This window comes from Streptomyces pyxinae, assembly GCF_024756275.1.
Classification (GTDB): Bacteria; Actinomycetota; Actinomycetes; order Streptomycetales; family Streptomycetaceae; genus Streptomyces; species Streptomyces pyxinae.
Genome location: NZ_JANUGQ010000023.1, coordinates 57,672 through 111,651, shown reverse-complemented (window position 1 = coordinate 111,651; position 53,980 = coordinate 57,672). Strand labels below are relative to the sequence as shown.

Here is a 53,980-nt window from a genome sequence, read left to right as displayed (position 1 = left end):
CGAACTGGCGGAGAACTTCCACGCGCTGGCCCCGCTCATCGCGGACCTGGATGACCGCGACCGGCAGATCCTGCACCTCCGCTTCGTGGAGGAGCTGACCCAGTCGCAGATCGGCGAGCGCCTCGGCTGCTCCCAGATGCATGTCTCCCGGCTGCTCTCCCGCACCCTCAAGCGCCTGCGCGAGGGGCTGCTCACCAACCGCTGAGCCCCCTCAGCCCCTTGGTGGAGGCGGGCTCCCGGGGCTGTCCCGGGAGCCCGCCGGAGGCACTGTCGGCGGCCGCCCTTAGGGTAGGTGGCCATGACCGAAGTGGCTCCCGTGCGGGAGCGTCCGCGAGGTGTCACGGCGCCGGTCCGGTTCGGGACCGGCGCCGTCGCGGTGCTGGTGGCCGCCGGGGTGGCGCTCTCCCTCCTCGACCACCCGGGCTTCCGCGCCTGGGAGACCATCGCGGTGGCGCTGACCGTGCAGGCGCTGCCGTTTCTGCTGTTCGGCACGGCGATCTCCGGGGCCGTCAGCGCCTTCGTACCGGAGCGGGTGTTCAGCCGGCTGCTGCCGCGCAATCCGGCGCTGGCCGTCCCGGTGGCGGGCGCCGCCGGAGTGGTGCTGCCGGGGTGCGAGTGCGCCTCGGTGCCGGTGGCGGGGTCGCTGATCCGGCGCGGGGTGACGCCGGCCGCCGCCTTCGCGTTTCTGCTCTCGGCGCCGGCCGTCAACCCGGTGGTGCTGGTGGCGACGGCGGTGGCCTTCCCCGGACAGCCCGCCATGGTGGCCGCCCGGCTGGTCGCCTCGCTGGTGACGGCGGCGGGCATGGGCTGGCTCTGGCTGCGGTTCGGCCGGCCGGAGTGGCTGCGGATGCCCGCCCGGCCCACCGGGCACCGGACCGGGGTGAGCCGCTGGGAGGAGTTCCGGACCGGATTCCAGCACGACTTTCTGCACGCCGGCGGTTTCCTGGTGGTGGGCGCGCTGGCGGCGGCCACCTTCAATGTCCTGGTGCCCCGCTCGGTGCTGGACGCCTTCGCCGGATCCCCGTGGCTCTCGGTGCTGTTCCTCGCCGGGCTGGCGGTCGTCCTGGCCGTCTGCTCGGAGGCGGACGCCTTCGTGGCCGCCTCGCTGACCGGCTTCTCCCCCACCGCCCGGCTGGCTTTCCTGGTCATGGGCCCGATGGTGGACGTGAAGCTGATAGCCCTCCAGGCCGGCACCTTCGGCCGGGCCTTCGCGGTGCGGTTCTCGGCGGCCACCGCCGTGCTGGCCGTGGTGTGCAGCGCGCTGACCGGGTGGTGGCTGCTGTGAGGCGCCCCGTCCAGGCCGTCCTGCTGCTCCTCGCGGGTGCGGCGGTGCTGCACATCTCGCTGCTGACCGAGCTCTGGCTGCGGTACGTCAAGGAGGGCCTGCGCCCGTATCTGATCGCGTCCGGTCTGGTCCTGGTGGCACTCGGCGTACTGGGGGCGATCCGGGACGGGCTGCCCTTCTTCGAAGGGCTCGGTTCTTCTCCGGGCGCGTCGGAAGCCGATGCCGGCGGCCGGCCGGACTCGCCCGCTCGTTCCTCGCGAGCCGCGCGTGCGCTCCCCGGCGGCAGCGAGGAGCAGGGCCACGAGCACGGTGACAGCCATGAGCACAGTCATGGACATGACCACCGGCACGGCCCCGGTGTCGCCTGGTTGCTGTTCCTGCCGGTGGTGGCGCTGCTGGTGTACGCGCCGCCCGCGCTGGGGGCGTACACCGCCGCCCGGGGGAACGACAAGCCGGTGGCGGCCGTGGCGGCGTTCGACCCGTTGCCGGCCGGGGAGCCGGTGCCGCTCTCACTCTCCCAGTTCATCGCCCGGGTGCAGCAGGACGAGTCCCGGGCGGTGGCCCGGCGGACGGTGCTGCTCACCGGGTTCGTCACCCCGGCCGGCGGCGGCGACTGGTATGTGACCCGGCTGGTGGTGAGCTGCTGTGCCGCGGACTCCCAGACACTGCGGGTCAGGGTCCACGGCGTTCCGGCGCCGCCCGCCGACTCCTGGGTACGGGTGACCGGGACCTGGCATCCGGACGGCACCCTGGGCACGGCGGGGGCGGTGGCGGGGCTGGACGCCCGGGCGGTGCGGCCCACGGCACCGCCGGTCAATCCGTACTGGGACAACGTCCCGGCGCTCTGACCGCCGGCCGGCCGCCGCCGGACCCGGTGGCGGCCGGCCCGTGCCCGGGTGGGCGGGGCCGGGCAGGCCGACGCGGTTGCCTTGAGCCGGCCGGTTTCGGGGATGATGCCCGCCACCGTCCTCGGGGTCCATCCCGCAGGTTCGCCGGTCGTGGGACCGGCCTTCGGGGATCAACAGCACTTCGGCGACCTGCTCAGGGGGCTCGACGGCGAGCCATTTCGTCGCCCGGGAGGGCGCCGTCCGGCCCGGGCCCCGCCCCGGACGGAGAGACCGCGTGGACCGGAGCGACCGCGTGGGCCGGGGCAGGCCCCCGTCCGCTCACTCCGCGCCGTGCGCGGAGGCGGCGGCCTCCACCCGGGCGGCCAGCGCGAAGTCCCGCCCGGTGACGGCGCCCCCGACGTCATGGCTGGTCACCGTCAGACCGACGGTGTCGTAGCCCAGGGTCAGTTCGGAGTGGTGGTTCAGCTCCTCCTGGAGCGCCACCACATGGGCGACCAGCGCGGCGGCGGCGACATGCGAGCCGAGGCGGTACGTCCGGGCGATCCGGTCCCCCTCCTGGGACCAGCCGGGCAGCTCCCGCAGCCGGTCCTGGATCTCCTGGGTGGTCAGCGGCTTGGCGGTCATCTCCGGGCTCCTTCGCGTCCGTCGATCGTGTCCGTCGCGATTCTTCCTTCGTCCGGCGGTACGCCGCCACGCGCACGGGTGTTACGGCGCGGCGCCCGCCCGGCGGGGACGGTCACCGCGACGATACGGCCCCTGCCCCCTGCCGCACCGCCCGGACACGGGTCGCTCGGGCGGGCAGCGGGGGCGCGCGGCGGGGCCGGTCACCGGTCTCGGTTACCGTCTCGGTATGACAACTGCGGGGGCACGTACGGGAGTAGGCCCGCTGCTGAAGGCGTGGCGGGAGCGGCGGCGGCTGAGCCAGCTGGAGCTGGCGCTGCGGGCGGAGTCGTCGGCCCGGCACATCTCGTTCGTGGAGAACGGGCGCTCCCGGCCCAGCGAGGCCATGGTGCTGCGGCTGGCGGATCGGCTGGACGTGCCGGTGCGGGAGCGGAACACGCTGCTGCTGGCCGCCGGGTACGCGCCGCGCTATCCGGAGACGCCGCTGGACGATCCGGCGCTGGAGCCGGTGCGCGAGGCGATCGGCCGGCTGCTCGCCGGGTACGAACCGTATCCGGCGCTGGTGCTGGACGGCTGCTACCGGGTGGTGGCCGCCAACGAGGGCATCACCCGGCTGCTCGACGGGGTGGCCGGGGAGTTGCTGGCACCGCCGCTGAACGCCATGCGGGTGATGCTGCACCCACGCGGTCTGGCGCCGCGCATCCGCAATCTGCCCGAGTGGCGCGGGCATCTGCTGGAGCAACTGGAACGGCGGCTCGGTCCCGGCGGGCCGGCGGAGCTGCGGGCGCTGTACGAGGAGCTGTCCGGGTATCCGGTGCCCGGCTCGGCCGACGCGACGGACCCGGTGGCGGACCCGCGGCCGCTCGCCCCGGCGATCGCGCTGCCGCTGCGGATCGAGCACCGGGGGCGGCTGCTGTCCTTCGTCTCGTCGGTGTCGACGTTCAACACGCCGATGGACGTCACCGTATCGGAGCTGGCCGTCGAAACCTTCCTGCCGGCCGACGCCGGCACCGCCGCACTGCTGCGGGGGCCCGTGTGACCAGCGGTTCATGAACGGGCGCCCGGGGCGCGGGGGGCGCGTGTGAAGCTCCGCTGTGGGCCCGCTTAAGAAATCCTCGATGGACGCGGCGGGCGGCACTGGGCAGATTGGAGCGCGTTCACGATCAGCGCCACCTCTCCCTCTGGAGCCACCCGTATGAAGGCACTCGTCAAGCACCGGGCCGAGCCCGGCCTCCGGCTCATGGACGTGCCGGAACCCGAGGCGGGGCCCGGGGACGTCCTCATCCGGGTGCTGCGTACCGGGATCTGCGGCACGGACCTGCACATCCGCGCCTGGGACGGCTGGGCCCGGCAGGCGGTGCGGGCCCCGCTGGTGCTGGGGCACGAGTTCGTCGGCGAGGTGGCGGCGGTCGGCGCGGACGTCGCGGACACCGGCGACATCGCGGTGGGCGATCTGGTGAGCGGCGAAGGCCATCTGGTCTGCGGGAAGTGCCGCAACTGTCTGGCCGGGCGCCGGCACCTCTGCCGCGCGACGGTGGGTCTGGGCGTCGGCCGGGACGGGGCGTTCGCGGAGTATGTGGCGCTGCCCGCGTCCAATGTGTGGGTGCACCGGACCAAGGTGGACCTGGATGTGGCGGCGATCTTCGATCCGTTCGGCAACGCCGTGCACACCGCGCTCTCCTTCCCGCTGGTCGGTGAGGACGTGCTGATCACCGGCGCGGGCCCGATCGGCATCATGGCGGCGGCGGTCGCCAAGCACGCCGGCGCGCGCAATGTGGTGATCACCGACATCAGCGAGGCGCGGCTGGAGCTGGCCCGCAAGGCCGGCGCCACCCTGGCGGTCAATGTCGCGGAGTCCACCATCGCCGACGCCCAGCGGCGGCTGGGGCTGCGCGAGGGCTTCGACGTCGGTCTGGAGATGTCCGGCCGGGCCGAGGCGATGCGGGACATGGTGGCCAATCTGACCCATGGCGGGAAGATCGCCATGCTGGGGCTGCCGGCCGAGGAGTTCGCCGTCGACTGGGCGAAGATCGTGACCTCGATGATCACCGTCAAGGGCATCTACGGCCGCGAGATGTTCGAGACCTGGTACGCGATGACGGTGCTGCTGGAGGGCGGCCTCGACCTGACCCCGGTCATCACCGGCTCCTACGGCTACCGGGACTTCGACGCCGCCTTCGACGAGGCGGCCACCGCCCGCAGTGGCAAGATCATCCTCGACTGGACCGCCTGACCGCCGACCGGCCGAACCGCCCGCACCCGCCGGAGCGCCCGGCCCCTTCACCGGCCCCGTCCGCGGTACCCGCGGGCCGCCCCACCGGGTTCGGGGCCTCGGGACCGCCGTACCGGAACCGTTCGACCCGCCCCCTTCCGGGGGCCGACTCCCAGGAGCTGCTTCACCATGTTCGCCTCCGTCCGTGACGAGCTGCGCGCCACCCTCGACGAGATCCGGGACGCCGGGCTCTACAAGCCGGAGCGGGTCATCGGCACCCCGCAGAGCGCCTCCGTCTCCGTCCCCTCGGGCGAGGTGCTGAACTTCTGCGCCAACAACTACCTGGGCCTGGCCGACCACCCCGAGGTGGTGGCCGCCGCCAAGGACGCCCTGGACCGCTGGGGCTACGGCATGGCCTCGGTACGGTTCATCTGCGGCACCCAGGAGATCCACAAGGAGCTGGAGCGGCGGCTGTCGGCGTTCCTGGGGCAGGAGGACACCATCCTCTACTCCTCCTGCTTCGACGCCAACGGTGGTGTCTTCGAGACCCTGCTCGGCGCCGAGGACGCGGTGATCTCCGACGCTCTCAACCACGCCTCGATCATCGACGGCATCCGGCTCTCCAAGGCGCGCCGCCACCGGTACGCCAATCGGGACATGGCCGATCTGGAGAAGCAGCTCCAGGAGACCCGGGACGCCCGGCGCCGGCTGATCGTGACCGACGGCGTCTTCTCCATGGACGGCTATGTGGCGCCGCTGTCGGAGATCTGCGACCTGGCGGAGCGGTACGACGCCATGGTGATGGTGGACGACTCGCACGCGGTCGGCTTCGTCGGCCCCGAGGGGCGCGGCACCCCGGAGCTGCACGGGGTGATGGACCGGGTGGACATCATCACCGGCACCCTGGGCAAGGCGCTGGGCGGCGCGTCCGGCGGCTATGTCGCGGCCCGCGCGGAGATCGTGGAGCTGCTGCGCCAGCGGTCCCGCCCGTATCTCTTCTCGAACTCGCTGGCGCCGGTGATCGCCGCCGCCTCGCTGAAGGTGCTGGACCTGCTGGAGTCCGCCGGTGACCTGCGCGAGACGCTGGTCGCCAACACCAAGCTCTTCCGCTCCCGGATGGCCGAGGAGGGCTTCGAGATCCTGCCCGGTGACCACGCGATCGCCCCGGTGATGATCGGGGACGCGGCGGAGGCCGGCCGGATGGCCGAACTGCTCCTGGAGCGCGGGGTCTATGTGATCGGCTTCTCCTACCCGGTGGTGCCGATGGGCCAGGCCCGGATCCGGGTCCAGCTCTCGGCGGCGCACTCGGCGCGGGACGTGGAGCGGGCGGTGGCCGCGTTCGTGGACGCCCGCGCGACAATGGCCGGGTGATCGATCCCCGGCGACTGCGTGTGCTGCGGGCCGCGGCGGACCACCGTACGGTGACCGCCGCGGCCGCCGCGCTGTATCTGACCCCCTCGGCCGTCTCCCAGCAACTCGCGGCCCTGGAGCAGGAGACCGGGCACACCCTGCTGACCCGGAGCGGCCGGGGCGTCCGGCTGACGGCCGCCGGGGCGATCCTGCTGGAGCACGCCAACGAGGTGCTGGCCCAGCTGGAGCGGGCCGAGGCGGAGCTGGCGGCCTACGCGGGCGGTACCGCCGGGGAGGTGACGGTGGCCGCGTTCGCGACCGGCATCGCGGAGGTGCTGGCCCCGGCGATCGGCCGGCTGGCGGAGCGGAACCCCGGCCTCCGGGTGCGGGTCAGGGACGCCGAGGGTGACGAGTCGCTGCCGCTGGTGCTGGACGGCGAGGCCGATGTGGCGGTGGCCGTGGAGTACCGGGGCGCGCCGCGCGAGGGCGACCGCCGGCTGGTCCGGGTGCCGCTGTACGCGGAGCCGTTCGACGCGGTGCTGCGGGCCGGCCATCCACTGGGCCGGGAGGCCGAGGTGGCGCTGGAGGCGCTGGCGGAGAGCGACTGGATCGCCCCGTATCCGGGGAACCCCTGCCATGACATGGTGCTGCTCGCCTGTGAGCTGGCCGGGTTCGAGCCGCGTCTGGCGCACACCTCGGACGACTTCCGGGCGGTGGTGGCGCTGGCCGGGGCGGGGGCCGGGGTGGCGCTGGTGCCGCGCTCGGCGCTGCGGGGCATCGCGCTGGCGGACGTGGTGGTCCGGCCGGTCGCGGGCCCGGCCGCCTTCCGGCGGGTCTTCGCCGCCGTGCGCCGGGGTGCCGGAGAGCATCCGCTGATCCGGCCGGTGCTGGAGGCGCTGGCGGAGGCCGCCGCCGGACTCTCCGAACCCGCCGGCGGCTGAACCGGCCCGGTACGGGGCGACGTGGACGGCAGGGCCGTGCCCGGGTGGCGGGCTCCCCCGGCGCGTACCCCGTGCCTCGTGTCCCGTACGCGGAAGAGGCCGGCCGTCCGCCGCCGGGCGGTGGCGGACGGCCGGCCGGCCGGGGTCAGCCGGACGGGTCCGGCTCCGGCGCGGGGACGGCCGGGACGGGAGGCGTGCCGGCCCGCCCGGGCAGCGGTTCGACCGGGTCGGCCGGGTCGGCGGGCGGGCGGGACGGCCGGGTGGTGCTGGTGAGGGTACGGGCCAGCTCGGCGCGCACCAGGGCGTTGAGCGCCGCGAAAAGGTCGACAGGCATGCCGGTGAAGCTCCTTCGCCTGGAGGAGAGGTGGTCGGTGGGGCTGGGTCGGCGGGGCCGATCAGCAGCGCAGGACCACGCTCCGCAGGGCGCGTACCGGCTGGGCGGGAGAGACGGGGTACGGGGCCGGGCACCGCACCGGGGAGGGGGCGGCCGTCCGGTCGGCGGGGGACGGCGGCAGCGGCGCCGGAGGGGCGGGACGTGGAGCACGGCGCTCCGTCCGCCGGGCCACCGCCGCCTCGGTCTCCGCCGGGTCGGGGTCGGGCGCCCCGGCCGGTGCGGCGGTGGCCGTCCTGGCCTCGGCCCCGGTGGCGGGGGCCTCGCCCGCCAGGCCCAGCAGGGCGGCCAGGACCAGCAGCGCCACCAGCAGGCCCCGGCGCACGGCGGAGCCGGTGGCGGGGGTCCGGGCGGTGGCGGTCATGGCCGTCCCCTGCCCACGGCCGGACCGGTTGTCGCCCGTTCGGCCCGCCAACCGCCCGATCGGGCGAGCGCGCGGAGCCCGCCCCGCCGGGCGCGCGCGAGGGGCGCGTACGGCCGGCCCCGGCGGACGCCCGGGGGCTGTCCCGGCGGTGTCAGGCGCGCTGCTTGCGGGCCGCCATCCAGGCGTACACCAGCACACCCGCGAAGAGGAACAGCACGCCCTGGTAGACGGCGGCGTACCCGGAACCCGCGACCAGCCACATGGAGAAGGCGAAGGCGGCGACGGCCAGGACGACGTCCCGCACCAGCCGGCCCCGGTTCACCCGGTCCGCGCGGCCCGAGACCAGGTGGTAGATCTGGGCGGCGCTGGAGAGCAGATAGGGCACGGTGGCGGTGAAGGTGGTGATCAGCACCAGGATCTCGAAGACCCGCTGGGAGCCGGCCGTGTAGTTGTACACCGTCAGCAGTGAGGCCAGCACGACGGTGACCAGGACGCCGTAGGTCGGCACCCCGCGCCGCTTGTGGGTGAAGAAGGACGGGAAGAGGCCGTCCCGGGCCGCCGCGTACGGGGTCTGGGCGCTGAGCAGGGTCCAGCCGTTGAGCGCGCCCACCATGGAGACCAGGGCCATGCAGGCGATGGCGGTACCGCCCCAGGTGCCGCCGAACATGGCGTCCACCGCCGCCGAGAAGGGCGCCGTCGAGCCGACCAGCTCGTCGTGGGCGACGGTGCCGAAGACCGCGAGGGTGCCGAGCAGATAGATGACGGCGGCGCCCAGGGTGCCGAGTATCGTGGCGCGCCCGACATTGCGCTGCGGGTCGCGCACCTCACCGGCGCTGACCGCGGCGGACTCGACGCCCAGATAGCTGAAGAGCAGGATCGCGGCCGAGGCCGAGACCGCGCCCACCGCGCTGGTGCCGCCGGTCTGGAAGGGGCCGAGGTTGCCGGCGTCGAAGAAGAACAGGCCGCCCACCGCGACCAGCAGCAGCGGGATGAACTTGAGCACCGTCGCCACCAGTTGGACGGCTCCCACGTACCGGGTGCCCGCCAGATTGGCGAGGGCCGGCAGCCACTGGAGCAGCAGCGCGGCGACCACGGTGGCGGCGGTGGAGGAGTGCACCGGGATCAGTACGTCGAGATAGCCGACGGCGGCCACGGCGAGGGCCGCGTTGGAGACCCAGGTGGTGATCCAGTACGACCAGGCGGCGAGGAAGCCGGCGAAGTCGCCGAACGCCTCGCGGGCGTAGATGTACGGGCCGCCGGTCTGCGGCATCCGCTGGGCGAGCCGGCCGAAGACCAGCGCCAGGGCGATCGCCCCGGCCGTGAGGACGCCGAAGGCCACCAGGCTGATCGTGCCGTAGGGGGCGACGGAGGCGGGGAGCAGGAAGATGCCCCCGCCGATGATGTTGCCCATGACCAGCGCGGTGGCGATCGGCAGGCCGAAGGTGCGGGCGTGCTTGCTCCGCTCGTCGGGAGTGGGGTCCGTGATCATGGAGGTGGTGCGCCTTTCGCCGTGCAAACCCGACCATGGTCGGCCACCGTGAAGACTCCACCAAATCACTGCTGTTCGTCCGGCGGAACACGGTTTCACGACGGAAAAGCTTCGTCCGCCTCGGCCCGGGACGGCGATTCCTGTCGGTACGCGGAAGCAACGCGAGCACCGCTCCCCGACGCCGCCGGCGCCCCCGGGGGACCGGCTGCCGCCCGGGGACGTCCGTCCCGGCGCGGCCGGGCGGCGCGGGCGCGGGGGCCGGTGCCCCGGCGACAGGCCCCGGCAGGGTGGGGGCGTCCCGGTCAGGTGGCGGGCTCCGGTCAGGCGCGGGTGTTCCGGTCGCCGGCCGGCTCGCGGGGGGTGTCGGCACGTGCGTCGGCGGTCCCGGAGCCGCCGGCCGGTGACAGGTCCCCGGGCGCCGGGCCGGACAGGCCGGGGGCCGAGGTCTCATGGCCGGGGGCCGGGATCTTGTGGACGGAGGTCTCACGGGCGGCGGCAGCGGCGGGAGCGATGGGCACCTGGGGGCCGAGGCCCTCGCGCAGCCAGCGGCGCAGCACCCGGTGCACCGCCTCGGCGCCCACCAGCCGACCGCCCTCCCCGACCGGTGGCGAGAGCACCAGCGGGGAGAGCAGAAAGGCCTCGGACTGCTCGCCGCCCAGTCCGCCGTGCGAGCCGATCTGCTCCTCGAAGGCGTGCACCTCACCGGTGGCGGGGTCGTACCGCGAGTTGACCATGATGTCCGCGACATGCGCGAAGCCGTCGGTCCGCCGTACCGCCGCGGCCGCGCCCGGTCCGAAGACCGCCAGCGGTCCGCCGTCGGTGAGCTCCCGGACCGGGACCTCCTGGCCGTCCCTGGCCAGCACCACCGAGCCGTGCCGTTCGCTCCGTACCAGCAGGAAGCCGATGCCCGGGTGGTCGGCGAGGGTGCGCAGCAGGGCGGGGTGGCGGCGGTCGATCTCCTCCCGGGTCAGCCGGTGCGGCACGTCCGGGAAGGAGATCAGGCCCAGATTGCCGGAGGCCAGCACGACCGGCTCGGAGTCGTGGCCGGCCGCCGGCTCCTCCTGCCACTCGGCCGACGGCAGCCGTACGGCGCTGCGCAGGGCGTACCGGGCCTCGGCGCCGCTCCGGGTGCGCTGGGCGCGGCGCGGGACGGGCAGTCCGCTCGCGGCCCGGACCAGGTCCTTCAAGGTGAGACCGTACGCGGACTCGAAGGTCTCCCCCGGGCTCTGGCCGTGGTCGGAGAGGAGCACCAGCCGGTAGGGGCGGGGCGCGTGCTCGACGGCCTCCGCGATCAGCGCCAGCGAGCGGTCGAGCCGCCGCAGCACCCGCGCCGCGTCCCGGCTGTGCGGGCCCGAGTGGTGGGCGACCTCGTCGTACGCCACCAGATCGGCGTAGACGGCGGCCCGCCCGGCGAGCAGATCGCCCATCACGGCGGAGACCACCACGTCCCGCTCGACCACGGTGGCGAAGGCCCGGATGAACGGGTAGAGGCCGCCCCGGCCGACCCGGGGCCGCTCCCCCGCGAGCCGGGCGCGGACCGACTGGCCGATCTCGCGGAACACCTCGGCGGTGCAGGAGACGGCGGTACGGACGGAGTTGGCCGGGTCGCGGAAGTAGGCGAAGTACCCGGCGCGGGAGCGGCTGCCCCGGCCCATCCGCGCCGAGCCGGAGAGCACCAGGGCCAGCTGCTCCGCGCCGCCGCCGAAGAGGTTGCCCCGGCTGGCGCCGTCCACCGTGAGCAGTCCGCCGTCGGCGGTCCTGGCCACCGCCCGCCGCTCCATCTCGGCGGCGGAGGCGGGCCGGTTGGTGACCATCAGCCGGCCGGTGTCCTTCTCGTACCAGCGGAAGGCCGGTACGTCGTGGTTGGAGCCGTGCAGGATGCCGAGCTGGCTGGCGCCGGTCTGGCTGGACCAGTCGGTGCGCCAGGGGGTCAGCCGGTGGGTGGTGCGCAGCCAGGTGGCGACCGTGGGCATCAGCCCCTGGCCGACCGCGTCCCGCAGCACCCGGTGGCCGACGCCGTCGAGCTGGACGAAGAGCAGCCCGGGCGGGGAGCCGGCCGGCGGGCCGGGGTCCCGGCCGGCGAACCCGCGCCGGCCCGCGAGCCGGGAGAGCCGGCGGCGGTAGGCGTTGTCGTCGCGGACGGCCAGGGCGGTGGAGGTGGCGGAGGCGACGGCGGACATCACGGCGGCCACCACCACGGCGTTGTCCGGGGCCGCCTCGCCCCCGCCGTCGGGTATCAGCCGGAGCGCGACCAGCAGCAGGGAGCCGTTGAGGAAGAACACCAGCAGGCCGAGGACGAGTGCCGGCACCAGCAGCAGCGCCCGTACCACCAGGGGCCAGACCAGGGCGCCGAGCAGGCCGAAGGCGCCGGCGCCCCAGGCGGCCGTGACCGCCGTGGTGGTGATCGCCTCGCCGTCCTCGGACTGGAGCCGGAAGTCCGGCATCAGCCCGGCGAGCGCGAGCATGGTGAGCGTCGACACGGCCCAGACGACCAGGACCCGGGCCAGCGAGGCGCCGGCCGCCCGCCAGCGCGGCCGGCGGCCGGGCCGTTCGGGCCGGGCAGCCTCCTCGGACCGGCCAAGCTCCTCGGGTGCCTCGGTCTCCTGGGGCCCCTCGGGCTCTTGGGGCTCCTCGGGCCGGAGCGCCGACGGGCGCTCCGCCGAGCCGGACGGTGACGGGCGCTCCGCCCGGAGGGACGGCGGTGGGTGCTTCTCCGTACCGGACGGTGACGGTCGCTTCTCCGTACCGGACGGCGGTGGGTGCTCCTCAGCCACCGTGGTAGCCGGCCGTGGGCATCGAGAGTCTGCGGTGCACCCGCGCCTTCATCGCCGCGTCGTACGCCGGTTCGTCGAGCCCCGCCGTCTCCAGCCGCACGCCCCGGCGCTCGCACTCCGCCGAGAAGTCCCGGACCGAGGTCAGCGCCCGCTCCAGCACGCGTTCGTTGGGCACCACGAAGAGATCGACCTCGCCCGCCTCCACGTCGGCCCACAACCCCCGGTGATCCGGCGGGAGTCCGCAGCACTGGAGCCGCCGGCTGACGACGTACCCCTTGTCCGCCGCCCACCGCTCGCACATGGCGTGCTGGCTCCGGGTGTCGGCCAGGAAGGGGTCGCTGTCCAGCTCTTCGAGCGGCGTCAGACTGGCGATCGCCGCCACGCGTACGTCGTCCATGCGCCCGACCCTACTCCGCCTGCTCCGGTGCCTGGGGTGCGGTCGTAGGCTCGGGGCACACGAGCGGAGCGGACCGGGGCGAGCGGAGCGAGGAGGGGTGCGCCGGTGGAGATCACCTGGTGGGGACATGCCACCTGTACGGTCGAGGACTCGGGGGTGCGGATCCTCACCGATCCGCTCTTCGTGCGGCGGCTGGCGCATCTGCGCCGGCGCCGGGGCGCGGTGCCGCCGCCCGACGCGGCACGGGCCGACGCGGTGCTCATCTCGCATCTGCACGCCGATCATCTCCATCCGCCGTCGCTGGCCCGGCTGGCGCCCGGCACCCCGCTGATCGTGCCGCGCGGGGCGGCCCGCGCGGTGCCGGGGCTGCGCCGGCGGGCGGCGCTCTCCGGGCTGCCGGTGACCGAGCTGGCGGCGGGCGAGGAGACCGAGGCCGGCGGCGTGCTGATCCGGGCGGTGCCCGCGCTGCACGACGGCCGCCGGCTGCCGGTGGGGCCGCACCGCTCCCCCGCGCTCGGCTATGTGATCCAGGGCGCCGCACGCACCTACTTCGCCGGGGACACCGGGCTGTTCGACGACATGGCCGGGGCGGTCGGCCCGGTGGACGTGGCACTGCTGCCGGTCGGCGGCTGGGGGCCGTATCTCGGTCACGGCCATCTGGACGCGGCGCGGGCGGCCCGGGCGCTGGCCGCGCTGGCCCCCCGGGCGGCGGTTCCGGTGCACTACGGCACCTACTGGCCGATCGGCATGGACGGCGTACGGCCGCATGAATTCCACGCCCCGGGCGACGAGTTCGTCCGGCAGGCGGCCCGGCTGGCGCCCGGGGTGCGGGTGCATCTGCTGGGCCACGGCGAGAGCGTCCGGCCGGAGGTGGCCGGGTGATGTCCGGGCTGTTGGGGCTGCCCTCCGAGTCGGCCCAGCACACGGTCGGCTATCCGGCGCTGTTCCTGCTGGTGGCGCTGGGTGCCCTGGTGCCGGTGGTGCCGACCGGGGCGATCGTCAGTTCGGCGGCGGTGGTGGCCTTCCACCAGACGCTGCCGGTGCCGCTGCTGGTGGTCTTCGCGCTGTCGGCGGGCGCCGCGCTCGCCGGGGACGTGGCGCTCTACTGGCTGGGCCGCCGGGGTGTCCACTCCCGGAACGGCTCCCGCTGGCTGAACCGGCTGCGCGACCGGGCGGCGCCGGACCGGCTGGAGCGCGCCCAGGAGAAGCTGCACGACCACAAGGTGTCGGTGCTGGTGCTCTCCCGGCTGGTCCCGGCGGGCCGGATCCCGGTGATGCTGGCCTGCCTGCTGACCGAGATGCCGCTGCGCCGCTTCGTGCGCGGTGACATCCCGGCCTGCCTCGCCTGGGCGGCGACCTACCAGCTGATCGGCATCCTCGGCGGCTCGCTGTTCGCCCGCCCCTGGGAGGGTGTCGCAGCGGCCGTACTGGTGACGCTGCTGATCGCCGGGGTGCCGTCGCTCTGGCACCGGGTGCGCCGGACCGGCTGACTCCGGGCGCCGGGCGGTGGGCGGGCGCCCGAGGCCGGGGGCCCACGTCCCGGAGCCCGGGACCCGGCGGCGCGTGGCCCCCGGGCTCAGCCCTCGGGGGCGGCTCCGTCCAGCACCCGGGAGCCGCCGACCGGGAGGTCCCAGAGCCGGGCGGGGTCCAGTCCGGCGGCCTCCCAGGCGGTGAGCAGCCGGGTGAGCGGCTCCAGCACCGGTTCGGCGGAGAGGACGAACGTCGCCCAGTGCATCGGGGCCATGATCCGGGCGCCGAGGTCCAGAAAGGCCTGGACCGCCTCCTCCGGGTCGGTGTGGACGTCCCGCAGCCACCAGCGGGGCGCGTAGGCGCCGATGGGCAGCAGGGCGAGGTCGATGCCGGGGTGCCGGCGCCCGATCTCCCGGAACCAGTGGCCGTAACCGGTGTCGCCCGCGAAGTAGACCCGCCGGTGGTGGCGGTCGGTCAGTACCCAGCCGCCCCAGAGCGAGCGGCAGGTGTCGGTGAGGGTGCGCTTGGACCAGTGGTGGGCGGGGACGAACTCGAAGCGTACGCCGCCGAGTTGGGCCGCCTCCCACCAGTCCAGCTCGGTGACCCGGGTGAACCGGCGGCGGCGGAACCAGCGGCCGAGCCCGGCCGGGGCGAAGACCGGGGTGTCGCGCGGCAGCCGGGCGACGGTGGGCGCGTCCAGATGGTCGTAGTGGTTGTGGCTGATGACCACGGCGTCCACCGGCGGCAGGTCCGCCCATCGCACCCCCACCGGGGTGATCCGGGCCGGGGTGCCGAGGATGCGGCGGGACCAGACCGGGTCGGTGAGCACGGTGAGGCCGCCGATCCGGACGATCCAGCTGGCGTGTCCGGCCCAGGTGAGGGCCACGGTGTCCGGCCCGGCGGCGGGCAGCGGGCCGGGGGCGAACGGCAGCCGGGGGATGTCGCGGAGTCCTTCGGGACGGGGACGTACGGCACCCTCCCGGGCGAGCCGGGCCATGCCCCGGACGCCCGGCAGCGGCATGGTGAGCCGGTCGGCGAAGGAAGCCGGCCAGATCCGCGTCCGGCCGAGCGCCACCGGGGGCGCCGGCCGCGCCCCGGTGCCGGGCGCGGTGTCCGGTGCCAGGTCCAGTGCGGCGTCCCGGCCGTCGTGCGCCCCGCCGTACGTCCCGGGGTCCGGCTCCGCGCCCGGTCCGGTGCCCGGGTACGGCCCCGGGGCGGTGTCCGGGCCCGGGACGGCGGTGTCCGGGCCCGTGCGGGGCACCGGACCGGGTCCCCCGGGCGGGGCGGTGGACGCGGGGGCGCCGCCGGAGAGGGCGCCGTCGTCCGAAGCGCCCCCGGCGGGGCCGGAGTTCTCCCGGGGGGATGCCGTCCGTTCCGTCATCTGCGGGCTCCGTTCACCGTCTCACCGTCGTTCCCGGCCGTCCCTGGGTCCTCCGAGAGTCCTCCGAGACGTGCCCCGAGGGCGCTCAGCGCCCCGGCCACCTGCGGCAGTTCGAGCGGCTGCCGCGCCCGGAGGGCCGCCGCGCGCTCCTCGGGGGTGGCCCCCAGCAGCGGTGCCGTCGACAGCCGGGCCCGGAGGGCGCCGAGCTCGTCACCGAACCGGTGGCCACCCGGTATCGCTGCCCCGAGCAGACCGGTCAGATGCTCCTCCAGCTCCATGGAGTCGGTCACTCCGCGCGCCGCGAGCGCGGTGCGCAACGGGGCGAAGTCCGCGTAGAGATGGCGGCCGGCCTCCGGCGGCCGGGCCAGCGCGCCGGCGGCCAGCACCGCCCGGTGCGCCGCGACGGCGACGGCGGCGTGCAGCGCGGTGGCCGCGCGGGTGTGCTCGGCGACCGCCGGCGGCTCGTCCAGGGCGTCGGTGGCGACCGCCGCGACCGGGGCGGCCAGTACGGCACCGAGCGCGGTGAGCAGGTCGAGGACCCGGTCCCGGAGGGCAGCGCCGCGCGGGGTGCGCGGGAAGCGGGCGATCGCGGCGGGCCAGGCGGCCGGGGTGAGCGCGCCGGCCAGGTCGGAGACGACGGTGACCTCGTCCGGGCACATCTCGGCGGGGCTGACCAGCACGGTGTCGTGCGCCCGGTGCACGGTGTCCCGCCAGGTCTCGTCGCTGACGATGCCGAGCCCCGCCGCGACGGCCGCCTCGCACGCCTCCCGCACCACCTCGGGCGGTGGCACGGTGGCGGTGGGGTCGTCCGCGACGGAGAGCAGCAGCAGCCGGGGGCGGCCGCCCTCGTGCCGTATCCGCCGTACGGTCTCCAGCAGGGCGTACGGATCGGGCACGCCGCCGCACTCGGCGGGGGTGGGCACATGGTAGGCGGGGCGGCCGAGCAGCCGGGCCTGCGGGGTCCACCAGGCGGGGCAGGGCCGGGGCAGCAGCACATCGCCGCCGTACGCGGTGATCAGCGCGGAGAGCAGGGGCGGGGCACCCGGGGCGGCGACCACGTCCCCGGGGTGCCCGTGCAGCCCGCGCCGCCACCAGTAGCCGGCGGCCGCCTCCCGCAACAGCGGGCCGCCGCCGGGCGGTTCGGGCTCGGCACGGTCCGCGGCGGCGGCGAGGACGGCGGCCTGCCCGGGCGGCACCGGCAGGCCCGTGCCCGGGGTGGCGGGCGCGTACCGCACCGGGCCGCGCCCCTCGTCCAGCGGGTGGTCGTCGTCCCCCGCCGCCCCTGCCGTCGCGCGCATGCCACCACCTCCGCCTCCCGTACGGCGGCGCCGGTGGCGCCCGGTACGTGCCTGCCTGCCACTGCTGCCCCGTTCACCGGCCCGGCTCGGTCCACCGGCCCGGCTCGGTCTGCCGGCCGGGCCGGGGCGTGCCGGTGGGTGCGGCCGGGGGCCGGGCCGGTGGCACGGTCCCGGGACGGTGGTCAGGCCGCCGTGTCCCGCATGATGTCCTCCCGCATCTGGGAGCAGCAGCGGCTGATCAGCCGGGAGACATGCATCTGGGAAATGCCGAGGTCCTCGGCTATCCGGCTCTGGGTCATGTCCCGGAAGAAGCGCATGTAGAGGATGCGCTGCTCGCGCTCGGGCAGTTCGCGCAGCCGGGGCTTGACGGCCTCCCGGTCGATGACCACGTCCAGCGCCGGATCGGGGCCGCCCAGGGCGTCGACCAGGGTGTAGCCGTCCTCGGTGCCGGGGAGTTCGGCATCGAGCGAGAGGGCGGTGAAGCTGTCCAGCGCCTCCAGCCCGGCGAGCGCCTCCTCCTCGGTCATCCCCGCCTTGACGGCGACCTCGGCGACGGTGGGGGCGCGGCCCCCCACCGTCGTGGTGAGCTCCTGGTGGGCGGCGCGAACCCGGCTCCGCAGGTCCTGGACGCGGCGCGGGACATGCAGGGTCCACATATGGTCCCGGAAGTGCCGCTTGATCTCCCCCGTGATGGTCGGCACGGCGAAGCTCTCGAAGGCGGCGCCGCGCTCGGGGTCGTACCGGTCGACCGCCTTGACCAGGCCGAGGGCGGCCACCTGCTTGAGGTCCTCCAGCGCTTCGCCGCGGTTCCGGAACCGGCCGGCGAGCCGGTCGGCCATGGGGAGCCAGGCGCGGACGATGTCCTGCCGTACGGCCTCCCGCTCCTCGCCCCCGGGCAGCCGGGAGAGGCGGAGAAACGCTTCGGCGGTGTCGGGGGCGTCGTCATGCGGGTGCTTCGTGTGAGCGAGGGTTCGCATTGTGCTATTCAGCTCCTCGAACGGCGCTGACGGTTGGCTGTCACCCCGAGGTGAGCTCACTTCGTCCGGGCAGCGGGCGCCCGGAGCGGCGGCGTCGCCCCAGCGGTGCCACCGGTCCGGAGCACGAGGAGCGCCTGCCCTGGGCCGGATCCTGCAAACCGGCCCCCTCCCACTGTCCCCGCGTTCCGGCGGTTCGGCCTCCGGAGAGGTTCCGGCGGCCGGCCGGAGGGGCCCGCCGGTGGTGCCGGACGGGGCTCGTCACGGACCGGCGGGATGGAAAAACCGCACCTCAGCAGGGGTGCGGCGGGGTTGGGGGCGACCGCGCGGGCGGGGTCGGCGGGGCGCTGGGCCTTCGGCTGTCCGGGTGAGTGGTACGCGCCCGGCGCCGGGCCCGCGCTCCCGGGCGGCGGGCCCTGGTCCCGGGCACGGCCGGCGGGCGCGGTCCCGAGCGCGGTGACGAGCGGCGGGGCGGCCCGGTCAGCGGCCGGCCGGCACCGCCGCCTCGGCGGCCCGGGCGCGCGGCGCGAAGGGCAGCCACCGGGGACGGACACGGCGGCGCCGGGCATGGCGGGGCGCCCCGGACGGGACCGGCGGCGGGACCGGCGGCGGGACCCGTGCCGCCCGGGGCCCGGCGGTCGGCCCGGAAGCGGCTTCCGGTGCGGTGGTCGGTGCGCCGGCGGCGGCCCCCGGGCCGGAAGAGGCCGGTGCGCCGGCGGCGAGCCCGCTCGCGGTCGCGGTCGTGTCCGCTCCCGGCCCGGACGCGGACGGCACCGGTCCGGACACCGGCACCGGCCCGAAGACGGGCCTCGGCCCGGACACGGGCACCGGTCCGGACACGGGCACCGGCCCGAAGGTGACCGCCGGTCCGGAGACGGGCGCCGGCCCGGCAATGGGCGCCGGTTCAGGGGCGGACAGCGGCTCGGACACGGGTGGCGGTCCGGTCGGAGCGGCCGACCGGTCGGCCGACGGCTCGCCGGGCGGCTCGGTGGCGTCGGGAGCCGGTTCGGCCGGTTCGGCCGGTTCAGCCGGTTCGTAGAGCGGCTCGATGAGCAACTCCTCGTACCGTCCCATCGCCATGACCACCCCCAGCAGGATCAGCGGCAGTAGCAGGACGGTCAGTACGGGCAGCAGTCCCATGGGGCCGGTCCTTCCGTGTGGAGCCGTGCGCGGGACGGGGGCGGCGGCCCCGGGACGGCGGCCCCTGCTCCGTGCGAGACACGAGGAGTCCGGGTTTCACACGTAGCCCGGGAGGGGTTCCGGACGGGACCGCCGTCGCGCGTCCGGAACCCCGTTTCCCCTGCACCCCATGGCCGCTCGGCCAGGTGGGCGAGTCCCCCGCCCGTCCCGGGTCAAACCACGGCGGCTTCCCACCGGCCGTTCCACCGGCCGGTCCCCGGCCGTGCCGGACCGGGCCGGAGCAGGGGTTTGCCGTTGCGACGCCGGGTACCCGCCCGGGCAACCCCTCAAGAGACGACCCGAAACCCTGGAGGGCATCCATGCAGCGAGGCAGTGACCGGCTCAGCCGTCGCCAGGACGACGAAATGAAGCACCAGCTCAAGGGGCTGCTCCGGTCCGGCCACCCCACCAGGACCGAGGAGTGGCACGACCCCGAGCCGGTGGCCGACGACGACCCGCAGGTGGCGTCGGGGCCGATGCCGGCCAACGCCTTCGAGGCGCTGCGGCTGGAGCTGGGCCGGCATCTGGCGCGCACCCCCTTCCCCGCGCACCGAGGCGATCTGCTGAGGGTGCTGCGGGAGCGGCACGCGCCCGATCCGCTGACCGACCGGGTGGCGGAGCTGCCCGCCCGGGACACCTATCGCAGCGTGCAGGAGGTGGCGGAGGCCCTGCAGCCGGCCCACTGAGCACACCGGCCGAGCACACGCCCCGGGGGCTCCCCCCGGGCGGGCAACCGGGGCGCTCCGGCTTCCGGACAGAGCGAGCAGTCCGCGAGAGAAACCGAGAGAACGCCAGAGGAACCTGGAGAAACTCAGAGAAACCCAGAGAGAACGAGCCGGCGGAAACGAGAGGGAACGAGAGGAAGCACTGTGCAGATCGCTTTTCTGGTGGCGCCGGAGGGCGTCGAGCAGGTCGAACTGACCGAGCCCTGGCAGGCGGTGAAGGACAACGGGGACACCCCGGTGCTGGTCTCGACCGACTCCGGGGAGATCCAGGCGTTCAACCACCTCGACAAGGCGGACGCCTTCCCGGTCGACCGGACCGTCCGCGAGGCGTCCGCCACCGACTTCGACGGGCTGGTACTCCCCGGTGGCGTGGCCAACCCGGACGCCCTGCGGCTCGACGAGCGGGCCGTGGCCTTCGTGAAGGAGTTCTTCGACGCGGGCAAGCCGGTCGCGGCGATCTGCCACGCGCCGTGGACCCTGATCGAGGCCGATGTGGTGCGCGGGCGCACCCTCACCTCCTGGCCCAGTCTCCGCACCGATCTCACCAACGCGGGGGCGCAGTGGGTGGACGAGCGGGTGAAGGTGTGCACGGCGGCGCCCGGCACCCTGATCACCAGCCGTAAGCCGGACGACCTCAAGGCCTTCTGCGAGACCTTCACGGCGGAGTTCGCCAAGGCGTCCTCGGGCGGCTGACCGGCCCGCCCTCCCCCGAACGGCTCCTCGTCCCGCGCGGCGGACGAGGAGCCTTTCGCCGTGCGGCCCAATTCACGGCGTCCGGTTCACGACCTCCGATCCACAGCGTCCTGGGCGAAAGCGACCGGGATGGGGTGACTGTGACCTGTGTGGCGGGAGATGCCCCGGGTACTCGGGAGGCCGCACCGTGGAAGCGATCGGCACCCAGGGAGGGAGCCATGCAACTCGCCTTTCTCACCAGTCTGTTCGACCGCCCCGGTCCGTGGGCCAGCGTGTATCTGGACACGTCCCAGGTCGACGAGGCCGCCGGGGAGCGACGGGAACTCCAGGCCAGGGAGGTCTGCCGGGCCCTCGTGGACCAGGGCGCCGACCGGGCGACCGGACAGGCCGTGTACGAGGCTCTGACGAGCGACCCCCGGCCCCCCGGCGAGCAGGGGCGCGCGGTGTTCGCGGCCCATGGCGAAGTGGTCCTCGATCCGCCGCTCGCCCACCGGCCGCTCGCACCGGCCGATGTCACCTGGTCGGCGCTGCCCCGGCTGGGCCCGCTGCTCGATCTGTCCGCCCAGGAGCCGGTGGCGCTGGTGGCGTACGTCGACCGCACCGGCGCGGACCTGGAGCTGCGCACCCCGCTGGGCGGCCGTCCGGCGGGCCAGGTCAAGGGCAGGGACTGGCCGGTGCACCGCACGGCGTCGGCCGACTGGTCCGAGCGTCACTTCCAGGCCGGCGTGGAGAACACCTGGGAGCACAACGCGGCCGAGATCGCCGGCGCGCTCGCGGAGAGCGAGGCGGAGACCGGCGCCGATCTGATCGTGCTCGCCGGCGACACCCGGGAGCGCCGCTCGGTCCATGGCCGGCTGCCGGTGGACCTCCAGCCCCTGGTGGTGGAGAGCGAGCACGGCGGCCGGGCCGCCGGGGCGAGCACCCGGCTGCTGGACGAGGACGTGGAGGCGGCCCGGCAGGAGCATCTGCGCCGTACCGCCGAGACCGAGCTGGACCGGTTCCGCTCGGCCCGCTCCCCGCGCGACGGGCGCCCGTTCGCGGCCGAGGGCATACCCGCGCTGGTGGAGGCGGCCCGCGAACACCGGATCGAGGAGCTGCTGATCCGTACCGAGGGCCCGGACGCCCACCGCGAGGTGTGGGTGGGCGCCGAGCCCGACCAGCTCGCCGTGCGCCGCTCCGAGGCTCACTACCTGGGCGAACGGGAGCCGGTGGCGGCGCGGGCGGACGACGCGCTGCTGCGCTCCGCCGTGATGGCGGGCGCGGAGGTGCTGCGCGTCCGGCCGGAGACCGACGACGACGTCCCGGTGGGCGGCCTGGGCGCGCTGCTGCGCTGGCCCTACGAGGAGGCCGAGTCGGAGGCCGCGCGGGAGCTGCGCGAGGGCTGAGCCCGGAGGCGTACGGGCGGCGGGCCCGGCGGCCGAGCAGCCGGGGTCCCGAGCAGCCGGGGCCGGGCAGCCGGGCAGATGAGCCGGAGCGGCTGAAGGGCGGGCCGGGTGACCGGGTGACCAGGTGCCCGGAAGGGGTCCGCCGGCCACCGCCCCCGGCCGTGGCCCGAGTGACCGGGTGAGCGGGCGGGCGGGGTGAGCGGGCGGGCCGGGTGACCAGGAGGGACGCGATGGCCGAACGACGGTGCGTCGCCGCCCCGGAGACGGGGTAGGCGGCGGGCATGTCCGATGCGTACACCGTCCAGACCGCCGACTCCCTCCGCGGCCGGGTCTCCACCCTGCTGAGCGGCTGGGACCGCGAGGTCTTCCACCGGGTGGCGACCCGGCACTGGCCCGGCGCCGACCCGGTACTCCCCCGCCTGAGCCGGAGCGCCAACCACGGTCTGCTGTGGTTCGGCGCGGCGGCCGGGATGGCCGTGCTCGGCCGCGGCCAGCGCTCCCGGCGGGCCGCGCTGCGCGGCGCCGCCTCGCTGGCCCTGGCCTCCGCCACCGTCAACACCATCGCCAAGCGCTCGGTGCGCCGGAACCGCCCGCTGCTCGACGCCGTACCGGCCATCCGCAGGCTTAAGCGGCAGCCGCTCACCACCTCCTTCCCCTCCGGGCACGCGGCCTCGGCGGCGGCGTTCGCCACCGGGGTGGCGCTGGAGTCCCGGGGCTGGGGCGCGGCGGTCGCCCCGGTGGCCGCGGCGGTGGCGCTCTCCCGGGTCTACACGGGCGTCCACTATCCCAGTGACGTCCTGGCGGGCGCGGCGCTCGGCGTGGGCGCCGCGCTCGCCGTGCGGGGCATGGTGCCGACCCGCTCCCAGCTGCCCGCGCCGGGACGCCCGTACGCCGAGGCGCCCGCGCTGGCGGACGGTACCGGTCTGGTGGTCGTGGTCAACCGCTCGTCGGGCACGGCGGGTTCGGCCCCGCTGCTCAAGGACGCCATGCCCGGCGCCGAGGTGCTGGAGTGCGAGCCGGGCGACGTGGAGGCGGAGCTGGAGCGGGCGGCCGCCCGCTGCCTGGCGCTGGGCGTACTGGGCGGGGACGGCACGGTGAACCGGGCCGCCGTGGTCGCCGCCCGGCACGATCTCCCGCTGGCCGTCTTCCCGGGCGGCACCTTCAACCACTTCGCGTACGACCTGGGCATCGAGGCGGTGGCGGACACCTGCCGGGCGGTGGCGGCCGGCGACGCGGTCCGGGTGGACCTGGGCCGGTTCCGTCCGGGCCCGGACGGAACCAAGCAGGGCCACTTCCTCAACACCTTCAGCCTGGGCGTCTACCCGGAGCTGGTACGCCTCCGGGAGCGCTGGTCGCCCCGGATCGGCGGCTGGCCGGCCGGGGTGCTGGCCGCGCTGCGGGTGTTGCGCGCCGGCCGGCCGCTGGAGGCCGAGCTGCACGGCGAGCGGCGGTCGCTCTGGCTGCTGTTCGCCGGCAACGGCATGTACCAGCGGATGGGCCCGACGCCCGGGCACCGGCTGGACCTGGCCGACGGGCTGCTCGATGTGCGGGTGGTGCACGGCGGCCGGCTGCCGGGACTGCGGCTGCTGGCGGCGGCGCTGGCCGGGCCGCTCAGCCGGTCGCCGGTCCACGCGGCCGAGAAGATGCGGCGGCTGCGGATATCGGGCCTGGCCCCGGGCACCCCGCTGGCCTTCGACGGCGAGGTGGTGGAGGCCCCGCCGGAGCTGACCGTGGACACCGCCGACGAGGCGCTGGTGGTCTACCGGCCCAAGGCCCTGCTGTAGTACACCGCCGCGGTACGCGCCGCGGTACACCAGGAGGCCCGCTCTCTCCCCGGCCGGACGCACGAGGTGCGAGCCGTGCCGGGAGGGGCGGGCCTCCTGGGCTTGCGGGTTCCTGGCTGACGGCCACCGCGCGGGGCGGGGCGGCCGGCGGATCAGAGCAGCGGGCCGAGCGGGCCCAGGTCGATGTTCAGATCCTCGGGCTTCAGGCCGAAGCGGGTGCGGAGCAGCTCCATGCGGTCCTCCAGCAGCATCAGTGTCAGACCGATCCGCTCCTCCTGGTCCTCGGTCAGACCGCCGTCCTCGACCCGGCGCAGCGCCTGCTGCTCCATGAGCCGGCGGAGCAGCTCGATGACGGTGAGGACCAGCCGGGCCAGGTCGCGTTCGACCGAGTCGGGGTCGAGTTCGACTCGGCGGCGGGCGGTGCTCATGGGAACTCCTCGGGGTGGTGTGCGGGGGTGCGGCCGCCGGACGACCGGCGGCCGGGGTCCGTCCGGATGCCCGGCCCGGGTCTACGGGAACGGCCCGTGTACGGGACCCGGCCGTACGGACCCGGCTGTCCGGGGCCCGGGGCGCGGGAGACCGGCGGTCAGGGTCCGGGGGGCGCGATCCGGTCGGCCTTGTCCCGGAGCTCCTGGAGCCCGGCGGCCTCCCAGGGCTCCTGGGAGCCCCCGGGCTCCACGAACGGCGAGGGGACCGAGGCGTTGACCGAGCTGATCAGGGCCTTGAGATCGATCCGTACGAGATCGACCTCCGCGATCCGCAGCGTCAGGTCACCGGTGATGACCACTCCCCCGGCGAGCAGCCGGTCCAGCAGGTCGACCAGGGCTATCCGGCGCTGGTGCAGGGGCTCGGTGAGGTCGGAGCCGGTCGTCATCGCCGCTCCTCCGCCCCGGAGGCGCCGGTCTCCCGGACCGCTTCCGTCTCCCGGACCGCTTCCGCCTCCCGGGCCACTCCGGCGGCTCCGGTCTCCTCGGCGGCTCCGACCGCCCCGGCGGCTCGGGGCTCGTCGGCGGTCCCGGCCGTCCCGACGGCTTCGGTCTCCTCGGCGGTCCCGGCCGTCCCGACGGCTTCGGTCTCCTCGGCGATGCCCGCGAAGGAGTACGGCGCCCAGGGGCCGGTCAGTTCGACCCGGACGCCCGGCGCGGACGCCTGCTGGACCAGCTGGACGAAGCCCTCGCTGCGCGAGCGGTCCACCAGATAGGCGGCGTTCAGCGCATTGGTGCCGGACGCGCCGGAGAGCTTGGTGTCCTGGGGCCGGTGCAGGGTGGCCGCCTCGGCGTACTCGGACAGCTCGGCGTGGAGCTTGCGGCAGAGGGCGTCGGCGCGCTGCCAGTCCACCTCCCGGCTGCGCCGGGCGTCCAGCCGCCGTCGCAGATAGGCCCGGCCGCCGCCCGCCCCGGCCGTGCCGGCCGCCCCGCCGGTGGCCGCGGGGGCGGGTTCGGTGGTCTCGGGGACGGACTGCTCGGCGTACACCTTGACGCCCCACTCGACGCGTCCGTCCAGCCGCTCCAGGGCGCGGACGAAGCGCTCCCGGCCGTCCTCCAGCAGCCGCCGCACACCGCTGTCGTCGCGGCAGACGGTGGCCAGCCGCAGCGGCAGCGGGCACGTCACGGTGGAGAGGGCGGCGATCACGGCGTCGTGCGCCCGCGCGGTGGCGGCCAGCCAGTCGAGGTCCTCCAGGCGCTGCCGCAGCGGGCCCTCGTCGAAGTCCCCGGCGGGTACGGCGGCCACCACGGCGACCAGCTCGCCGTGCCGGACCAGCCGGGGCGGCGCGCCGTCGACCCCCTGGACGCCCTCCGGCAGGACACCGTCGAACGGGCGGACGACGGCGTACACATAGCGCAGCGGTTCGGTGGCCGCGGGGGTGCCGGTCATGCGGTGCGCTCCTCCAGTTCGGCGATGCGGCGCTGCAACTGCTCGTTCTCGCGCGCCAGTTCCTTGTCCCGGGCCTTGGAGGAGAGGGCGGGGTCGTGCTCCCACCAGTCGATACCCATTTCCTTGGCCCGCTCGACGGAGGCGACGACCAGCCGCAGCTTGATCGTCAGCAGCTCGATGTCGAGCAGGTTGATCTTGATGTCGCCGGCGATGACGACACCCTTGTCGAGGACGCGTTCGAGGATGTCCGCCAGGTTGGCGCTGCTGCCCTCGGGCGCGTACGGGCTCGGCATCCGGCTGGGTGTGGTCATCGGTGGTTCAACTCCATGGAGAGTTCGTGGGCCCGCACGGGCGGGACCGGTCTTCCGGGCCGGTTCCCGAGCGGCCGGGACGGCTGTCTGAACGACTGTCTGATGGGGTCCTCCTCGGGCGTGGAAACACCGACCGGGTGCCCGCCGGCACCTGGATGATGCGGGCGGGCACCCGGTCGGATGCCAGGGACGGGCAGCCACGGCGAGGTCATCGCCGTCGCGCCCCCTCCTCCATGCGGGCGAGCAGTTCGTCCTCCAGCCGGTCGAACTCCTCCTCGCTCACCTCGCCCGCCTCCAGCCTCTGGTTGAGGGCGGCGAGTTCACGCTGGATGGTGGAGGGGTCGTAGTACAGCCGCTCGGCCTCCGCCACCACCTGGCGCAGCACCCAGGCGGCACCGCGCATCGGCGCGGCGGGCAGCATCAGCACTTCTCCGAGCAGGCCCATGGTCGTCGCCTCCCCTCGGTCCCGGGTCCGGGACGGTCACTCCACGAAGCTGTACGGCGGCAGCGGGCCGTTGACCTGGAGGACCAGGTGCGGGTGGAGTTCCTTGATCCTCTCCACGGCGTCGACGAAGGTGTGCGCCGCGCCGCGGTCCACCAGGAACGAGATGTTGGCCAGCCAGCCGCTGCTCTCCGGACCGGGGCTGACCCCCACGGACTTGTCCTGGAGGGCCTCCTGGACGACCACCGCGTCCCGGGCCTCGCGCTGCTTGACGGCCGCCACGATGCGCTCGCCGAGGGCCAGCTTCTGTTCGTAGGTGCCGCCGCCGGCGTTGCGGTTGGCCTCGCTCAGGGCCCGCAGCTCCGGGTCGTCCGCCAGCACCTGGTGGAGTACGGCCTCCTCGTCGTGGCTGGCCTTGATGTTGTACTCGACCTTCTCGTCCAGGGCCTCCAGCCGCTCCAGATAGTGGTCCTCGCGCTCGGAGAGCACCGAGACCACCGCCGCCTCGTCCGGCGACACCCCTCCGAACCGCATCGGCAGCACCGCTCCCGCGGCGCCCGCCTCGGAGAGCACGGTCTGATGGGCGAGCAGGTCGCGCCGCTTGGGCTTGAGGTCCTCGGGTGCCTCGCTGACCAGGGCGACCAGCTTGCCGCTGGCGACCGCGCGCACCTCGCGGGGCGGGTCGCCCACACCGCCGAGCTTCTCCGGGATGCCGGGGTGCGAACTCCGGGTGATCCCGTAGACGTAGACGCTCACTCCTGCTCCTCCTTCCGGCGGGACGAGGTGCTCCGCCCGCGGGACCTGCTGCTCTCGGTCTTCTCTTCGTCACCGTCGCCACGCGCCGAGTTGAACGCGTCGGATATGGTCTGCGCGGCTCCGCTGAGCGCGCCCTTGGACTTGCCGCGCGCACCGGACTCGGTCATCTCGCCCACCAGATCCGGCAGTCCCGGATTCTTGCGCGGGCCGGCCTCCAGGTCGAGCCGGTTGCACGCCTCGGCGAACCGGAGGTAGGTGTCCACACTGGCCACGACCACCCGGACGTCGATCTTGAGAATCTCGATGCCGACCAGCGAGACCCGGACGAACGCGTCGATCACGATGCCGCGGTCCAGGACGAGTTCCAGTACGTCGTAGAGACCACTGGTGCCGCCGGAGCCGCCACCGCCTTGCTGTGCCGGGACTACGCTCATGGGTCACTGCCTCCTCGGGGTTGGGATCAGCGGACGGAAAAAGCAAAAATCAGCGAAAAAGAAGGAGTTCGCGGAAGCCCAGAAGGGCCGGGGCCGGTGGGCCCGCGAGAAGAGCCGGCCGGGTTCAGCGGGTGCGGTCGGACCTGCCGCGCTCGTAGCGGCGGACCCGCCGGTATCCGGTGAGCTCGCCCGACGGGTCGAGGTCGACCTCGTACGAGGCGAGCAGACTCATGGTGTCCGGCACCCGCTGGACTTCGAGAACCTCCACGGTCAACGACCAGCCGTCGTCCGTCCGGTCGAAGGAGGACACCGACTCGGCTTCCATCCCGGTGAGTTCGGCGAGCTGTTCACGAGCCGCGCGCAACACCTGCATGGGGCCTGGGGTGCGGCCGGCCGATCCGCCGGACCGTTCGTTCACGTCGTCCGCTTCCTCTTCTTCCGGCTCGTCCGGCTCTGCCGGCTCTTCGTCGTCCTCTGACTCTTCGTCATCCTCTGAGTCTTCTGCGTTCTCTGGGTCTTCTGCGTTCTCTGTGTGCTCGGTGTCTTTCGCGTTCTCGCCGTCTCCGGCGGTCCCGCTGTTCCTGCTCCGGTTGCCGGTCCTGCTCTTCCTGGCGGACGCGGTGCCCTCCGAGCCCTCTTCGGTCCCGGTGTCCTCCGCCTCCTCGGCCTTGGTACGGCTTCTGGTGGTGCTCTTCGCTGTGTTGGCCATGGCAACCTCGTTCCCTCGTGTTGCCGACCCATGACCCCGCAAACCCTTGGCCTTGGACGACGGATCCCTTCCGGTCAGCCCATCTCCGGTCAGCCCAGTCCGGCCGGCCGCCTCCGGGCCGGCCCCAGCGAGCGGGGGCGCGGCCCCGTACCGTCCCAGGGGTCACTGCGCGCCTGGTCGAGCACATCGGCCACGGTCCAGCGGCGCGGGTGGAGAGCCGGGTCGTCCAACTGCTCCCAGCGGATGGGTGTGGCGACCGGGGCGCCGGGCCGGGCGCGCACCGCGTAGGGGGCCACGGCGGTCCGGGCGTAGCCGTTGCGCTGGACGTCCGGATAGAGGCGGTCGCCGCGGGCCTGCTCGCGGGCGGCCGGGGTGAGGTCGTCCGGGTGGGCGGCGGCCAGCGTCCCGGCCACGTCGTGGGCGAAGTCCCGCACGGTGTCGTGGTCGGCCCGGCGGTCGAGGGAGACGGCGACATGGAGACCGCGCGAGCCGGTGGTCATCAGGGTGGCGGGCAGTCCGACGGCGTCGAGCAGCCCCCGGAGCCGCCGGGCGGCGAAAAGGCGTTGCGGGCGCCGCCGCCGGGCGCCCAGGATGCGGGTCCATGAACGCATTCCTCCGGACGGCCCGCCTGGTGCTGCGCCCGTTGACCCCGCACGACCTGGACGAGGTGGTGGCGCTCGACAACGACCCCGAGGTGATGCGCTACCTGAACGGCGGCCGGCCCGCCGACCGCGAGGAGGTGCGCGGCCGCTCGCTCCCCCGGCTGCTGGGCCGGGGCTTCTGGGCGGCCGAGCGGCGGGCGGACGGCGCGTGGCTGGGCTGGTTCGCCCTGGAGCCGCTGGAGGCGGAGGGGTGGCGGACGGTGGAGCTCGGCTACCGGCTGCGCCGGGCGGCCTGGGGCTCGGGGTACGCCACCGAGGGCGGCCGGGCCCTGGTCGACCGGGGCTTCGGGGCGCTGGGCACGGAGCGGGTGACCGCGCAGACGATGACCGTCAACGCCCGTTCCCGGCGAGTGCTGGAGAAGTGCGGTCTGCGGTACGCGCGCACCTTCTTCGCCGAGTGGCCGGAGACCATCGCGGGCGGGGAGCACGGGGATGTGGAGTACGTCCTGACCCGTGCGGAGTGGGAGGCGGACCGGGCCACGGCCCGAGCCGTACGCGCTCCGGAGCCGTACACGCCCCCGGGGCGGTGAACGTGCCGGAGCCGTACGCGCCCCCCGGGCCGTACGCAGCCGTACGTACCCGTGCCAGGGCACGACGGAGCGGGAGCCCGGGCGGCGGGTGCCGGGCTCCCGCTCCGTGTGCCGGGCGGGTCAGGGGGCGACGACCCGCTCCACCAGCAGTTTCACGGCGGCGACGATCGCCTCGGCGTCGATGCCCGCCTCGTGCAGCTGCTCCTCGGGGGTGGCGGAGCCGGGCATGTTGCGGACCGCCAGCCGGGTGAGCCGGGGCGCCGGGCGGCCGTCCGAGAACACCTCGGCCACCGCGTCCCCGATGCCGCCCTCCGGGTGGTGGTCCTCCACGGTGAGCAGACAGCCGGTGACGCCCGCCGCCTGGTTCAGGGTGTCGGCGTCGACCGGCTTGACCGAGTAGAGGTCGACGACCCGCACCGGGATGCCGTACTCCGCCAGCAGATCGGCGGCCTTCAGCGCCTCGTGCACGGTCACGCCCGCCGCGACCACGGTGGCCCGGTCATCGTCGCCGTGCTCGCGGAGCACCTTGCTGCCGCCGGCCGGGAACTCCTCGTCCGGGCCGTAGATCACCGGCATCTCCCCGCGCGAGGTGCGCAGATAGCGGACGCCCTCCAGATCGGCCATGCCCGCGACCAGTTTGGCGGTCTGGTTGGCGTCGCACGGGTAGAGCACGGTGGAGCCGTGCACGGACCGGAACATCGCCAGGTCCTCCACTCCCATCTGGGAGGGGCCGTCCTGGCCGATGGCGATGCCCGCGTGCGAGCCGACCATGTTGATGCCGGCCCGGCTCACCGCCGCCATCCGCAGGAAGTCGTGCGCCCGGGTGAGGAAGGCGGCGAAGGTGGAGGCGTACGGCACATAGCCCCGGGTCTGGAGCCCGACGGCGGCGGCGACGAGCTGCTGCTCGGCGATGTAGCACTCGAAGTAGCGCTCCGGGTGGGCCTTGGCGAAGAACTCGGCCCTGGTGGAGTCGCTGACCTCGGCGTCCAGGGCGACCACCTCCCCGCGCGCCGAGCCCAGCGCGGCCAGCGCCTCCCCGTAGGCGTTACGGGTGGCCACCTCGTCGCCCAGGTCGTAGCGGGGCAGCTCGGGGGTGGCGCGCTCGGCCTTGGGGCGGTCGCCGTCCGGCGGGCGCTGCGCCGAGATCCGGATGCCGGGCCGGCCGCCCAGTTCCTCGATGGCCTCGGCGGTGTCCTTCAGCGGCTTGCCGTGGAAGCCCTCCTTGTCCTCCACGGCGGCCACCCCGCGTCCCTTGCGGGTGGCGGCGAGGATGGCGGTGGGCTCCCGGACGGTGGACCTGGCCTCGGCGAAGGCCCGGTCGACCGCGTCCAGGTCGTGGCCGTCCACCTCGATGGTGTGCCAGCCGAAGGCGTGCAGCCGGCGCTGGTAGGCGCCGAGGTCGTGTTCGTGCCGGGTCGGCCCGCGCTGGCCGAGACGGTTGACGTCCACGACGAGCGTCAGATTGTCCAGGTGGTTGTAGGCGGCGTGCTCGACCGCCTCCCAGACTGAGCCCTCGGCCATCTCGCTGTCGCCGCAGAGCACATAGACCCGGTACGGGAGCTGGTCCAGCCGCTTGCCGGCGAGGGCCATGCCGACACCGACCGGCAGCCCCTGGCCCAGCGAGCCGGTGGCGACGTCCACCCAGGGCAGCCGGGGCGTCGGGTGTCCTTCGAGCCGGCTGCCCAGCTGGCGGTAGGTCAGCAGCTCGTCGTCGTCCACCGCGCCGACCGCGCGGTACATGGCGTACAGCAGCGGTGAGGCATGGCCCTTGGAGAGCACCAGCCGGTCGTTGCCGGGGTGGTCCGGGCGGTCGAAGTCGAAGCGCAGATGGCGGGCGAGGAGCACCGCGCCCAGGTCGGCGGCGGACATGGACGAGGTGGGGTGCCCGGATCCGGCGGCGTCGGCGGCGCGTACCGCGTCCACCCGCAGCTGCCGGGCGAGCGCGGCCAGCCCTTCGGCGTCCAGGTCGGTGCCGGGGACGGTCCGCTCGCCGGTCGGCCCCGCCGTGCCCCCGGCACCGGTGGCGGAGGTGTGCGCCGGGTCGTCCCCGGTCTGGTCACGGGTGTGGTTCTGGGTGGTCATGTCACTCCTTGCCGGGGCCGGCCGGGGTACGTGCGAGTTCGGGCGAGGCGGTGTCGAGGGGGACCTGCCAGGAGCGCAGCAGCCCGAGCTGGACGGCCTGCCGGGGCAGGGCCGCCTCCAGCAGCCAGTCCGCCGCGACCCGGACCCGGTTGCCCGGCATGGCGGCCAGGTGGTACCCGCGGGTGACCGCGCCGGCGACCGGACCGGAGAGCGAGACGCCCAGCGGGTTGGCGGCCGCCTTGACACCGCCCAGGTCCACCGCGAAGCCCAGGTCGTTGTGCTTGTACGGCACCGCCGTCCCGAGCCCGAGGGAGGCGGCCACGTTCCGGGCGGCGACCTTGCCCTGCCGGGACGCGTGCTGGGCGGTCATGGCGGTGAACTCGCCCGGCCGGGTCAGGTCCGGGACGGCCGCCGCGTCCCCGCAGGCGAAGACGTCCGGGTGGCCCGGCACGCCCAGCTGCGGGGTCACCACCAGCCGGCCCTTCTCGACGGGCAGGCCGAGTTCGGAGACCAGCGGGTCGGGCCGGACGCCCACGCACCAGATGAGCGAGCGGGTGTCGACGAACTCGCCGTCGTCCAGCAGCACGCCTTCGTGGGTGGACTCCTTGACGGAGGTCTTCATCCGCACCTCGACACCCCGGGCGCGCAGCACCTCGTCCGCGGTGCGCGAGAGCTTCTCGGAGAGGCCGGGGAGCACCCGGTCGGCCACGTCGAGCAGCAGCCAGCGGGGGCGCAGATGCCGGGGCCAGGCGGGGTGCCGGCGCACCAGCGCGTCGGTGTACATCTTGCCGTGGGCGGCCAGCTCCGTACCGGTGTAGCCGGCACCGACCACGACGAAGGTGCAGCGGGCGGTGCAGTCGGCGGGGTTGCCGCCGGAGGCGGCCAGTTCCACCTGGCGGGTGATGTGGTCGCGCAGGTACAGCGCCTCGGGCAGCCCCCGGAAGCCGGTGGCGTGCTCGGCGACGCCCGGGATGGGCAGCAGCTTGCTGACACTGCCCACGGCGAGCACCAGCCGGTCGTAGGCCAGCTCGCCCGTGGTGCCCTCGGGGTCGGTGTAGTGGACGGCGCGCCCGTCCAGGTCCACCCGGTTCGCCTCGCCCAGGACCAGGCGGACGCCCCGCAGCGTCCCCGGCAGCGACACCGTGACCCGCCGCGGCTCCAGTACTCCGGCGGCCACCTGCGGCAGCAGCGGCAGGTAGAGGAAGTAGTCGGTCGGGTTGAGCAGCACGATCTCGGCGCGTCCGCGCAGGGTGCGGGAGAGGTTCCGGGCGGTCTGGTAACCGGCGAACCCGGCCCCCACGACCACGATCCTGGGCCGGCCCGACGAACCCCTGAAGGAGCCGGGCGAACTGACGGGCGATGTCACAGGGCCTCCAGCGTCTTCCTCGTCGTACAGCGTCGTACAGCGTCCTGGCGCGTCGTACGGGCTCGTGCGGGCTCGTACCGGCCCGTCGAGCGCTACCGCGCCCGTACGGGTCGTCCGGCCTCGCTCGGGCCCCGCACAGTGCCGTACCGCCTCGCGCACCACGTCGTACGGCGTCGGGCCGGCGGCGGGCTCCCGGTCCGTGTCGTACGGCGGCAGACTCCCGGTGCCCCTGAGCCGGTGCCCCAAACGCCCGGTTACGGCCGTCGGGCGCCATCCCCGGCATGCGCGGGATCGCCGTCGCCGGGGCCGGCCCCCCGCACACGCGCCCGTCCCGGGCCCGGCCCGCGGCCGGTGGCCGGCCCGGGACCGGCGAACCGAGCCACCCGGCACGGACGCGCCAACTACCCTCGCCCCCATGGAGATTCTCGGCACCACCCTGCGGATCTGCGTGGCCGATCTGGAGACCTCGGTCGCCTTCTACGAGGGGCTGACCGGCGCCCGCGCCCTTCGCTTCGAGCGCGGCGGGGTCGCCGTCGCGGCCGTCGGCTGCTTTCTTCTGATGAGCGGCCCCGAGGAGGAGCTGGCGGTGCTCCGCAAGGTGGCGGCGACGATCGCCGTCTCGGACGTGGACGCGGCGCACGCGGCGCTCACCGGGGTCGGGGCCCGGATCCTGGCGGGCCCGGTGGCCACCCCGGCGGGGCGGAACCTGATCGCGGTCCACCCGGACGGCTCGGTCTTCGAGTACGTGGACCAGCGGGACTGACCCGCCCACCGGCCCCGCCCCACCGGCCCCGGTCCGCCACCCCGCCGGTCCCAGCCCACCGATCCACCGCCGGCCCCGGTCCACCGATCCACCGGCGGCCCGCTCGGGGGGCCGGCCGCGCCCCCGATCACGGCTCGGTCCAATCCACCCATTTGAGTGAATGGTCATATACCCTATTAGTGAAGTCTGTACCGTTTTCAGGCCGTTCCGGCCGCCAGGCAACGGGTGAGGTGTGCGATGTCCCCGGACCCTCCAGAAGACGCCGGGCCCCCGAGCCGCCGGGACTCCGGCGAGTCACCCGGGCGCCGGGTCTCCGCGCCGAAGGCCATGCGCTCCGCCGCGGAACAGCTGAGGGAACTGCTCGGCCGCGCCCCGGAGACCATTTCCGCCGTCCGGCCCACCGACGACGGGTGGGAGGCGGATGTCGAGGTCCTGGAGCTGGAACGGATCCCGGAGACGACCAGCGTGCTCGCCAGCTACCGGGTGACCCTCGACGCGGACGGCGAGCTGATGGCGTACGAACGCGTCCGCCGCTACACCCGGGCCCAGATCGACCCGCGTGCCTGAGCCCTCGGCCCGTACCGGGCGGGGCGCCCACCGAACCAGGAAGCCGGCTCCGGGCCGCGCAGGCGGAAGCGGTCCGCGGAAGTCCGTGAGAGTCCGCGAGACGCGAGAGGAGGCACCATGACCGTGGTGCCACAGAGCGGTGGCGGTCCCGTCGCCGCGGGCGGCGGAGGCGGCGGGGGCTCCTCATCGCTCTACGACGTGCTGGAACTGATCCTGGACCGGGGTCTGGTCATCGACGTCTTCGTCCGGGTGTCCCTGGTCGGTATCGAGATCCTCAAGGTGGACGCCCGGGTCGTGGTGGCGAGTGTGGACACCTATCTGCGCTTCGCGGAGGCGTGCAACCGGCTCGATCTGGAGTCCCGCGACAAGGCCCCCGCCAAGCTTCCCGAGCTGGTCGGCGAGATCACCGAGGGCGGCGCGCGCGGCAAGAGCAAGGGCGCGCTGACCGGCGCGGTGGAGGCGTTCTCCGAGTCGTTCCGCAAGGGGCGCGACACCCGCGACACCGGGGAGTCCACGACGGCCGGGGCCGACGCGGCCGGGGAGCCCGCGGAATACGCCGCGTACGCCGACGGCGCGGGGGCGGACGGGGCCGAGCCCGAACCGGTCCGGGAGCGCCCGCGCCCCCGGTCCGGGCAGCGCCGGCCCGTGCGCCGCCGGGAAGAGCGCGGGGACGGGTGAGCCATGTCCGTCTACGTGTACGGGATCACCTCGGCGGACCATCCGCTGCGGCTGGACGGCGCGGCCGGGGTGGGCGACCCGGCCCGACCGCTGCGGGTGGTCCGGGGCGCCGTGCTGGCCGCCGTGGTCAGCGACGCCCCCGACGGGCTGCGCGCCAGGCGCCGGGACGTACTGGCGCACCAGGCGGTGCTGGACCGGCTGACCGGGCAGGCCACCGCCCTCCCGCTGCGCTTCGGCTCGGTGGCGCCGGACGACGAGGCGGTGCGACAGGCACTGGACGAGCGCGCCGACGAGTACCGGGAGCGGCTGGCAGCCCTCGACGGCTGCGCCGAGTTCCATCTGCGAGCCGCCGTCGACGAGGACGCCCTGCTCCGGGAGGTGCTGCGCCAGTCGGGCGAAGCCCGGCGCCTGAACGACGAGGTCCGGGCCGGACACGGCACCCAGGAGCTGCGGGTGGCCCTCGGTGAGCTGGTCGCCGCCGAGGTCGGGGCGCGGCAGGACTCCTTCGCGGCCGGGATCGTGGACACCCTGCGCCCGCTGGCCCGGGAGGTCCGGCGCTCGGACCCCACCGGCGACGACTTCCTGAGCGCCTCGTTCCTGGTGGAGAGCGCCCGCCGGGAGGAGTTCACCGCCCGGGAGGCGGAGCTGGCCGCGCGGTACGGGACGGACTTCGACTTCCGGCTGCACGGCCCGCTGCCGCCGTACAGCTTCGTCTAGTCCGTGAGTCCGTCCGTCAGTCCGTCGGCAGGCCGTGCGGACCGCCGGATGGAGGAGGAGCGTGGAGACATGGGCATCGTCGGACAGCTGCTCACCCTGCCGCTCGCACCGGTCCGGGGCTTCGGATGGGTGGTCCGGCAGGTCACCGAGGTCGCGGAACGCGAGTACTACGACCCGGCGCCGGTGTACGCGGCGCTCAGGTCCCTGGAGGAGGAACTGATGTCGGGCCGGATCGGTCAGGCGGAATTCGACAGGCGCGAGGACGAACTGCTGGACCGGCTCGACGAGATCGAGCGCTTCCGGCGGGGCGCCGCGCCGTAGGGCCCCTGGAGGCTTTCCACGATGGCGAATGTGATGACGGGCGCGGCGCTGATCGGCGGTTATGTGCTCGGGCGGACGAAGAAGGGCAAGGCCGCCCTCACCCTGGCGGCGTACCTGCTCCGCCGGAAGCTCGACGCCGGGGAGATGAGCCGGCTGGTCGCCGGCAACCCCGCGCTGCGCAACCTCGGCGACCAGGTCAGGAACGAGCTGTTCACCGCCGGCAAGGAGGCGGCCGCCTCGGCCATGAAGGCCCGGGCGGACCGGCTCGCCGACACCCTGCACGAGCGGACCGAGGCCCTGCGCGCGGGCGAGTCCGTCCCGGGGAAGGTCCTCGGGGACGACGGCTCCCCGGACGGGGCCGGCCGGGAGGTCTCCGGCGGCCCGGCCGGGCGGGGCGAGCGGGCGGCATCGGAGGCCGGGGCCTCCCGTACGCCTTCGGGGTCCGCGAGGAAGACCGCTCGCCGGTCGGCGGGGGCGGCGGCGACAGCGGCGAAGCCGGGCACGGCAGGCGCGGCGGAGGCGGCCCGGAAGACCGCCGGAGGCGCCGGGAAGGCAGCGGGCCGGAGCACCTCCCCCGAGGTCGCCAACCGCCGGCGCACCAGGGCCGAATCCGAGCCGGACGCCCCGGCGGCACCCCGGCGGCGGCGGGCGGCCGGCACCGACCGGAGGGACGAGTCATGACCGGCGACGGTACGGACCGGGGCCCGGGCGGACTGGCGGGCCTGACCGGGCTCACCGGCGAGACGGGCGACCGGCTCAAGGAAGAGCTCAAGCAGTATCTGGAGGCCCGCGCCGGGCAAGCCGTCGGCGGCCTCGGCGAACGGCTGGGCGAGGCCACGCAGAAGCTGGCCGCCGGCGGCGGTGGCGGATCGCTCGCCTCGGTGGCCCTGCCGATGCTGACCGGCGGGCTGAAGGACAAGGTCACCGGCGCGCTGAAGGGCCTCGGCGGCAAGAGCGGCCGCGGTGACTCCCGGGGCAAGCGCGTGGTCGTCATCGAGGGCCTCGACGTGGGCGTGCCGGTGCGCCAGGCGTACGACCAGTGGACGAGGTTCCAGGAGTTCGGACGCTTCGCCAAGGGCGTGGTCAATGTCGACCAGTCGGACGAGACGACGACCAACTGGCAGCTCAAGGTCGCCAAGTCCAACCGCAGCTACCGGGCGACCGTCATGGAGCAGATCCCGGACGAGCGGATCGTCTGGACCTCCGAGGGCGGCAAGGGCACGACGAAGGGCGCGGTCACCTTCCACCCGCTGGGCGACAACCTGACCAAGGTGCTCCTGGTCATGGAGTACTACCCGAAGGGGCTGGTCGAGAAGACCGGCAACCTCTTCCGCTCCCAGGGCCGCCGCGCCCGGCTGGACCTCAAGCTCTACCGGACGTTCGTGACCATGCAGGACGAGCCCGCCGAAGGCTGGCGCGGCGAGATCCGGGACGGCGAAGTGGTCCGCGGCCCGGACGAGGAGCCGGAGGAGGGCGGGGAGTCCGCCGACGGCGAGGACGACGGCTATGAGGACGGCGGCGAGGACGGCGCGTACGAGGAGGAGGGCGACGACGGCCGGGAGGACGACGCGGACGAGGGCGAGGAGTACGAGGACGAGTACGACGACGAGCCCTACCCCGACGAGGGCGGTGAGAAGGGCGAGAGGAGCGCGGGCCGGTCCCGCGGCGCGGACGGGCCGGACGGCACCGAGGACGAGTACGACGAGTACGAAGAGGAGGACGAAGAGGGCGAGGACGAGTACGACGACGAGCACCCGGAGGACGCCGAGGACGACCGGGAAGAGGACAGCCGGGCGGCGGCACGGGCCCGGACGGGGCGGCGGTCGTGACCGAGCCGCTGCCCCGGGACTTCGGCGGCTACCCCTCGCGGGCCGCCCCGGCGTACGGCCAGGGTTCGTCGGCCAACCTGGCCGACATCCTGGAACGGGTCCTGGACAAGGGCATCGTCATCGCCGGTGACATCCGGATCAACCTGCTCGACATCGAACTGCTCACCATCAAGCTGCGACTGCTCGTCGCCTCGGTGGACAAGGCCAAGGAGATGGGCATCGACTGGTGGGAGCACGATCCCGCGCTCTCCTCCCGGGCGCGGAACCGCTCCGGCCTCGCCGCCGAGAACGCCCGGCTGCGCGCCGAGCTGGACGCCCTGCGCACCGGCCGGGAGGTCCTGCCCGACGCGGACACCACGGCCGGGGCCCGCACGCTCACCGGCGCCGTCCCCGCCGACGAGGACGCGGAGGTGCTCGGGGCGGCGAGCGAGGAACGGACCGGGGAACGGATCCGGGAGGCGGAGGCCGGGGAGCGGGCGGAACGGCGCCCCGCCCGCCGCCGGCGCCCGGCGGCCGGGCCCCGGCGCCCGCGTGAGGAGCCGCCGCCATGACCGGCGGAACGGTCTGCTACCTCTACGGCATCGCCGGGGCGGAGGCCACCGGGCTGTACGACGCGGTCGGCGGGCTGCGGGGCATCGGCGGCGCGCCCGTGGGCGTCGTGGCGGACCGGGGCCTCGCGGCGGTGGTCGGTGCCGTACCGGCGGCGGAGTTCGAGGAGGCGCCACTGACCAGGCGGCTGGAGGACCTGGACTGGCTGGAGGCCGTCGCCCGGGCCCACCACGAGGTGGTGGACGCGGTCGCCGCCCGGACCACCGTGCTCCCGCTGCGGCTGGCCACCATCTGCCGCGACCAGGAGCGGGTGCGGGCGCTCCTCGCCGAGCGGCGGGCCGGCTGTCTCGCCCGGCTCGAACTGCTGGCCGGCCGGGTCGAGTGGGGTGTCAAGGTCTTCGTGCTCGCGTCCGGACCGGACGCGCCGGGCGCCCCGGCGGAGCGGGCGGGCGCGAGCGGGGGAACGGGGCTGAGTCCCGGCCGGGCCTATCTGCGCACCCGGCGCCATGAGCGGGACGCCCGGGACGACGCGTACGCCCTGGCCGAGGAGACCGTCCGGCGGGTGCGGGCGGCCGCGGCGGAGTTCGCCGACGAGCACGCCGCCCACCGGGTGCAGCAGGGCCCGCTGGCCCGGACCGGGGCGGAGAACGTGGCCAATGACGCCTATCTGGTGCCCGCGACCGCCTCGGACGCCTTTCTGACGGCGGTACGGGAAGAGGCGGGCGGCCCCGGATCCGTCCGGGTCGAGATCACCGGTCCCTGGGCGCCCTACTCCTTCGCCGCCGACCCGGAAGCCGACCCGGCCACCGCCCCGAGAACCGACCCGGGCACCGCCCCGGCCATCGCTGCGGAGGCCGTACCCGCCAGCGCGTCGGGCACCGCCCCGGCCGCCGCCTCGCGGGCCGGCCCCGGTGCCGCTCCGGGCACCGCGCCTCCCGGCGCCCCGCCGGAGGAGGAGCCGTGACCGCCGGGGAACCCCTCCCCCGCCGCCAGGTCGCCCTGATCGACCTGCTGGACCGGCTGCTCTCCGGGGGCGCGGTGGTGACCGGTGACATCACCCTGGCCATCGCCGACATCGATCTGGTGCGTATCTCGCTGCGCGCCCTGATCGCGTCGATCGGCCCCCGGGTCCCGGCCCCCTGGGAGGGCGCCGGCCCGCTCGCCGCCCTGGAACCGCCCGGGCCTGCGGACCCGCGGACGCACCCCGGAGACGTGCCGGAGTCCCCCGGCGCCCCCGGGCCGCCGGAGCACCCCGCGGCCGCCGGGCGCCGTCATGACCGCTGAGCGCGCCGTACCGCCCGGGCCCGGCCGGTACACGGAGGTGGCGCGGGCGGCGGAGCGGGCGTTCCGGCTGCTGCCCGCCGCCCCCGGGGAGCTGCCCGCCGGGCCCGGGCGGCCCGGGGACGGAGCGCCCGCCCACCGGATCAACGCGGACCCGGACACGGTGGAGCGGGATCTGATGCGGCTGGTGCTGACCGTGGTCGAGCTGCTGCGGCAGCTGATGGAGCGGCAGGCGCTGCACCGGGTGGACGCGGGCGATCTCGGCGAGGACGAGGAGGAGCGGCTCGGTGCGACCCTGATGATCCTGCACGACCGGATGGTGGGCCTCTGCGACCGTTACGGACTCACCATGGCCGACCTCAATCTGGACCTGGGCCCGCTGGGCAGCCTGCTGCCGCCGGACCCGCCGGACCCGCCGGACCGACCGTACCGACCGGACTGAGCCGCCCCCGGCGCCGGGCGGCACCGGGGGCGGGGGCTCAGCACCGGGGTGGGTGGACCCGGCCGCCGTCAGTGGTGGGCGACGATCAGCGGGGCCTCCTCGGCGTCCGCCGCCGCCTCGGCGGGCTCCGGGCGCTGGATGAGCAGCGCGGTGACCACACCGACCGCCAGCAGCGCCAGCGCCGTGTACATGGCGTGCTGGTAGCCCGCCTCGGTCACACCCCCGGCGTCGCTGCCGGCCGTGATCACGGCGGAGGCCAGGGCGATGCCGAGCGAGGCCCCGATGCCGAAGCAGGCGCCGTTGAGGCCGGAGAGCGAGCCGGGCTTGTCCTTGGGGGCGGAGGTGACGGCGAGACCGTTGAGCCCGGTGAGCATGAAGCCGCCGTAGGTCACCCCGAGCGCGGCGAGGCTGGCGATCAGGACCCACTCCTGGTGGAGGAAGAGGGTGGCCAGCAGGAAGATCACGAAGTTGGCGACGGCTCCGGTGACCACGATCTTGCGCCAGCCGACGCGCGGACCGAGGCGCCCGGTCAACGGGGCGGAGATCACGCCGATCAGCTGGATCGGGGTGAGGAAGAGGATCGCGGCGGTGACGGCGGAGAGGCCGAGGCCGACCCGGGTGTCCTGGGAGAAGAGCGGGATGGTCAGGGCGATGGCCCCGAAGGCGCCGCCCAGGGTGCAGACGGTGGTGAGCAGCAGCGGCCAGGACCGACGGGAGGCGAGCACCTCGATGTCGATGACCGGGTTGGCGGCGGTCTTCTGGGAGAGGACGAAGAAGACCAGCGCCGCCACGCCGCCGAGCAGGAAGCCCAGGGTGAGGACGGAGGTCCAGCCCCAGGCGGCGCCCTGGGCGAGACCGACGAGGACGCCGGTGAGACCGACGGCCAGGGCGGCGATGCCCCGGGTGTCGAACCGGGCGCCGGCCTCGGTGGTCGGCGGGACGTCGGGGACGTACCGGCGGACGCCGAGCAGTCCGGCGACGGCAATCAGCGCGGAGCAGACGAAGATGCCCCGGAAGCCGATGGTGTCGGCGATCTGGCCGCCGGCGATCGCGTCGACCCCGGCGAGGCCGCCGTTGACGGCGGTGATCAGTCCGGCCGCCTTGCCGAAGCCGGCCGGGGTGAGCAGCTGGTTCAGGGTGAGGAAGGCAAGGGTGAACATCGCGGCGGAGGCGCCCTGGAGGATCCGGCCGGCGATGAAGACCTCGATGTTCGGCGCGAAGACGCAGAGCAGGTTTCCGGCGATCAGGACGACCGCGCAGAACAGCATCATCGGCTTGCGGCCGCGCTGGTCGCTGAGGCGGGCGAGGGTGACCTGTCCGATCGCGGCCATCAGGAAGAACAGCGTCTGCGAGAGGCCGGCGGCGGCCGTGGTGGTGCCGAGGCGCTCGATCACATCGGGCAGCGCGGGGCTAAGCATGGTGGCGTTGATCTGGTAGCCGAGCACGGCGAGGACCATCGCCAGCAGCATGGGCCCACGGCCCGCCAGATCGGATGCGGGCCCGGAACTCTTCCGGCCGAGCGAGATGGACATGTCGGCCCCTTTGCCTGGGATGTCACGTGGTGTGCCGAGGTACTGCGTCGCGGCAGCCCGAAACCGGTCCTGCTTCCTTGTCAGACAAGTGCCGCATGCACAGAGTGTGTTCTACGCGCGTAAACGTCAAGACCCCCGATGGTCCCGATCCCGGTGAATCCGGCTCCTCCACGCGGTCACACCGCTTCTGACGTCTGCTTTCGCGGCCCGATCGTGATGTGACCGGCGGGCGGTGACCGTTGTCCGGGCGCGCACACTGAGCCACACTTGCCGACAAGTGAGCCGAGGAGGGGCGATGGTGGTCGGCGTGGACCGGCGGAGGCCGGTCGTGGTGCTGTACGAGCGAATCGTGGACGCCATCCGCGCGGGTACCTACCCGCCCGGCTCCACCCTCCCCTCCGAACCCCGGCTCGCCGCCGAGCTGGGAGTGAGCCGACCGGCGCTCCGCGAGGCGCTGCTGCTGCTCCAGGAGGACGGGCTGCTCTCGGTGCGCCGGGGCGTCGGCCGCACGGTCAACGACGGGCCGCCCCGGCGCGGCTTCGAGCGCATCCAGCCGCTGGAGGAGCTGATCGGCGCGGGTGCCCCGGTGCGGGTCCGGCCGCTGCTGCGCACTGTCGAGGAGCCGACCGACTTCACCACCCAGCAGTTGCTCGCGCCCGCCCGCGCCGAGCTGCTCTTCTGGGAGTCGCTGCTGGTCCCGGACGGTACGGCGGCGGTGCTGAGCCAGGAGTGGGCGGCCTCCGGGGACGTGCTGGAGCGGGTCCATCCGGCGTTCGCCGCCGCCCTGGCCGGGACGGAGTCCGGCGCCGCCGGACACGGCGGGATCTCCAGGACCGCCGGGGCCGCCGGACACGGCGGAAACACCGGAGGCACCGACACCACTCCGGGTCCCGGGAACCCCGCGACCGCCGCGCACACCGGCGGGGCGGCCGGGCGGAGCTCGATGCTGGCGGTGCTGGTGGCGGCCTCGCGCGGGGTGCCGCTGGGCGGCCACAGCTCGGTGACGGCCACCCTGGTGGGGCAGCGGCGCGGCGAACAGCTGGGCCGGCCGGCCGACACCCCGGCGGTCCTGGTCACCCAGGTGGTCCGGGTGGGCTCCACCCCGGTGCTGGCCGCCAAGCACATGCTGCCGACCGGGACGGCGGCGCTTCCGGTGCTCCAGGCCAACTGACCGGTTCCCGGGACCGACCACCGGCCCCGGCCCGCGCCCGGCCCCCCTTGCCCCGTGCACCCTGCCCCGCCTCCGTCGCCGGCGCCCCGCCGCCCGTCGCACGGGGTGTGTCGTCCCCCTGCCCCGCCTCCGTCGCCGGCGCCCCGCCGCCCGTCGCACGGGGTGTGTCGTCCCCCTCCCTGTCGCGCGGATCACGGCGCCCGGTGCGGGGTGTGCCGTACACTCCCGGGCCATGCACTTGTCTGACAACGTCCCCGCCGACGCGCCCGCCCCCGCCGACTGGATCCGCCGCGCCCCCAAGGCCGTCCTCCACGACCACCTGGACGGCGGACTGCGCCCCGGGACCATCATCGAGCTGGCCCGCGAGTGCGGCTACGCCGGGCTGCCCACCGAGGACCCGGCCGAGCTGGCCGTCTGGTTCCGTGACGCCGCCGACTCCGGCTCGCTGGAGCGCTATCTGGAGACGTTCGCCCACACCTGCGCCGTGATGCAGACCCGCGAGGCGCTGTTCCGGGTGGCGGCCGAGTGCGCCGAGGACCTGGCCGCCGACGGCGTCGTCTACGCCGAGGTGCGGTACGCCCCCGAGCAGCACCAGGAGCGCGGGCTGAGCCTGGACGAGGTGGTCACCGCCGTCAACGAGGGCCTCCGCGAGGGCGAGCGCCGCGCGGGCGGCCGGATCACCGTCGGCACCCTGCTGACCGGTATGCGCCACACCGACCGGTCGCTGGAGATAGCCGAGCTGACCGTCGCGCACCGCGACCGGGGCGTGGCCGGGTTCGACATCGCGGGCGGCGAGATCGGCAACCCGCCGGCCCGCCATCTGCCGGCCTTCCAGCACCTGAAGCGGCACAACTGCCACTTCACCATCCACGCCGGTGAGGCGGTCGGCGCCGAGTCGGTCCACGAGGCGGTGCAGATCTGCGGCGCCGAGCGGATCGGCCACGGGGTGCGGATCACCGACGACATCGCCGAGGACGGCACGCTCGGCCACCTCGCCGCGTACATCCGGGACAACCGGATCGCGCTGGAGATCTGCCCCACCTCCAACCTCCAGACCGGCGCCGCCAAGGACTACGCCTCGCACCCGATCGACGAGCTGCGCCGGCTCGGCTTCCGGGTGACCCTCAACACCGACAACCGCCTGGTCTCCGGCACCACCATGAGCCGGGAGTTCCAGCACATGGCGGACACCTTCGGCTACGGCCCCGAGGTCTTCGAGGAGTTCACGGTCGCCGCCGTGGAGTCGGCCTTCCTGCCGCTGCCGGAGCGCCGCCGGATCATCGACGAGGTGATCCGCCCGGGCTACGCGGCCCTCACCGCCGAGCGCTGAGCCGCCGCCGTTTCCCCCGGGCTCCCCACCCGGGGAAAGCGGCGCCCCCGCCGGGTTCCCGGCCCGTGCGGGCCCTCGTCCGGCGTGCGCTCCCGGAAAACCGGCGGCACGGTCCGGTCGCCGGCGGCAGGCGGCTCATGGGCGCCCGGAATTCCCGGAGGGTAGGGTATTCGCCGCCGGAATGGCGGGGTTCCGTTTGAGGGGGGAAATCGTTGAGCGCTCGGATTCTGGTCGCCGAGGACGACGAGAAGCAGTCGCGGCTGATCCGGATTTACCTGGAGCGGGAGGGAAACGCGGTGCGGGTGGTGGCCGACGGCCGCTCCGCGCTGGAGGAGGCGCGGGCCACCCGCCCCGATCTCATCGTGCTCGATGTGATGCTGCCGCACGTGGACGGGCTCGACGTGTGCCGCATCCTGCGGGCCGAGCCGGGGACCGAGGACGTCCCGATTCTGCTGCTGACCGCCCGCACCACCGAGGAGGACATGCTCCTCGGGCTCGACCTCGGCGCCGACGACTACCTCACCAAGCCGTACAGCCCGCGCGAACTGACCGCGCGGGTACGGGCGCTGCTCCGGCGGGCCCGGAAGTCGGCGCCGGCCTCCCCGGCGCCGCTGCGCGTCGGGGACGTGGAGCTGGACACGGCACGCTTCGAGGTCCGGGTCGCGGGGCGGCCGGTGGCGCTGACCTCGAAGGAGTTCGCCATCCTGGAGACGCTGGCCCGCGAGCCCGGCCGGGTCTTCACCCGGGCGCAGATCATCGAGCGGGTCTTCGGCTTCGACCGGGGCGTGCTGGAGCGGACCGTCGACGCGCATGTGATGAACCTGCGGCGGAAACTGGAGGCTCACCGGGCGGGGGGCCCGGGGCTGCTGGAGACGGTGTACGGGCGGGGCTACCGGCTCGCGGACGGGTCCTGATCCCTCACGGGGTGGCACCCGGCCGCGCGCCGAGGACGATGGTGAACGTCGTGCCCACCCCCACCGTGCTGCGCACCTCGATCGTGCCCTGGTGACCCGTGACGATCTGACGGGCGATCGACAGACCGAGGCCGCTGCCGCCCGTCGCCCGGCCCCGCGCGGCGTCCGCCCGCCAGAAGCGGTCGAAGAGGTGCGGGAGGTCCCGCTCCGGTATGCCGGTGCCGGTGTCCCGCACCTCCACCACGGCCGGATCGCCCTGCGGGGCCAGCGCCAGTGTCACCCGGCCGCCGGGCGCGGTGGCGCGCAGGGCGTTGCCGACCAGGTTGCCGACGGCCTGGCGCAGCCGGTCCGGGTCGGCCGTCACGTACACCGGCCGGGGCGCGTCCAGTTCGAGCCCCACCCCGGCCGCGTCGGCCTGGGCGCGGTGCGCGGTGCGGGTGGCGTGCAGAAGCTCCCGCAGGTCCACCTCGGAGCGGTGGTACGTGAGGGCGCCGGCCTCGGCGAGCGCCAGGTCCTGGAGGTCCTCCACGATCCGCTGCTGGAGCAGCGCCTCCTCGTGGAGCGAGTCGAGCAGTTCGGGTGTCGGGTCGACGACACCGTCCCGCAGGGCCTCCAGATAGCCGCGCAGATTGGCGAGCGGGGTGCGCAGTTCGTGCGCGATGTCGCCGGTGAGGCGGCGCTGGCGCTCCTCGGCGGCCTGGAGGGAGCCGGCCATGCGGTTGAAGGCCACCCCGAGCCGCGCGATCTCGTCCCGCCCGGAGACCGGCACGCGCCGCTCCAGGTCTCCCTCGCCCAGTCCCTCGGTGGCCAGCGTCATGGCCCGTACGGGCCGGAGCACGGCGCGGCTCAGCAGCAGCGCGCCGAGGATGACGGCGAGCGCGACGCCGACCGCGGCGGCGACGGTGGGGGTGGCGGCGAGCGCGGGCGGGGACTCGTCCTGGTGTCCCAGGCGGATTTCGAGGCGGGGCGGGGCGACGGCGGCGGTGCGCTCGTCGAAGACGCGGCGCAGACACGGGGTGAGGTCCGGGACGGACGCGCAGACGCGGAACGCCTCCAGATCCTCTCCCATCTGCGGGGCCGCCCTCCCCGGGGGCTGCCGGCACCGCGGGACCTCGCGGTCGGTCTCGACGCGCGGCACGCCCCGGTCGTCGGGGCGGGCCGTCACCCCGGCACCGGCCCGGGTCAGGCAGGCGGCGTAGACCGTCGCGGTGCGGTAGTCGGCGGCGATGACGGCGGCCCGCTTCACCGAGAGGCGCGGTACTTCTCCTGGCACTCCCGGTATCCGCAGTACCGGGCGCGGGTCCACCAGGACCGGGGGCTGGGTGCCCAGCGGGCGGGGCGCACGGCCCGCGAGGGTGTCGGAGTCGGCGAGCAGGACGCCGGTCTCGGTGGCGACGCGGATGCGCTGCCCGGTGTCCTTCGCCAGTTTCCCCAGCACCGGCGACAGCCCGTCCCAGGTGCCGTGGGCGAAGCCGTATGCCCGGAGTTCGCCGGTGATCCGGGCGACCTCCGCCTGTCCGGCGGCCACCGTCTCCCGCACCTGCCGGTTCGCCTGGCGCAGGGTCAGCCAGGCGGTGGCGGCCGTGGCGGTGAGGGCGACCAGCAGCAGCAGGCCGAGCGCCCGCAGCCGGAAGCTCATCGGGACCCTCCCCTCCCGGTCACCGGGAGATGTGTGCTCAACGCGGGCTCCTTCGGTCGGTTTTCCCGTGGATCAGGGATCAGGGATCAGGGATCAAAAATAGAGATCGGGGTCGAAGATCGGTGCCGGAGGTCGAAGATCGAGGTCACGGAATGACAGGAAATACGACACGGTGGATCGATGGCCTGCCGTGATCCACAGGGAGCGGATGAGATCATTCCATCGGATCTTATTATTTGATCTTCGATCTCCGACAGAGAATTCCCTTCCCAGGGAAATTCAGCCGCCCACGGATCGAATCCAGTCACTTCACGGCGGAATTATTTCTTCACCCTTCCCGGCGGGTGATCGTACTCGTGCCGCTCGTACCGCATCGGTACGGAGGCCGCTGCAACACCCCCGAGGGAACCGTTCGGTTCTCGATGCAGCGCTGACCGACACGACACCATTGGGGGCTCAACATGAAGCGTCGACTCGCAGCGATCGTCCCGGCCGTCGCGATGGCCGCACTGGCCGTTCCGCTGATCACCACCACCCCGGCCGCCGCCCACGCCCCGTGCGGCAAGACGGCCGCCGACAAGGACGGTTCGGCCTGGGGCGCGTGGGCCAACGGCGCCAACACGCGCAGCGGTTCCGGCATCGGGTGTATCAGCAACGGCATCGCCTACAACACCCAGCGCCTCGACTACCACTGCTACACCGTCGGCAACGACGGCAAGACCTGGACGTACCTGCGCAACGACTCGACCGGTGTGACCGGCTGGATCCGCGACGACCTGCTGAGCAACGGCGGCAGCCTCGTGTACTGCGGCTTCTGATTCTCCTTCCGGAGACATCTCGCGGTGGCACCGTGATGCCGTGCCGCGCGGTCGGGGACGGTCCGGACGGGCCGTCCCCGGCCCCTTTCCCTTTCCCCCAACGGATCAGGTGCCTGCCAGCGCCTCCGTCGGTGACAGCCGGCTCGCCCGGACCGCCGGATACAGGCCCGCGACCATGCCGATCACCAGGGTCGAGCCGACACCGGCCGCGCTCGCCCACGCCGGGACCACCGTCGGCCAGTCCCGGCTGACGGCGTAGGCCGCGGTGATCAGCGTCCCCAGCACCGTTCCGCCCAGCCCGCCGATGAGCGACAGCAGCAGCGACTCCATCACGAACTGGGTGCGGATCTGCCCCCTGGTCGCCCCCAGGGCCCGGCGCAGACCGATCTCCGGACGGCGCTCCAGAACCGAGATGACCATGGTGTTCCCGACCCCGACGCCACCGACCAGCAGGGCCACACCGCCGAGACCGAGCAGCAGGCCGGTGAGCGCCGACTCGGTTGCCTCCCGGGCGGCGAGCGCGTCGGACGGCCGGGAGACCTTCACCTCGCCCGGCTTCTCCGGGTACGCCGTCGCCGCGAGCACGGACCGCACCGCGCCGACCTGGCTGTCCTCGGCCCGGACATAGACCGTCGACGGGTGACCGTCGAAGCCGAGCAGCCGCTGGGCGACCGGCCGGCCGATCAGTGCCGCGCTGTCCAGCTCCGGGGCGAGCGGCACCGGATCGAGGACGCCGATCAGCGAGAACCAGTCGCCGCCGATCCGCAGCCGGGTGCCCGGTGTGTAGACGTCGAGCCGCTGGGCGGCGGTCGCCCCCAGCACGACGGTCGGGAACTTCTCCGTCGTGGAGTCCAGCCAGCGGCCCGCGCGCACCCCGCCGCCGATGGCCGGCAGCAGGTCCGCTCCGGCGGCGACCACGGTGAGGGATCCGGTGCGGCCCACGGTGATCCGCTCGTTGCGGTAGACATGGGCACCGGTCTCACCGACGGCGGCGGCCTGCCGCACCGGCGGAAGGCGCCGGATCATCGGCACGGACTCCCGGGGAAGCCGCGCCTGCTCCCCGGCGAGGGTCCTGCCCGGGGAGACCCGCAGCAGGTTGGTGCCCAGCGCGTCGAGCCGGCGGTCCACCTCCGCCTGTCCGGAGCCGGAGATCCCGACCACCGCGATCATGGCCGCGACGCCGATGGCGATGCCGAGCGCGGAGAGGAAGACGCGTACGGGACGGGTGCGCAGCCCGGTGCCGCCGAGCCGCACGAGGTCGGAAGGACCGAGCCGGGCGGCACGCGGCCGCGACCGCGGCGGTACGGCCGCCCCGACCGGGGCGGGCACCTCCGGGGCCGGCCCCACGGCGGAGGCCCGCACGCCCTCCGGGGCCTGGTCCCGGTCGCCCTGGCCGGCCGGAACCTCCCCGCCGGCCCGGCCCTCCCCGCCGACCGGGTCGGTCGGACCGGCCGGGCCGGCCGTACGGCCCGTCACCGGGGCACCCCGATCCTCGCGGCCGACGCCGTGTCGGCGACCAGACGGCCGTCGCGCAGCTCGACGCGGCGGGGCAGCTCGGCGGCGATCGCGCGGTCATGGGTGATGACGACCACGGTCGTGCCGGCGGCGTTGAGTTCGCGCAGCAGGGTCAGCACGGCGGCACCCGAGACGGAGTCGAGGTTTCCGGTCGGCTCGTCCGCCAGCAGCACGGACGGTTCCCCGACCACCGCGCGGGCCACCGCGACGCGCTGTCGCTCGCCGCCCGAGAGCTGGTGCGGCAGGTGGTGGACGCGGTGGCTGAGCCCGACCCGCTCCAGCGCCGCGGCCGCCCTGGCCCGGCGGCGGCGCACCGGGACGCCCGCGTAGAGCAGGCCGTCCGCCACCGAGTCGAGCACGGGGACGCCGACGGCGAGGTGGAACTGCTGGAAGACAAAGCCGATCCGGGTGGCCCGCAGGGCGGAGACCTCCCGGTCCGACAGGGCCGCCACATCGTGTCCTTCGACCAGCACCCGGCCGGCGGTGGGGCGGTCGAGACTGCCCATGAGGTTGAGCATGCTCGACTTCCCGGAGCCGGAAGGGCCGACGATCGCGACCAGTTCCCCCCGTTCGACGCGCATGCTCACGTCCCGCACCGCGGTCACCCCGCCCGGATAGGTCTTGGACACCGCGTCGAACTCCACGACCGCCGTCACTCCGGAATCCTCACCTTCATGCCCTCACGGATCGCGGGACCGCTGACCTCGACCCTGCCTTCGGTGAAGAGCCCGGTCCGCACGGCGACGAACCGTCCCTCCGCCGTCTCCAGGCCGTGCCCGCCCTCGGCCAGCGCGACCAGCGCGGAGACCGGCACACTCAGCACGTTCCTGGCCTGACGCCCGACGTACTCGACCGTCACCGGGCCGCTCTCCAGCTCCCCCGCGGCCCGCTGGTCCCGGAGCGCGACGGTCACCGGCACGGTCGCCCCGGCCTGTCCCGTACCGCCTTCGCCGCCGCCCTCGGGTGCCGCCGCCCGCTTGCCGATCGACGCCACCGTGCCCTCCACCGCCCTGCCGTCGGGCAGCTCGACCGTGACGGCCGCCCCGCGCACGGCCCAGGCGGCGTCCGCCGCCGAGGCGTCGACGATCACCTGCCGCGAGGTGCCGGTGTAGCCGAGGGTGTTCTCACCGACGGCCGACCCCGGCCGCCCGCCCGCCTGGCCGATGCGCACCGTGCCCGACGCGTAGATGACATCTCCGGCACCGACCGTGCCGGTCTGCGGCAGACCGAGTGACTTCTGCCAGCGCTTGACCGCCCGGGCCGTGCCGGCGGTGAACTCCTCGTCCACCGTGAAGCCGGTGTAGCCCAGGGCCGCCAGGTTCGACTCGAACTGCATGACATCCGCCCCCTTCGGATCCTGCGGCGCCGTGGCGGCCCCGGTGCTCCCGCCGTCGCCCGTGCCCGCGCTCTCACCGGTACCCGCGCCGCCACCCGTAGCCGCGCCATCACCGGTGCGCCCGCCGCCACCCTTGCCCGCGCCGTCACCGGTGCCCCCGGCCGCCGGGGTCCCCGCGGGGTCCGGGGGCTTTCCGCTTCCCTCGGTCCGCTGTCCACCGCTCTCGCCCGTGCCCCGGCCGCCGGCGCTCTTGTCGTCCGAACCGCTCTCCCGCGGAGCCGGTCCCAGATCCCGGTACATCGGCAGCGTGCCGTACAGGAGAATCACCGGACGGTCGTCCACCCGCAGCAGCGTGCCGCCGCGCCCCACCGTGCTGCCCTGCTCCGGCAGCCAGGTCACGGTGCCCACCGCCTTGACCGGCAGGGGCAGCTCCGTCCCGTAGCCCAGTTCGCCGTCCACCGTGGTGCGTTCGGTCAGGGTCTCCCGGGTCACCGGGACGAGCGAGCCGGACCGGGGCGGGACGGCCGGGCCCTCGTCCCCGCCACCGCCCAGCCCCAGCGCGCCGGCGACGGCGACCGCGGCCACCACGACCACGGCCGAGGCGATCAGCGCCGTACGGCGGCGGCGCGGCGGGGGCGGCGCGGCGGCCCCCACGCCCGCCCCCATGCCCGCGTCCTCGTCCGCTCCGTCGGTCCGCCTCACCGTCTCCGTCATCCGTCAGCCCTTGGCCGACGGCGGGACGGCGGGTACGCCGAGGACGGGGGCGCACAGCCGGGCGGCGCGCTTGGCACCGGCCGAACTCTGGTTCCACTCACCCGCGTTCTCGCTGTCGTAACCGTCCGGACCCGGCGCGGGGAAGTCGGGGGCACCGTTCTTCTGCATGCAGTCGGCGTAGTCCCTGCGCACCTTGATCTGTTCGGGGGTGAGCGGATTGAGCGACTTCTCCAGGCCCTCGGGGGCGGGCGGGTCGACCGACTCGCACTTCTTGACGGCCGCCAGGAACTTCGGGTCCTTCTTCAGGCCGCGCACGGTGTCGCCGTCGCCGAGATCGATCTCCCCCTTCTCGTCCGGGTCGTCGATCTGGACGCCGTTGTCACGCAGGCACTTCACCCAGGCGCGCTTGCCCTCGACATACGCGGCGAGATCGCTCCTGCCGCCCTCCTTGCCGGCCGCCGTGGAGGCGCCGCCGCCGGCCGTCGGGATCTTCGCGCCGCCGTCGTCGCCGCCGCAACCGGCCAGTGCGATCGCCAGGACCGGCGCCACTGCGGCCAGCAGTACCCGGTTCGTCCTCATCGGCTCTCCCGCTCCTCCCGTCGGCGCCCGGCCGCGGGTGCGGCGGGCGTGCCGACCGTAGGCCGGAGCCCATGAAGAACTCTTGAAGAACCTGTCAGCCGGGGATGCGATCGGCCGCGGTCGCCGGGGACTTACCCGCGCCGGCGCGTCCGGCGCGCCCGTCAGAGCAGTGCCGGGCCGTCCAGGGTCAGGGTGCCCGCGCCGGCGTCGAGCGTGGCGGGCACGCCGAGCGGGACGGTGAGCGAGGTCGGGCCGTGGCCGAAGCCGAAGTGCTCCACCAACGGCACCCCGAGCCCGCCCAGCCGGTCGAGCAGGGTGGCCCGGACGGCCGGGTGGGCGCCGCAGCCCTCCCAGGTACCGAGCGCCACCCCGGCCACCCCGGCCAGCCACCCGGAGCGCAGCAGCTGGGTCAGCATCCGGTCGAGCCGGTACGGTTCCTCGCCGGTGTCCTCCAGGAACAGCAGCCCACCGGCGGCGGAGCCCCGGGCGCCCCGGACGCCCGCCTCGGCGGCGAGCAGCGCCAGACAGCCGCCCAGGGTGACCCCGTGCGCCCGGCCCGGGACCAGCGGCCGGGCGGCGGGCGGGGCGAGCACCCGGACCGACTCGGGGGCGAACAGGGTGGCCCGCAACGACTCCTGGGTGGGGCCGTCCTTGAGGAAGGCGACCGTGCCGGTCATGGGCCCGTGCAGGGTGGCGAACCCCGCCCGGACGGCGAACGCCTCATGGAGCGCGGTCACATCGCTGAAGCCGACGAACACCTTGGGGCCCGCCGCCCGGATCGCGTCCCAGTCGAGCAACTCGGCCGTCCGCTGGGCGCCGTAGCCGCCCCGGGCACAGAACACCGCCGCCACCGAGGGGTCGCACCAGGCGGCGGTGAGATCCCCGGCGCGGTCCTCGTCGGTGCCCGCCAGATAGCCGAACTCCGGGTGCACATCGCGCACATGGGGCATCACCACCGGCTGGAGACCCCAGCTCCGCAGCAGGTCCGCGCCCGCCCACACCCGCTCCTGGAGCACCGGGCCGCTGGGCGCCACGACGGCCACCCGGTCACCGGGGCGCAGCCGCCGGGGGCGTACCGGGTGTACCGGCGGAGCACCCGCCCCGGTGGCCGGCCGGCCGGCGGAGGACCGGCCGGCCGTGGCCGGTCCTCCGCCGCCCCCGGCCGCCCCGCCGGTCCCGGTCCTCCCTCCGGCTCCGGGCTTCCCGCCCGTCCCGGCCCCGGGTGTGCCGGTCATGTCCGCAGCTCCAGCGGCGGCACATCGTCCCGGTCGATGCCGAACACCTGCACATACAGCGCCATTTCGGCCTCCAGGGCGCGGATCACGGTCTCCGCCCTGCGGAAGCCGTGACCCTCCCCGGGGAAGGCGAGATAGGCGTGCGGGACGCCGCGACCGGCGGTGCGGGCGAGGAACCGCTCGCTCTGCGTGGGCGGGCAGATCACGTCGTCCAGCCCCTGGAGCAGCAGGAAGGGCGCGGTGATCCCGTCGACGTGCTCGATCGGCGACCGTTCCCGGTAGCGGCCCGGCACCTCCTCGAACGGCCCGATGAGCGACTCCAGATAGCGCGACTCGAAGTCATGGGTCTCCCCCGATCCCCAGCCGTCGAGGTCCAGCACCGGGAAGAAGATGGTGCCGCAGGCGTAGACCCCGGTGGTGGCGAGGGAGGCGGCGGCGGTCCAGCCCCCGGCGCTGCCACCCCGGACGGCGAGCCGCGCCGGGTCGGCGGTGCCCTCGGCGGCGAGCGCCTCCGCCACGGCGGCGCAGTCCTCCACGTCCACCACGCCCCACTGCTCGCGGAGCCGGTTGCGGTAGGCGCGACCGTAGCCGGTGGAGCCGCCGTAGTTGACCTGCGCGACTCCGATGCCGCGCGAGGTGAAGTAGGCGATCCCCAGGTCCAGGACGAGCGGGGCGTTGCCGGTCGGGCCGCCGTGCGCCCACACCACATAGGGCGGCAGTTCGTCGTCCGGGGCGACCCGGTCGGGGTTGTGCGGTGGGTATATGTGGGCGTGGATCTCCCGGTTGTCCGGCCCGGTGAAGGTACGGATGTGGGGTTCGGGATAGTACGCGGGGTCGACCGCGTCCCGGTGCGGGGAGCCGATCACCCGGGTGCGGCCGGTCCGGGTGTCGAGCTCCACCACCTCGTAGGCGCTGCGCGGGCTGGCGGCCACGCCGACGACCCGGGTGCCGTCGGCGGCGAGCCCGGGCGCCCACTCGGTCCACGGGCCCGGGGCGTCGACCAGCTCGCCGGTCTCCGGGTCGAGTATGCCCAGGCTGGTGGCGCCCCGGCCGTGGACCACGGCCACGGTGCCGTCGGCCAGCGGCTGGAACCAGCTGAGCCCGATCCGCCAGAGCGGGCCGCCGAACTCCTCGGCCCGGCCCGGACAGAGCGGGACGGCCTCGTCCGCGCCGGGGCGCAACCGGTACGGCTCCCACCAGTCGCCGGCGTCGGAGAGGTAGAGCAGCGAGCCGTCCGGCGCCCAGTCGGCCTGGCACACCGACTCCTCGGGACCGCCGGCCACCTGGCGGATCCCGGTGAACGGTCCTTCGGCGGTGACCTC

General features: G+C 74.8%; 56 protein-coding genes and 2 pseudogenes (1 of these 58 running past the window's edge). 29 read left to right on the top strand and 29 right to left on the bottom strand.

Features of this window, described 5'->3' with window-relative positions:
- The 3 genes from NX801_RS23510 to NX801_RS23500 all read left to right on the top strand — a co-directional run.
- On the top strand, positions 1-205 hold a 205-nt coding region (locus NX801_RS23510), incomplete at its 5' end, for a sigma-70 family RNA polymerase sigma factor (protein ID WP_258789863.1).
- Positions 206-298: 93 nt separating this feature from the next.
- A complete protein-coding gene (locus NX801_RS23505) occupies positions 299-1,285 on the top strand; it encodes a permease (protein ID WP_258789862.1) in 987 nt (328 codons plus the stop codon).
- Positions 1,282-2,133 carry a TIGR03943 family putative permease subunit gene (locus NX801_RS23500; protein WP_258789861.1) on the top strand — a complete coding sequence of 284 codons (852 nt, stop codon included), beginning with the start codon at positions 1,282-1,284 and terminating at the stop codon, positions 2,131-2,133. The genes NX801_RS23505 and NX801_RS23500 overlap by 4 nt, the downstream gene beginning before the upstream one ends.
- A gap of 318 nt (positions 2,134-2,451) precedes the next feature.
- Here the strand turns inward: NX801_RS23500 and NX801_RS23495 are convergent, their stop codons facing one another.
- Positions 2,452-2,757 carry a 4a-hydroxytetrahydrobiopterin dehydratase gene (locus tag NX801_RS23495; protein ID WP_258789860.1) on the bottom strand — a complete coding sequence of 102 codons (306 nt, stop codon included), beginning with the start codon at positions 2,755-2,757 and terminating at the stop codon, positions 2,452-2,454.
- A 226-nt stretch (positions 2,758-2,983) separates the two neighbouring features.
- On the opposite strand from NX801_RS23495, the gene NX801_RS23490 reads away from it, so the two are divergent.
- The 4 genes from NX801_RS23490 to NX801_RS23475 all read left to right on the top strand — a co-directional run bounded on the left by NX801_RS23490 (position 2,984) and on the right by NX801_RS23475 (position 7,257).
- A complete protein-coding gene (locus tag NX801_RS23490) occupies positions 2,984-3,793 on the top strand; it encodes a helix-turn-helix domain-containing protein (protein WP_258789859.1) in 810 nt (269 codons plus the stop codon).
- Positions 3,794-3,949: 156 nt separating this feature from the next.
- Positions 3,950-4,987 carry an L-threonine 3-dehydrogenase gene (gene tdh, locus NX801_RS23485; RefSeq protein ID WP_258789858.1) on the top strand — a complete coding sequence of 346 codons (1,038 nt, stop codon included), beginning with the start codon at positions 3,950-3,952 and terminating at the stop codon, positions 4,985-4,987.
- A 168-nt stretch (positions 4,988-5,155) separates the two neighbouring features.
- Entirely contained in the window at positions 5,156-6,337 is a 1,182-nt protein-coding gene (locus NX801_RS23480) for a glycine C-acetyltransferase (protein ID WP_258789857.1), read from the top strand.
- Entirely contained in the window at positions 6,334-7,257 is a 924-nt protein-coding gene (locus NX801_RS23475; protein WP_258789856.1) for a LysR family transcriptional regulator, read from the top strand. The genes NX801_RS23480 and NX801_RS23475 overlap by 4 nt, the downstream gene beginning before the upstream one ends.
- Before the next feature lie 145 nt (positions 7,258-7,402).
- Here NX801_RS23475 and NX801_RS23470 read toward each other — a convergent pair whose 3' ends face one another.
- The 5 genes from NX801_RS23470 to NX801_RS23450 all read right to left on the bottom strand — a co-directional run bounded on the left by NX801_RS23470 (position 7,403) and on the right by NX801_RS23450 (position 12,672).
- On the bottom strand, positions 7,403-7,591 hold the full coding sequence (locus tag NX801_RS23470; protein WP_258789855.1) for a hypothetical protein: 189 nt from the start codon (positions 7,589-7,591) through the stop codon (positions 7,403-7,405).
- Positions 7,592-7,652: 61 nt separating this feature from the next.
- On the bottom strand, positions 7,653-8,012 hold the full coding sequence (locus NX801_RS23465; RefSeq protein WP_258789854.1) for a hypothetical protein: 360 nt from the start codon (positions 8,010-8,012) through the stop codon (positions 7,653-7,655).
- A gap of 151 nt (positions 8,013-8,163) precedes the next feature.
- Entirely contained in the window at positions 8,164-9,501 is a 1,338-nt protein-coding gene (locus NX801_RS23460; RefSeq protein ID WP_258789853.1) for an amino acid permease, read from the bottom strand.
- A gap of 320 nt (positions 9,502-9,821) precedes the next feature.
- Positions 9,822-11,966 carry an alkaline phosphatase family protein gene (locus tag NX801_RS23455; RefSeq protein WP_428986209.1) on the bottom strand — a complete coding sequence of 715 codons (2,145 nt, stop codon included), beginning with the start codon at positions 11,964-11,966 and terminating at the stop codon, positions 9,822-9,824.
- Positions 11,967-12,267: 301 nt separating this feature from the next.
- Positions 12,268-12,672 carry a hypothetical protein gene (locus NX801_RS23450; protein ID WP_258789852.1) on the bottom strand — a complete coding sequence of 135 codons (405 nt, stop codon included), beginning with the start codon at positions 12,670-12,672 and terminating at the stop codon, positions 12,268-12,270.
- A gap of 105 nt (positions 12,673-12,777) precedes the next feature.
- Between NX801_RS23450 and NX801_RS23445 the strand changes: the two genes are divergently transcribed.
- Positions 12,778-13,554: an MBL fold metallo-hydrolase gene (locus NX801_RS23445; RefSeq protein ID WP_258789851.1), complete on the top strand. Its 777-nt coding sequence runs from the start codon at positions 12,778-12,780 to the stop codon at positions 13,552-13,554.
- Positions 13,554-14,162 carry a DedA family protein gene (locus NX801_RS23440; protein WP_258789850.1) on the top strand — a complete coding sequence of 203 codons (609 nt, stop codon included), beginning with the start codon at positions 13,554-13,556 and terminating at the stop codon, positions 14,160-14,162. The genes NX801_RS23445 and NX801_RS23440 overlap by 1 nt, the downstream gene beginning before the upstream one ends.
- Before the next feature lie 86 nt (positions 14,163-14,248).
- Here the strand turns inward: NX801_RS23440 and NX801_RS23435 are convergent, their stop codons facing one another.
- The 4 genes from NX801_RS23435 to NX801_RS23420 form a co-directional block, all read right to left on the bottom strand.
- A complete protein-coding gene (locus NX801_RS23435) occupies positions 14,249-15,523 on the bottom strand; it encodes an MBL fold metallo-hydrolase (protein ID WP_258789848.1) in 1,275 nt (424 codons plus the stop codon).
- Positions 15,520-16,821 (bottom strand): aminotransferase class I/II-fold pyridoxal phosphate-dependent enzyme, encoded by a 1,302-nt coding sequence (locus NX801_RS23430; RefSeq protein WP_258789846.1) that lies wholly within the window; start codon positions 16,819-16,821, stop codon positions 15,520-15,522. Before NX801_RS23430 ends, NX801_RS23435 begins: the two co-directional genes overlap by 4 nt.
- Positions 16,822-17,003: 182 nt before the next feature.
- Positions 17,004-17,798, bottom strand: coding sequence for an RNA polymerase sigma factor SigF (locus NX801_RS23425; RefSeq protein ID WP_258789845.1), 795 nt, complete (start codon positions 17,796-17,798; stop codon positions 17,004-17,006).
- Between the two features lie 477 nt (positions 17,799-18,275).
- Positions 18,276-18,935: a hypothetical protein gene (locus NX801_RS23420; RefSeq protein WP_258789844.1), complete on the bottom strand. Its 660-nt coding sequence runs from the start codon at positions 18,933-18,935 to the stop codon at positions 18,276-18,278.
- A 359-nt stretch (positions 18,936-19,294) separates the two neighbouring features.
- On the opposite strand from NX801_RS23420, the gene NX801_RS23415 reads away from it, so the two are divergent.
- The 4 genes from NX801_RS23415 (at position 19,295) to NX801_RS23400 (ending at position 23,561) form a co-directional block, all read left to right on the top strand.
- Complete coding sequence (locus tag NX801_RS23415) at positions 19,295-19,660, top strand: DUF2795 domain-containing protein (RefSeq protein WP_258789843.1); 366 nt, start codon at positions 19,295-19,297, stop codon at positions 19,658-19,660.
- Between the two features lie 183 nt (positions 19,661-19,843).
- The gene (locus NX801_RS23410) at positions 19,844-20,392 is read left to right on the top strand and encodes a type 1 glutamine amidotransferase domain-containing protein (protein WP_258789842.1); all 549 of its coding nucleotides are present in this window, start codon (positions 19,844-19,846) and stop codon (positions 20,390-20,392) included.
- Positions 20,393-20,610: 218 nt separating this feature from the next.
- A complete protein-coding gene (locus NX801_RS23405) occupies positions 20,611-21,777 on the top strand; it encodes a baeRF2 domain-containing protein (RefSeq protein ID WP_258789841.1) in 1,167 nt (388 codons plus the stop codon).
- A gap of 281 nt (positions 21,778-22,058) precedes the next feature.
- Positions 22,059-23,561, top strand: a complete 1,503-nt coding sequence (locus NX801_RS23400; RefSeq protein WP_258789840.1) for a bifunctional phosphatase PAP2/diacylglycerol kinase family protein — start codon at positions 22,059-22,061, stop codon at positions 23,559-23,561.
- A gap of 152 nt (positions 23,562-23,713) precedes the next feature.
- Here NX801_RS23400 and NX801_RS23395 read toward each other — a convergent pair whose 3' ends face one another.
- From NX801_RS23395 to ligD, 9 genes and pseudogenes are all read right to left on the bottom strand, one after another.
- Positions 23,714-23,989: a gas vesicle protein K gene (locus tag NX801_RS23395; protein ID WP_258789839.1), complete on the bottom strand. Its 276-nt coding sequence runs from the start codon at positions 23,987-23,989 to the stop codon at positions 23,714-23,716.
- A 158-nt stretch (positions 23,990-24,147) separates the two neighbouring features.
- Complete coding sequence (locus NX801_RS23390; RefSeq protein WP_258789838.1) at positions 24,148-24,435, bottom strand: gas vesicle protein; 288 nt, start codon at positions 24,433-24,435, stop codon at positions 24,148-24,150.
- Positions 24,432-25,436 carry a GvpL/GvpF family gas vesicle protein gene (locus tag NX801_RS23385; RefSeq protein ID WP_309505879.1) on the bottom strand — a complete coding sequence of 335 codons (1,005 nt, stop codon included), beginning with the start codon at positions 25,434-25,436 and terminating at the stop codon, positions 24,432-24,434. Before NX801_RS23385 ends, NX801_RS23390 begins: the two co-directional genes overlap by 4 nt.
- Positions 25,433-25,747, bottom strand: coding sequence for a gas vesicle protein (locus tag NX801_RS23380; RefSeq protein WP_258789837.1), 315 nt, complete (start codon positions 25,745-25,747; stop codon positions 25,433-25,435). Before NX801_RS23380 ends, NX801_RS23385 begins: the two co-directional genes overlap by 4 nt.
- A gap of 208 nt (positions 25,748-25,955) precedes the next feature.
- The gene (locus tag NX801_RS23375) at positions 25,956-26,192 is read right to left on the bottom strand and encodes a gas vesicle protein GvpG (RefSeq protein WP_258789836.1); all 237 of its coding nucleotides are present in this window, start codon (positions 26,190-26,192) and stop codon (positions 25,956-25,958) included.
- A 36-nt stretch (positions 26,193-26,228) separates the two neighbouring features.
- Positions 26,229-26,945 (bottom strand): GvpL/GvpF family gas vesicle protein, encoded by a 717-nt coding sequence (locus NX801_RS23370; RefSeq protein ID WP_258789835.1) that lies wholly within the window; start codon positions 26,943-26,945, stop codon positions 26,229-26,231.
- Entirely contained in the window at positions 26,942-27,379 is a 438-nt protein-coding gene (locus NX801_RS23365) for a gas vesicle structural protein GvpA (protein WP_258789834.1), read from the bottom strand. The genes NX801_RS23370 and NX801_RS23365 overlap by 4 nt, the downstream gene beginning before the upstream one ends.
- 124 nt (positions 27,380-27,503) lie before the next feature.
- On the bottom strand, positions 27,504-27,797 hold the full coding sequence (locus tag NX801_RS23360) for a gas vesicle protein GvpO (RefSeq protein ID WP_258789871.1): 294 nt from the start codon (positions 27,795-27,797) through the stop codon (positions 27,504-27,506).
- Positions 27,798-28,177: 380 nt separating this feature from the next.
- Positions 28,178-28,642: pseudogene (gene ligD / locus NX801_RS23355) on the bottom strand (non-homologous end-joining DNA ligase LigD); the annotation flags it as partial.
- A 47-nt stretch (positions 28,643-28,689) separates the two neighbouring features.
- On the opposite strand from ligD, the gene NX801_RS23350 reads away from it, so the two are divergent.
- Positions 28,690-29,280: a GNAT family N-acetyltransferase gene (locus NX801_RS23350; protein WP_258789833.1), complete on the top strand. Its 591-nt coding sequence runs from the start codon at positions 28,690-28,692 to the stop codon at positions 29,278-29,280.
- A 120-nt stretch (positions 29,281-29,400) separates the two neighbouring features.
- On the opposite strand, the gene NX801_RS23345 is transcribed toward NX801_RS23350, so the two are convergent.
- Positions 29,401-31,362: a transketolase gene (locus tag NX801_RS23345; RefSeq protein WP_428986208.1), complete on the bottom strand. Its 1,962-nt coding sequence runs from the start codon at positions 31,360-31,362 to the stop codon at positions 29,401-29,403.
- Between the two features lies 1 nt (position 31,363).
- A complete protein-coding gene (locus tag NX801_RS23340) occupies positions 31,364-32,728 on the bottom strand; it encodes an NAD(P)/FAD-dependent oxidoreductase (protein WP_258789832.1) in 1,365 nt (454 codons plus the stop codon).
- A 415-nt stretch (positions 32,729-33,143) separates the two neighbouring features.
- Here NX801_RS23340 and NX801_RS23335 point away from each other — a divergent pair, with 415 nt between their 5' ends.
- The 11 genes and pseudogenes from NX801_RS23335 (at position 33,144) to NX801_RS23285 (ending at position 39,875) form a co-directional block, all read left to right on the top strand.
- The gene (locus tag NX801_RS23335; RefSeq protein WP_258789831.1) at positions 33,144-33,491 is read left to right on the top strand and encodes a VOC family protein; all 348 of its coding nucleotides are present in this window, start codon (positions 33,144-33,146) and stop codon (positions 33,489-33,491) included.
- A gap of 237 nt (positions 33,492-33,728) precedes the next feature.
- The gene (locus NX801_RS23330) at positions 33,729-34,058 is read left to right on the top strand and encodes a gas vesicle protein GvpO (RefSeq protein ID WP_258789830.1); all 330 of its coding nucleotides are present in this window, start codon (positions 33,729-33,731) and stop codon (positions 34,056-34,058) included.
- Positions 34,059-34,175: 117 nt separating this feature from the next.
- Positions 34,176-34,736: a gas vesicle structural protein GvpA gene (locus NX801_RS23325; protein WP_258789829.1), complete on the top strand. Its 561-nt coding sequence runs from the start codon at positions 34,176-34,178 to the stop codon at positions 34,734-34,736.
- A gap of 3 nt (positions 34,737-34,739) precedes the next feature.
- Positions 34,740-35,453 (top strand): GvpL/GvpF family gas vesicle protein, encoded by a 714-nt coding sequence (locus tag NX801_RS23320; protein WP_258789828.1) that lies wholly within the window; start codon positions 34,740-34,742, stop codon positions 35,451-35,453.
- Positions 35,454-35,522: 69 nt separating this feature from the next.
- A complete protein-coding gene (locus NX801_RS23315; RefSeq protein ID WP_258789827.1) occupies positions 35,523-35,774 on the top strand; it encodes a gas vesicle protein GvpG in 252 nt (83 codons plus the stop codon).
- Positions 35,775-35,795: 21 nt separating this feature from the next.
- Positions 35,796-36,455: a hypothetical protein gene (locus NX801_RS30820; protein WP_309505878.1), complete on the top strand. Its 660-nt coding sequence runs from the start codon at positions 35,796-35,798 to the stop codon at positions 36,453-36,455.
- Positions 36,452-37,603 carry an SRPBCC family protein gene (locus tag NX801_RS23305; protein WP_258789826.1) on the top strand — a complete coding sequence of 384 codons (1,152 nt, stop codon included), beginning with the start codon at positions 36,452-36,454 and terminating at the stop codon, positions 37,601-37,603. The genes NX801_RS30820 and NX801_RS23305 overlap by 4 nt, the downstream gene beginning before the upstream one ends.
- Positions 37,600-38,154 carry a gas vesicle protein gene (locus NX801_RS23300; RefSeq protein WP_258789825.1) on the top strand — a complete coding sequence of 185 codons (555 nt, stop codon included), beginning with the start codon at positions 37,600-37,602 and terminating at the stop codon, positions 38,152-38,154. The genes NX801_RS23305 and NX801_RS23300 overlap by 4 nt, the downstream gene beginning before the upstream one ends.
- On the top strand, positions 38,151-39,116 hold the full coding sequence (locus NX801_RS23295; protein ID WP_258789824.1) for a GvpL/GvpF family gas vesicle protein: 966 nt from the start codon (positions 38,151-38,153) through the stop codon (positions 39,114-39,116). Before NX801_RS23300 ends, NX801_RS23295 begins: the two co-directional genes overlap by 4 nt.
- Positions 39,113-39,310 (top strand): annotated as a pseudogene (locus NX801_RS31040) (gas vesicle protein); the annotation flags it as partial. The gene NX801_RS23295 and the pseudogene NX801_RS31040, both read left to right, overlap by 4 nt.
- 115 nt (positions 39,311-39,425) lie before the next feature.
- Positions 39,426-39,875 carry a gas vesicle protein K gene (locus tag NX801_RS23285; RefSeq protein WP_258789822.1) on the top strand — a complete coding sequence of 150 codons (450 nt, stop codon included), beginning with the start codon at positions 39,426-39,428 and terminating at the stop codon, positions 39,873-39,875.
- A 68-nt stretch (positions 39,876-39,943) separates the two neighbouring features.
- On the opposite strand, the gene NX801_RS23280 is transcribed toward NX801_RS23285, so the two are convergent.
- Positions 39,944-41,407, bottom strand: coding sequence for an MFS transporter (locus NX801_RS23280; RefSeq protein WP_258789821.1), 1,464 nt, complete (start codon positions 41,405-41,407; stop codon positions 39,944-39,946).
- Between the two features lie 295 nt (positions 41,408-41,702).
- On the opposite strand from NX801_RS23280, the gene NX801_RS23275 reads away from it, so the two are divergent.
- The 3 genes from NX801_RS23275 to NX801_RS23265 all read left to right on the top strand — a co-directional run bounded on the left by NX801_RS23275 (position 41,703) and on the right by NX801_RS23265 (position 44,822).
- The gene (locus NX801_RS23275; RefSeq protein ID WP_258789820.1) at positions 41,703-42,578 is read left to right on the top strand and encodes a GntR family transcriptional regulator; all 876 of its coding nucleotides are present in this window, start codon (positions 41,703-41,705) and stop codon (positions 42,576-42,578) included.
- 232 nt (positions 42,579-42,810) lie between these two features.
- Positions 42,811-43,908 (top strand): adenosine deaminase, encoded by a 1,098-nt coding sequence (locus NX801_RS23270; protein ID WP_258789819.1) that lies wholly within the window; start codon positions 42,811-42,813, stop codon positions 43,906-43,908.
- Between the two features lie 212 nt (positions 43,909-44,120).
- Positions 44,121-44,822, top strand: coding sequence for a response regulator transcription factor (locus NX801_RS23265; protein WP_258789818.1), 702 nt, complete (start codon positions 44,121-44,123; stop codon positions 44,820-44,822).
- 4 nt (positions 44,823-44,826) lie between these two features.
- Here NX801_RS23265 and NX801_RS23260 read toward each other — a convergent pair whose 3' ends face one another.
- A complete protein-coding gene (locus NX801_RS23260; RefSeq protein WP_258789817.1) occupies positions 44,827-46,461 on the bottom strand; it encodes a sensor histidine kinase in 1,635 nt (544 codons plus the stop codon).
- A 461-nt stretch (positions 46,462-46,922) separates the two neighbouring features.
- Between NX801_RS23260 and NX801_RS23255 the strand changes: the two genes are divergently transcribed.
- Positions 46,923-47,279, top strand: coding sequence for an SH3 domain-containing protein (locus NX801_RS23255; protein ID WP_258789815.1), 357 nt, complete (start codon positions 46,923-46,925; stop codon positions 47,277-47,279).
- 105 nt (positions 47,280-47,384) lie between these two features.
- On the opposite strand, the gene NX801_RS23250 is transcribed toward NX801_RS23255, so the two are convergent.
- The 6 genes from NX801_RS23250 to NX801_RS23225 all read right to left on the bottom strand — a co-directional run.
- On the bottom strand, positions 47,385-48,608 hold the full coding sequence (locus NX801_RS23250) for an ABC transporter permease (RefSeq protein ID WP_258789869.1): 1,224 nt from the start codon (positions 48,606-48,608) through the stop codon (positions 47,385-47,387).
- A gap of 143 nt (positions 48,609-48,751) precedes the next feature.
- On the bottom strand, positions 48,752-49,450 hold the full coding sequence (locus tag NX801_RS23245) for an ABC transporter ATP-binding protein (protein ID WP_258789814.1): 699 nt from the start codon (positions 49,448-49,450) through the stop codon (positions 48,752-48,754).
- Positions 49,447-50,844: a peptidoglycan-binding domain-containing protein gene (locus NX801_RS23240; RefSeq protein WP_258789813.1), complete on the bottom strand. Its 1,398-nt coding sequence runs from the start codon at positions 50,842-50,844 to the stop codon at positions 49,447-49,449. The genes NX801_RS23245 and NX801_RS23240 overlap by 4 nt, the downstream gene beginning before the upstream one ends.
- Before the next feature lie 3 nt (positions 50,845-50,847).
- Positions 50,848-51,423, bottom strand: a complete 576-nt coding sequence (locus NX801_RS23235; protein WP_258789811.1) for a hypothetical protein — start codon at positions 51,421-51,423, stop codon at positions 50,848-50,850.
- Between the two features lie 161 nt (positions 51,424-51,584).
- A complete protein-coding gene (locus NX801_RS23230; protein WP_428986207.1) occupies positions 51,585-52,457 on the bottom strand; it encodes a S66 peptidase family protein in 873 nt (290 codons plus the stop codon).
- A 197-nt stretch (positions 52,458-52,654) separates the two neighbouring features.
- Positions 52,655-53,980 carry the 3' portion of a prolyl oligopeptidase family serine peptidase gene (locus tag NX801_RS23225; protein WP_258789810.1) on the bottom strand. The gene runs 663 nt beyond the window's last position, so only the last 1,326 of its 1,989 coding nucleotides appear in the window; its start codon lies off the right edge, out of view; its stop codon occupies positions 52,655-52,657.

Bases quoted from the DNA above. Each gene is read 5' to 3' on its own strand.
- NX801_RS23505 (WP_258789862.1), top strand. From the start codon at position 299: ATGACCGAAGTGGCTCCCGTGCGGGAGCGTCCGCGAGGTGTCACGGCG.
- NX801_RS23495 (WP_258789860.1), bottom strand. From the start codon at position 2,757: ATGACCGCCAAGCCGCTGACCACCCAGGAGATCCAGGACCGGCTGCGG.
- NX801_RS23490 (WP_258789859.1), top strand. From the start codon at position 2,984: ATGACAACTGCGGGGGCACGTACGGGAGTAGGCCCGCTGCTGAAGGCG.
- tdh (WP_258789858.1), top strand. From the start codon at position 3,950: ATGAAGGCACTCGTCAAGCACCGGGCCGAGCCCGGCCTCCGGCTCATG.
- NX801_RS23480 (WP_258789857.1), top strand. From the start codon at position 5,156: ATGTTCGCCTCCGTCCGTGACGAGCTGCGCGCCACCCTCGACGAGATC.
- NX801_RS23470 (WP_258789855.1), bottom strand. From the start codon at position 7,591: ATGCCTGTCGACCTTTTCGCGGCGCTCAACGCCCTGGTGCGCGCCGAG.
- NX801_RS23465 (WP_258789854.1), bottom strand. From the start codon at position 8,012: ATGACCGCCACCGCCCGGACCCCCGCCACCGGCTCCGCCGTGCGCCGG.
- NX801_RS23460 (WP_258789853.1), bottom strand. From the start codon at position 9,501: ATGATCACGGACCCCACTCCCGACGAGCGGAGCAAGCACGCCCGCACC.
- NX801_RS23455 (WP_428986209.1), bottom strand. From the start codon at position 11,966: ATGCTCGCGCTCGCCGGGCTGATGCCGGACTTCCGGCTCCAGTCCGAG.
- NX801_RS23450 (WP_258789852.1), bottom strand. From the start codon at position 12,672: ATGGACGACGTACGCGTGGCGGCGATCGCCAGTCTGACGCCGCTCGAA.
- NX801_RS23440 (WP_258789850.1), top strand. From the start codon at position 13,554: ATGTCCGGGCTGTTGGGGCTGCCCTCCGAGTCGGCCCAGCACACGGTC.
- NX801_RS23435 (WP_258789848.1), bottom strand. From the start codon at position 15,523: ATGACGGAACGGACGGCATCCCCCCGGGAGAACTCCGGCCCCGCCGGG.
- NX801_RS23430 (WP_258789846.1), bottom strand. From the start codon at position 16,821: ATGCGCGCGACGGCAGGGGCGGCGGGGGACGACGACCACCCGCTGGAC.
- NX801_RS23425 (WP_258789845.1), bottom strand. From the start codon at position 17,798: ATGCGAACCCTCGCTCACACGAAGCACCCGCATGACGACGCCCCCGAC.
- NX801_RS23420 (WP_258789844.1), bottom strand. From the start codon at position 18,935: ATGGGACTGCTGCCCGTACTGACCGTCCTGCTACTGCCGCTGATCCTG.
- NX801_RS23415 (WP_258789843.1), top strand. From the start codon at position 19,295: ATGCAGCGAGGCAGTGACCGGCTCAGCCGTCGCCAGGACGACGAAATG.
- NX801_RS23405 (WP_258789841.1), top strand. From the start codon at position 20,611: ATGCAACTCGCCTTTCTCACCAGTCTGTTCGACCGCCCCGGTCCGTGG.
- NX801_RS23400 (WP_258789840.1), top strand. From the start codon at position 22,059: ATGTCCGATGCGTACACCGTCCAGACCGCCGACTCCCTCCGCGGCCGG.
- NX801_RS23395 (WP_258789839.1), bottom strand. From the start codon at position 23,989: ATGAGCACCGCCCGCCGCCGAGTCGAACTCGACCCCGACTCGGTCGAA.
- NX801_RS23390 (WP_258789838.1), bottom strand. From the start codon at position 24,435: ATGACGACCGGCTCCGACCTCACCGAGCCCCTGCACCAGCGCCGGATA.
- NX801_RS23385 (WP_309505879.1), bottom strand. From the start codon at position 25,436: ATGACCGGCACCCCCGCGGCCACCGAACCGCTGCGCTATGTGTACGCC.
- NX801_RS23380 (WP_258789837.1), bottom strand. From the start codon at position 25,747: ATGACCACACCCAGCCGGATGCCGAGCCCGTACGCGCCCGAGGGCAGC.
- NX801_RS23375 (WP_258789836.1), bottom strand. From the start codon at position 26,192: ATGGGCCTGCTCGGAGAAGTGCTGATGCTGCCCGCCGCGCCGATGCGC.
- NX801_RS23365 (WP_258789834.1), bottom strand. From the start codon at position 27,379: ATGAGCGTAGTCCCGGCACAGCAAGGCGGTGGCGGCTCCGGCGGCACC.
- NX801_RS23350 (WP_258789833.1), top strand. From the start codon at position 28,690: ATGAACGCATTCCTCCGGACGGCCCGCCTGGTGCTGCGCCCGTTGACC.
- NX801_RS23345 (WP_428986208.1), bottom strand. From the start codon at position 31,362: ATGACCACCCAGAACCACACCCGTGACCAGACCGGGGACGACCCGGCG.
- NX801_RS23335 (WP_258789831.1), top strand. From the start codon at position 33,144: ATGGAGATTCTCGGCACCACCCTGCGGATCTGCGTGGCCGATCTGGAG.
- NX801_RS23330 (WP_258789830.1), top strand. From the start codon at position 33,729: ATGTCCCCGGACCCTCCAGAAGACGCCGGGCCCCCGAGCCGCCGGGAC.
- NX801_RS23325 (WP_258789829.1), top strand. From the start codon at position 34,176: ATGACCGTGGTGCCACAGAGCGGTGGCGGTCCCGTCGCCGCGGGCGGC.
- NX801_RS23320 (WP_258789828.1), top strand. From the start codon at position 34,740: ATGTCCGTCTACGTGTACGGGATCACCTCGGCGGACCATCCGCTGCGG.
- NX801_RS23315 (WP_258789827.1), top strand. From the start codon at position 35,523: ATGGGCATCGTCGGACAGCTGCTCACCCTGCCGCTCGCACCGGTCCGG.
- NX801_RS30820 (WP_309505878.1), top strand. From the start codon at position 35,796: ATGGCGAATGTGATGACGGGCGCGGCGCTGATCGGCGGTTATGTGCTC.
- NX801_RS23305 (WP_258789826.1), top strand. From the start codon at position 36,452: ATGACCGGCGACGGTACGGACCGGGGCCCGGGCGGACTGGCGGGCCTG.
- NX801_RS23295 (WP_258789824.1), top strand. From the start codon at position 38,151: ATGACCGGCGGAACGGTCTGCTACCTCTACGGCATCGCCGGGGCGGAG.
- NX801_RS23285 (WP_258789822.1), top strand. From the start codon at position 39,426: ATGACCGCTGAGCGCGCCGTACCGCCCGGGCCCGGCCGGTACACGGAG.
- NX801_RS23280 (WP_258789821.1), bottom strand. From the start codon at position 41,407: ATGTCCATCTCGCTCGGCCGGAAGAGTTCCGGGCCCGCATCCGATCTG.
- NX801_RS23275 (WP_258789820.1), top strand. From the start codon at position 41,703: ATGGTGGTCGGCGTGGACCGGCGGAGGCCGGTCGTGGTGCTGTACGAG.
- NX801_RS23270 (WP_258789819.1), top strand. From the start codon at position 42,811: ATGCACTTGTCTGACAACGTCCCCGCCGACGCGCCCGCCCCCGCCGAC.
- NX801_RS23260 (WP_258789817.1), bottom strand. From the start codon at position 46,461: ATGAGCTTCCGGCTGCGGGCGCTCGGCCTGCTGCTGCTGGTCGCCCTC.
- NX801_RS23255 (WP_258789815.1), top strand. From the start codon at position 46,923: ATGAAGCGTCGACTCGCAGCGATCGTCCCGGCCGTCGCGATGGCCGCA.
- NX801_RS23240 (WP_258789813.1), bottom strand. From the start codon at position 50,844: ATGACGGAGACGGTGAGGCGGACCGACGGAGCGGACGAGGACGCGGGC.
- NX801_RS23235 (WP_258789811.1), bottom strand. From the start codon at position 51,423: ATGAGGACGAACCGGGTACTGCTGGCCGCAGTGGCGCCGGTCCTGGCG.